This window comes from Archangium sp., assembly GCF_036277355.1.
In the GTDB taxonomy this organism is placed as follows: domain Bacteria; phylum Myxococcota; class Myxococcia; order Myxococcales; family Myxococcaceae; genus Archangium.
The window spans coordinates 1-57,083 of the sequence record NZ_DASUNC010000138.1; the positions used below are offsets into that span (position 1 = coordinate 1).

The 57,083-nt window shown below is 68.7% G+C and carries 46 protein-coding genes, 1 tRNA gene and 3 pseudogenes (1 of these 50 running past the window's edge); 24 read left to right on the forward strand and 26 right to left on the reverse strand.

Translation table 11 applies throughout. From position 1 onward, the window contains the following. The 6 genes from VFZ09_RS33050 to VFZ09_RS33075 all read left to right on the forward strand — a co-directional run. On the forward strand, positions 1-1,990 hold a 1,990-nt coding region (locus VFZ09_RS33050), incomplete at its 5' end, for a hypothetical protein (protein ID WP_329731716.1). A 74-nt stretch (positions 1,991-2,064) separates the two neighbouring features. Further along, a complete protein-coding gene (locus VFZ09_RS33055) occupies positions 2,065-2,772 on the forward strand; it encodes a hypothetical protein (protein WP_329731717.1) in 708 nt (235 codons plus the stop codon). 63 nt (positions 2,773-2,835) lie between these two features. After that, the gene (locus tag VFZ09_RS33060; protein ID WP_329731718.1) at positions 2,836-3,621 is read left to right on the forward strand and encodes a hypothetical protein; all 786 of its coding nucleotides are present in this window, start codon (positions 2,836-2,838) and stop codon (positions 3,619-3,621) included. Between the two features lie 199 nt (positions 3,622-3,820). After that, positions 3,821-4,606 carry a hypothetical protein gene (locus tag VFZ09_RS33065; RefSeq protein ID WP_329731719.1) on the forward strand — a complete coding sequence of 262 codons (786 nt, stop codon included), beginning with the start codon at positions 3,821-3,823 and terminating at the stop codon, positions 4,604-4,606. A gap of 582 nt (positions 4,607-5,188) precedes the next feature. After that, positions 5,189-6,334, forward strand: coding sequence for a serine/threonine-protein kinase (locus VFZ09_RS33070; protein ID WP_329731720.1), 1,146 nt, complete (start codon positions 5,189-5,191; stop codon positions 6,332-6,334). Between the two features lie 24 nt (positions 6,335-6,358). After that, positions 6,359-6,742: a helix-turn-helix transcriptional regulator gene (locus tag VFZ09_RS33075; RefSeq protein ID WP_329731721.1), complete on the forward strand. Its 384-nt coding sequence runs from the start codon at positions 6,359-6,361 to the stop codon at positions 6,740-6,742. Here the strand turns inward: VFZ09_RS33075 and VFZ09_RS33080 are convergent. Beyond that, complete coding sequence (locus VFZ09_RS33080) at positions 6,732-7,103, reverse strand: helix-turn-helix transcriptional regulator (protein WP_329731722.1); 372 nt, start codon at positions 7,101-7,103, stop codon at positions 6,732-6,734. The genes VFZ09_RS33075 and VFZ09_RS33080 overlap by 11 nt on opposite strands. A 646-nt stretch (positions 7,104-7,749) precedes the next feature. Next, on the reverse strand, positions 7,750-8,496 hold the full coding sequence (locus VFZ09_RS33085) for a hypothetical protein (protein WP_329731723.1): 747 nt from the start codon (positions 8,494-8,496) through the stop codon (positions 7,750-7,752). Between the two features lie 375 nt (positions 8,497-8,871). Here VFZ09_RS33085 and VFZ09_RS33090 point away from each other — a divergent pair, with 375 nt between their 5' ends. Together VFZ09_RS33090 and VFZ09_RS33095 are read left to right on the forward strand one after the other, a co-directional pair. After that, entirely contained in the window at positions 8,872-10,128 is a 1,257-nt protein-coding gene (locus VFZ09_RS33090) for a serine/threonine-protein kinase (RefSeq protein WP_329731724.1), read from the forward strand. Positions 10,129-10,279: 151 nt separating this feature from the next. After that, positions 10,280-12,505 (forward strand): ATP-binding protein, encoded by a 2,226-nt coding sequence (locus VFZ09_RS33095; protein ID WP_329731725.1) that lies wholly within the window; start codon positions 10,280-10,282, stop codon positions 12,503-12,505. Between the two features lie 18 nt (positions 12,506-12,523). Here the strand turns inward: VFZ09_RS33095 and VFZ09_RS33100 are convergent, their stop codons facing one another. The 5 genes and pseudogenes from VFZ09_RS33100 to VFZ09_RS33120 form a co-directional block, all read right to left on the reverse strand. Then, a complete protein-coding gene (locus VFZ09_RS33100; RefSeq protein WP_329731761.1) occupies positions 12,524-13,234 on the reverse strand; it encodes a HAMP domain-containing sensor histidine kinase in 711 nt (236 codons plus the stop codon). Positions 13,235-13,330: 96 nt separating this feature from the next. Continuing rightward, positions 13,331-13,489: pseudogene (locus VFZ09_RS33105) on the reverse strand (PAS domain-containing protein); the annotation flags it as partial. 406 nt (positions 13,490-13,895) lie between these two features. Then, positions 13,896-16,010, reverse strand: a pseudogene (locus VFZ09_RS33110) (ABC transporter permease); the annotation flags it as partial. Positions 16,011-16,067: 57 nt separating this feature from the next. Continuing rightward, positions 16,068-16,811: an ABC transporter ATP-binding protein gene (locus VFZ09_RS33115; protein WP_414640773.1), complete on the reverse strand. Its 744-nt coding sequence runs from the start codon at positions 16,809-16,811 to the stop codon at positions 16,068-16,070. Positions 16,812-16,822: 11 nt separating this feature from the next. Then, a complete protein-coding gene (locus VFZ09_RS33120; RefSeq protein ID WP_329731726.1) occupies positions 16,823-18,067 on the reverse strand; it encodes an HlyD family secretion protein in 1,245 nt (414 codons plus the stop codon). 263 nt (positions 18,068-18,330) lie between these two features. Between VFZ09_RS33120 and VFZ09_RS33125 the strand changes: the two genes are divergently transcribed. From VFZ09_RS33125 to VFZ09_RS33135, 3 genes are read left to right on the forward strand one after another with little or no spacing between them, the layout of a single operon-like run. Beyond that, a complete protein-coding gene (locus VFZ09_RS33125) occupies positions 18,331-20,289 on the forward strand; it encodes a YfbK domain-containing protein (protein ID WP_329731727.1) in 1,959 nt (652 codons plus the stop codon). 9 nt (positions 20,290-20,298) lie between these two features. Beyond that, on the forward strand, positions 20,299-22,116 hold the full coding sequence (locus tag VFZ09_RS33130; protein WP_329731728.1) for a HAMP domain-containing sensor histidine kinase: 1,818 nt from the start codon (positions 20,299-20,301) through the stop codon (positions 22,114-22,116). After that, positions 22,117-22,818: a response regulator transcription factor gene (locus VFZ09_RS33135; protein ID WP_329731729.1), complete on the forward strand. Its 702-nt coding sequence runs from the start codon at positions 22,117-22,119 to the stop codon at positions 22,816-22,818. A gap of 33 nt (positions 22,819-22,851) precedes the next feature. Here VFZ09_RS33135 and VFZ09_RS33140 read toward each other — a convergent pair whose 3' ends face one another. After that, a complete protein-coding gene (locus VFZ09_RS33140; RefSeq protein WP_329731730.1) occupies positions 22,852-23,424 on the reverse strand; it encodes a hypothetical protein in 573 nt (190 codons plus the stop codon). Positions 23,425-23,428: 4 nt separating this feature from the next. Beyond that, positions 23,429-23,899 (reverse strand): hypothetical protein, encoded by a 471-nt coding sequence (locus VFZ09_RS33145; RefSeq protein ID WP_329731731.1) that lies wholly within the window; start codon positions 23,897-23,899, stop codon positions 23,429-23,431. A 296-nt stretch (positions 23,900-24,195) separates the two neighbouring features. Between VFZ09_RS33145 and VFZ09_RS33150 the strand changes: the two genes are divergently transcribed. The 5 genes from VFZ09_RS33150 (at position 24,196) to VFZ09_RS33170 (ending at position 28,990) form a co-directional block, all read left to right on the forward strand. Next, positions 24,196-25,620, forward strand: coding sequence for a hypothetical protein (locus VFZ09_RS33150; protein ID WP_329731732.1), 1,425 nt, complete (start codon positions 24,196-24,198; stop codon positions 25,618-25,620). A gap of 98 nt (positions 25,621-25,718) precedes the next feature. Next, a complete protein-coding gene (locus VFZ09_RS33155; protein ID WP_329731733.1) occupies positions 25,719-26,735 on the forward strand; it encodes a hypothetical protein in 1,017 nt (338 codons plus the stop codon). After that, positions 26,732-27,283 (forward strand): class I SAM-dependent methyltransferase, encoded by a 552-nt coding sequence (locus VFZ09_RS33160; protein WP_329731734.1) that lies wholly within the window; start codon positions 26,732-26,734, stop codon positions 27,281-27,283. Before VFZ09_RS33155 ends, VFZ09_RS33160 begins: the two co-directional genes overlap by 4 nt. Positions 27,284-27,412: 129 nt before the next feature. Then, complete coding sequence (locus VFZ09_RS33165) at positions 27,413-28,507, forward strand: DNA ligase (RefSeq protein ID WP_329731735.1); 1,095 nt, start codon at positions 27,413-27,415, stop codon at positions 28,505-28,507. Between the two features lie 93 nt (positions 28,508-28,600). Then, the gene (locus VFZ09_RS33170) at positions 28,601-28,990 is read left to right on the forward strand and encodes a DUF6076 domain-containing protein (RefSeq protein WP_329731736.1); all 390 of its coding nucleotides are present in this window, start codon (positions 28,601-28,603) and stop codon (positions 28,988-28,990) included. Positions 28,991-29,354: 364 nt separating this feature from the next. On the opposite strand, the gene VFZ09_RS33175 is transcribed toward VFZ09_RS33170, so the two are convergent. The 4 genes and pseudogenes from VFZ09_RS33175 to VFZ09_RS33190 form a co-directional block, all read right to left on the reverse strand. Continuing rightward, the gene (locus VFZ09_RS33175) at positions 29,355-30,650 is read right to left on the reverse strand and encodes a S8 family peptidase (RefSeq protein ID WP_329731737.1); all 1,296 of its coding nucleotides are present in this window, start codon (positions 30,648-30,650) and stop codon (positions 29,355-29,357) included. A 145-nt stretch (positions 30,651-30,795) separates the two neighbouring features. Further along, positions 30,796-32,088, reverse strand: coding sequence for a PKD domain-containing protein (locus tag VFZ09_RS33180; protein WP_329731738.1), 1,293 nt, complete (start codon positions 32,086-32,088; stop codon positions 30,796-30,798). Positions 32,089-32,094: 6 nt separating this feature from the next. After that, positions 32,095-32,901, reverse strand: a complete 807-nt coding sequence (locus VFZ09_RS33185; protein WP_329731739.1) for a hypothetical protein — start codon at positions 32,899-32,901, stop codon at positions 32,095-32,097. A gap of 68 nt (positions 32,902-32,969) precedes the next feature. Next, positions 32,970-33,460 (reverse strand): annotated as a pseudogene (locus VFZ09_RS33190) (aldehyde dehydrogenase family protein); the annotation flags it as partial. Positions 33,461-33,500: 40 nt separating this feature from the next. Between VFZ09_RS33190 and VFZ09_RS33205 the strand changes: the two are divergent. Further along, positions 33,501-34,385, forward strand: a complete 885-nt coding sequence (locus VFZ09_RS33205) for a LysR substrate-binding domain-containing protein (RefSeq protein WP_329731740.1) — start codon at positions 33,501-33,503, stop codon at positions 34,383-34,385. Between the two features lie 4 nt (positions 34,386-34,389). On the opposite strand, the gene VFZ09_RS33210 is transcribed toward VFZ09_RS33205, so the two are convergent. From VFZ09_RS33210 to VFZ09_RS33220, 3 genes are all read right to left on the reverse strand, one after another. Then, positions 34,390-35,910, reverse strand: coding sequence for an acetyl-CoA hydrolase/transferase C-terminal domain-containing protein (locus VFZ09_RS33210; protein WP_329731741.1), 1,521 nt, complete (start codon positions 35,908-35,910; stop codon positions 34,390-34,392). Positions 35,911-35,950: 40 nt separating this feature from the next. After that, positions 35,951-37,597, reverse strand: coding sequence for a prenyltransferase/squalene oxidase repeat-containing protein (locus VFZ09_RS33215; protein WP_329731742.1), 1,647 nt, complete (start codon positions 37,595-37,597; stop codon positions 35,951-35,953). A gap of 375 nt (positions 37,598-37,972) precedes the next feature. Continuing rightward, positions 37,973-38,707, reverse strand: a complete 735-nt coding sequence (locus tag VFZ09_RS33220; RefSeq protein ID WP_329731743.1) for an HAD family hydrolase — start codon at positions 38,705-38,707, stop codon at positions 37,973-37,975. 76 nt (positions 38,708-38,783) lie between these two features. Between VFZ09_RS33220 and VFZ09_RS33225 the strand changes: the two genes are divergently transcribed. Further along, on the forward strand, positions 38,784-40,610 hold the full coding sequence (locus tag VFZ09_RS33225; RefSeq protein WP_329731744.1) for a methyl-accepting chemotaxis protein: 1,827 nt from the start codon (positions 38,784-38,786) through the stop codon (positions 40,608-40,610). A 38-nt stretch (positions 40,611-40,648) separates the two neighbouring features. Here the strand turns inward: VFZ09_RS33225 and VFZ09_RS33230 are convergent, their stop codons facing one another. The 8 genes from VFZ09_RS33230 to VFZ09_RS33265 form a co-directional block, all read right to left on the reverse strand. After that, positions 40,649-41,896 (reverse strand): imm11 family protein, encoded by a 1,248-nt coding sequence (locus tag VFZ09_RS33230; protein WP_329731745.1) that lies wholly within the window; start codon positions 41,894-41,896, stop codon positions 40,649-40,651. Positions 41,897-41,905: 9 nt separating this feature from the next. After that, entirely contained in the window at positions 41,906-43,084 is a 1,179-nt protein-coding gene (locus VFZ09_RS33235) for an AHH domain-containing protein (RefSeq protein ID WP_329731746.1), read from the reverse strand. A gap of 336 nt (positions 43,085-43,420) precedes the next feature. Beyond that, positions 43,421-43,502 (reverse strand) — tRNA-Leu (locus VFZ09_RS33240). A gap of 133 nt (positions 43,503-43,635) precedes the next feature. After that, on the reverse strand, positions 43,636-44,097 hold the full coding sequence (gene secG, locus VFZ09_RS33245; protein WP_329731747.1) for a preprotein translocase subunit SecG: 462 nt from the start codon (positions 44,095-44,097) through the stop codon (positions 43,636-43,638). Positions 44,098-44,179: 82 nt separating this feature from the next. Next, a complete protein-coding gene (tpiA, locus tag VFZ09_RS33250; RefSeq protein WP_329731748.1) occupies positions 44,180-44,953 on the reverse strand; it encodes a triose-phosphate isomerase in 774 nt (257 codons plus the stop codon). A 33-nt stretch (positions 44,954-44,986) separates the two neighbouring features. Further along, positions 44,987-46,174: a phosphoglycerate kinase gene (locus VFZ09_RS33255; RefSeq protein WP_329731749.1), complete on the reverse strand. Its 1,188-nt coding sequence runs from the start codon at positions 46,172-46,174 to the stop codon at positions 44,987-44,989. A gap of 39 nt (positions 46,175-46,213) precedes the next feature. Then, a complete protein-coding gene (gap, locus tag VFZ09_RS33260; RefSeq protein ID WP_329731750.1) occupies positions 46,214-47,224 on the reverse strand; it encodes a type I glyceraldehyde-3-phosphate dehydrogenase in 1,011 nt (336 codons plus the stop codon). A gap of 121 nt (positions 47,225-47,345) precedes the next feature. Continuing rightward, positions 47,346-50,156 (reverse strand): N-acetylmuramoyl-L-alanine amidase, encoded by a 2,811-nt coding sequence (locus tag VFZ09_RS33265; RefSeq protein ID WP_329731751.1) that lies wholly within the window; start codon positions 50,154-50,156, stop codon positions 47,346-47,348. A gap of 86 nt (positions 50,157-50,242) precedes the next feature. On the opposite strand from VFZ09_RS33265, the gene VFZ09_RS33270 reads away from it, so the two are divergent. Further along, complete coding sequence (locus tag VFZ09_RS33270) at positions 50,243-50,926, forward strand: diacylglycerol kinase family protein (RefSeq protein ID WP_414640772.1); 684 nt, start codon at positions 50,243-50,245, stop codon at positions 50,924-50,926. 131 nt (positions 50,927-51,057) lie between these two features. Here the strand turns inward: VFZ09_RS33270 and VFZ09_RS33275 are convergent, their stop codons facing one another. Continuing rightward, positions 51,058-51,252 carry a hypothetical protein gene (locus VFZ09_RS33275; protein WP_329731753.1) on the reverse strand — a complete coding sequence of 65 codons (195 nt, stop codon included), beginning with the start codon at positions 51,250-51,252 and terminating at the stop codon, positions 51,058-51,060. A gap of 314 nt (positions 51,253-51,566) precedes the next feature. On the opposite strand from VFZ09_RS33275, the gene VFZ09_RS33280 reads away from it, so the two are divergent. The 3 genes from VFZ09_RS33280 to VFZ09_RS33290 all read left to right on the forward strand — a co-directional run bounded on the left by VFZ09_RS33280 (position 51,567) and on the right by VFZ09_RS33290 (position 54,874). Then, positions 51,567-53,162 (forward strand): NAD(P)/FAD-dependent oxidoreductase, encoded by a 1,596-nt coding sequence (locus VFZ09_RS33280; protein WP_329731754.1) that lies wholly within the window; start codon positions 51,567-51,569, stop codon positions 53,160-53,162. Between the two features lie 16 nt (positions 53,163-53,178). After that, entirely contained in the window at positions 53,179-53,550 is a 372-nt protein-coding gene (locus VFZ09_RS33285; RefSeq protein WP_329731755.1) for a hypothetical protein, read from the forward strand. A gap of 184 nt (positions 53,551-53,734) precedes the next feature. Further along, positions 53,735-54,874: a class I SAM-dependent rRNA methyltransferase gene (locus VFZ09_RS33290; RefSeq protein ID WP_329731756.1), complete on the forward strand. Its 1,140-nt coding sequence runs from the start codon at positions 53,735-53,737 to the stop codon at positions 54,872-54,874. A gap of 15 nt (positions 54,875-54,889) precedes the next feature. Here the strand turns inward: VFZ09_RS33290 and VFZ09_RS33295 are convergent, their stop codons facing one another. Next, on the reverse strand, positions 54,890-55,507 hold the full coding sequence (locus VFZ09_RS33295) for an START domain-containing protein (protein WP_329731757.1): 618 nt from the start codon (positions 55,505-55,507) through the stop codon (positions 54,890-54,892). A gap of 46 nt (positions 55,508-55,553) precedes the next feature. On the opposite strand from VFZ09_RS33295, the gene VFZ09_RS33300 reads away from it, so the two are divergent. After that, complete coding sequence (locus VFZ09_RS33300) at positions 55,554-57,077, forward strand: 3'-5' exoribonuclease YhaM family protein (protein WP_329731758.1); 1,524 nt, start codon at positions 55,554-55,556, stop codon at positions 57,075-57,077. 3 nt (positions 57,078-57,080) lie between these two features. Continuing rightward, positions 57,081-57,083 carry the beginning of an HD domain-containing phosphohydrolase gene (locus VFZ09_RS33305; protein ID WP_329731759.1) on the forward strand. The gene runs 1,956 nt beyond the window's last position, so only the first 3 of its 1,959 coding nucleotides appear in the window; it begins with the start codon at positions 57,081-57,083; its stop codon lies off the right edge, out of view.

The window sequence follows — 57,083 nt, forward strand, 5'->3', positions numbered from 1 at the left end:
GCTGGGGCAGGCCTTCACCCAGAAAGCGCTGGCCTCGTTTCCACTCGTGCTCGGCTCGCTCGACGACCTGCCCACCTTCGAGCTGGGGAGCGAAGGCGGGACGGCATACCTGGTGAACGTGTCCTCCGGGCTGGTGCCCACGAAGCGGGTGGCGCCAGAGGCGTGGCAGGCCAAGAAGGGAGTGAGCCTGGAAGCAGAGCCCGCGCTACCCCAGGAGGCAGCAGGGGCCTCCCAGCGCATGGCCCTGTACTTCGAGCCGGTGAAGCACAGCTTCCAGGCCCGCTACGGCTCCTCGACGGAACCGGGCACGCGCAGCCGCGCCTTTCACCCGCTGGAGTGGGTGCGCGTGGAAGTCCACGGGCCACAGCCGCGCACCCAGGTCATGACGGCCATGGAGCTGGCCCTGCACGCCTCCCTGCCGGATGAAGCGCTCATCTGGGAGGCGGTGAGCCGCATCGTCGAGATGCACATGTTCTACCACGCCGTGTCCGCCTTGACGAAGGCACCGCTGCCGCCAGGGGTGGCGGCCACCGCCGTTGAAGGTGGCACCGTGGCCACGGCGCAACGGGCGGCGGTACGTCAGTTCGTGGGCCGCATGGCCCTGCTGACGACGCTGGCGGTGGTGGACACCTGGCGCGCGGAGCTGTCGCGGACGGCGGAGGGACGGTCCTTCCTCGCGGTGCATGACCTGGCACTGCTCGCACTGGCCGCGCGGGACATCTCCAAGCTCATCGACTCGGGCATAGGGCGCGAGCTGGCGTACCGGGGTGGGCTGGTGCTGAGCCAGTCTGGCGCCCGGGCCTCCGCGGGACTGCGCGAGTCCGTGGAGTCCATACAGGCCCTGGCCAGGACGTTGGAGCGGACACTCGCCGAGGGCAAGGCCGTTGCGACACCGGACGGACTGCGAGTTTCCCTTCCTGGCGGCGCCGAGGCTTTCAAGCAGGCCTTCTTCGCCATCCGCGGGGAAATGGCCGCCGCACGGGCCCTCGGTGGCATTCGCGGCGCGGGGCTCGCGGCCGAGGAGGCCGAGAAAACGCTGGAAGCGTTGAAGCTGCTGGCGGCGGAGAGCCAGGAAATGGCGCTCGCCTACGGTGCAGTGGCACGGCGTGCGGCGGCGCTGCCGGCCGACAAGGCCCAGGCCTACCTCGCCGCCGTGGAGTCGCTACGCGCCTCCGCCCGTAGTGCGGCGAAGCCGGCGCTGGCGCAGTTGCTGAGACGCTCGGGAGCTCCGAGCCTGAAGGATTCGCTCCCCTTCCTGAGGGAAGCCGAGTGGCTCGTCAGTCACCCGGAACTGGAAGCCGAGGCGGTGGCCGAACTGGTGAGGAAGGCATGCAATGGCAAAGTGGACCTGGGCTGGCTGCGCTCCACGGGACTGACCCTGGAGGACCTCAATTTCATGGCCAGGAACAAGATGACGCCCTGGAAAGACTTCCATCGGGCGGCGGCGGAGCCGGGGGATTTGAAGGCGCAACTGAGGGCGCGCGAGCAACTCCGCGGGATTGCGACGGAGATACTGACAGAGGACAATGCGCGCAAACTCTTTCCGGGCTTTCAGTTGACCGGGCGGCAGGTAAAAATGGAAGGAGGGCATATCATCGATGACGTGCTGACGGCCATGATGGGGCCGAAGCTTCAACATGGGGTGGAAGTCAAGGGTTGGAACGAAAACCGGTGGCGCAAGGCGCTCGACACCTGGCTGGCCAGACAACGCGGCGCCAGGCTCAGCGAACAGCAGGAGACGCTAATAAAGCAGCTTCAGCGCCTGCTCGACCAACTCGCGGATGCGGCGAAGGCACCTCGAGGGAAACCGTTTCTCGTCAGCACAGACAGCTTAAGCGGCCCTACTAGAGCCAAGCTTTTAGATTTTCTGGCAAAAAACGCACGGGGCACAAAGCTCATGCAGGTGGAGGAGGCAAAAATTTTGGAGAAGACGAAACAGTTGCGCGCGGCGCTGAAGTTGCCCGAGGTGCTGCCTGGAGGTGCGCCATGAGTCGGTGGCCTCTCTGGGCGGTCCTGGCTCCAGGCGAGCCCGCACGGTTGGAGAGCCGTGCGCGGGTCATCGTGATGACGGAAGAGGACGAAGAGGACGGAAAAGAGCAGCCCTTCGAGTTCATCCCGGGCAGTGGCCATTACCATGCCATCGTGGGGACGGACCCCAGCGATATCGGAGCCGAGATGCAAATTGCCGAGGCACTGTCGCTCGAATGTGATGAGCCCGTGTACTCGATTGAGCGCGCCAACGACCCTTGGGCCGTCACGGCATGGCGGAATGGAGTGCGAGACATCTTGGATGATAGGGACCCGGACTCTCTGGCGGAGTCCCTCGGTTGTCCGCTACCAGAAAGCGAGAGGTCTTCGGACTCGCCCGTGAGGAAGCCTCTACGAAAGGTCGCCTTGGTGGAAGGCGTCCGAGCGCAAGAGGCACCTCGCGTGCTGGAGGAGGCCGGCGACCCATTCCCTCCGGGACATTACCGATTCGAGGACACACCGCAAGGGCTCCGGATCTCCAGCGAAACAGGCGACATAGGCTTCGCTGACATCACTCTATCAGAGCGGCTTCCTAATGCGACTGCCTATGGAGTGATTGCCTCGCCGAGCTTGGATATGTTCGTTGTCAATGTACTTCGGGGAGGAGACTGCATCGGACAGTTCACGCATCCGCCTGATGATTTTCCGCCCTTCCTGGTTGTCAGCGACATCAAAGGCGAACGTTCACCCGAGCGGATTCTCGCGGCGCTGGGCATCCCCGCAGAGTGGTTCCAGAATGAGTGAGGAGCATCAGCGTAGCCACGTGAGTCCGAATCTGCCGGAGGAGAGGCTGTCTGGAGGTGCTCCATGAGTCGGTGGCCTCTCTGGGCGGTCCTTGCTTCAGGTGAGCCAGCATGGCTGGAGCGCCGTGCCTACGACGCATTGGGGTTGGAAAAGGGTGAGGAGGGCGAAGATGGACCACCTTTTGAGGTGTGCCTGGGACATGGCCGCTATCACGGCCTCGTAGGCTATAACCCCATCGACGTAGGCGCCGAGATTCAGATCGCCAAGGAACTATCGCTTGAAGGCAATGAGCCCGTGTACTCGATTGAGCGCGCTAACGACCCCTGGACCGTCATGTCGTGGCGAAAGGGCACCCCGGATGTCTTGGAGCGCGATCCAGAATCTCTGTCGAATTCTCTCGGTTGTGCGCTGCCAGGAGGCGACAAATCGCCTAACCGAGCAGAGAGACGTCCCTTGCGCAAGGCCGCACTGGTGGAAGGAGTTCGCGCACACGAGGCGCTTCGGGTGCTGGAGGAGGATGCTGGCGAGCCACTCACCCCAGGACGCTATCGGCTCGAGGACACGCCGCGTGGTCTGCTTATTTCCAGCGGAACCGGCGACATAGGATTTGCTGACATCACGGTGTCGGAACGGATTCCCCGTGCCACCATATACGCAGTTATCGCCTCGCCGGACCTGGAGGAATTTATTGTCACCGTACGGCGAGGTGGAGAAGGCATCGAAGAGTTTGCCCAGCCGCCTAATGAACTTCCACGGCTGCCAGTTGTTGGAGACATCAAGGGCGGGAAGTCGCCTGAGCGGATTCTTGCAGCACTGGGCATCCCAGCAGAGTGGTTCCGGAATGAATGACGGGTGCTGGGACGGCTTCGCCCAGGCGCCGGACACCCGGCCGAGCGGAGTAGCCTCGCCCATGTCCACGGGCCCCGCGTCCTCCAGGAAAACGTAAGGGAACGCAATTCCTACGGGTTAGGAGGGCCAGCATGCTGGAGGAAACGAAGCCGTTGCGTGCAGCACTTAGCCTGCCAGAGGACTTGTCCGGAGGTGCGCCATGAGTCGGTGGCCTCTCTGGGCAGTCCTGACTCCAGGCGATCCCGCACGGCTGGAAAGACGCGCCCTGGCCGTCGCGATGCCGGACTGGGATGAAGAGGACGGAGAAGAGCTGCCCTTCGAGTTCATCGCGGGCAGTGGCCGTTACCACGCCATCGTGGGGACGGACCCCATCGACATCGGCGCCGAGATGCAAATCGCCGAGGCCTTGTCGCTCGAATGTGATGAGCCCGTGTACTCGATTGAGCGCGCCAATGACCCGTGGACCGTCATGTCGTGGCGAAACGGTGCACTCGATGTTCTGGAGGACAGGGACCCGGACTCTCTGGCGAAGTCACTCGGGTGTCCGCTGCCAGAAAGCGAGAAGACTTCGGACTCACCCGAGAGGAAGTCGCTGCGGACGGTCGCGTTGATAGAAGGAGTCCGGGCGGAGAAGGCACAACGCGTGCTGGAGGAGGCCGACGATCCGTTTCCTCCGGGGCACTATCGCTTCGAGGACACCACGCGAGGGCTCCTCATTTCTAGCGGTACAGGCAATATAGGGTTCGCTGACATCACCGTTTCGGAACGGATTCCCCACGCGACCGTATATGCGGTGATGGCCTCACCGAACCTGGACGAGTTTTTTGTTACCGTGAGGCGAGGGGGTGAGGGCGTCGAAGAGTTCGCCCAGCCGCCAGGTGAGTTTCCGCGTCTGCGAGTTGTCAGCGACATCAAAGGCGAACGTTCACCCGAGCGGATTCTCGCGGCGCTGGGCATCCCCGCGGAGTGGTTCCGGAATGAGTGAGGAGCATCGGCGTCGCCACGTGAGGCCGAATCTACCGAAGGTGAGGCTGTCTGGAGGTGCGCCATGAGCCGGTGGCCTCTCTGGGCGGTCCTGGCTGCGTGCACCGGACCATCTGGAACACCGATTCCGGGGCAAGTGGAACACTGATTCCGGGGCAAGTGGAACACTGATTCCGGAGCAAGTGGAACGCCCATTCCGGCCATGTGGAACACCGATTCCGGGCAAGTGGAACCACCGGCCAGGTCCTGGAAGGCAGGAGTAGTCCCACCAAGCGACCATGCGCCCATCTCTCGATGACTGAGCAGGCCAGGGGACGTCCCACTCTGCGAGGTCAGCAGCCGACTCTGACCTCTCTGGTCGCTTCCCCCTTCCTTTCGGAATCCGCACATGTTACCTGTAAAGCAAGCGACTCACGAAAAAGGAACGTGATTGAACAGAAACGCGCGATGCAACATGCACCCACTGTAAATTCCCCGTCACTCTCCGTGACGACGTGCGCGTATCCGCGCTCCTTCTTTCCTTTGGTTCGCCGCTCGCCTGGCCTGTCGTCCCCCTCTTCCTGCCTGCATCTCAGGAGTGTTCATGCATCCGCCGCCCAGCTCCGACTTCCCCATCCGTCCCCAGGGACGCGGCGCGCTTCTCTTCCAGGGAAAGCAGCACCGCTACGAGTACCTGCGCACCCTTCTCGAGCACGAGGACTTCAGTCCCACGGCCGTGGCCCGGCGCAAGCCGCTCCGGGGTGACGAGCCCACCTGCGTCGTCATGCTGCGACGCATCGTCATGCCGCCCAGGAAGGAGCGCCGCCAACGCGCCTTGGAGGAGGTCCGGCTCGCCTGCCACCTCGACCACCCGAACATCGCCCGGGTGTTTGGACTGGAGGAGCACGAGGGGCGGCCCTATGTGGTGACGGAGTACGTGGCGGGCTGCTTTCTGGACACGGCCATCGCTGCCGCGCTCCTGGAGCGCCGCAAACTGTCACCCGCCTTCGCGTGCTACATCGCCGCCGAGGTGGCCGATGCGCTCCACCACGCCTGGAATTGCAAGGGTGAAGGTGACCGGCCGCTTCATGTCGTCCACCGGGCAGTGAGCCCCATGAGCATCCGGCTGGGCCGCCAGGGCGAGGTGAAGCTGACGGACTTCGGCGTGGCCTGGTCGGAGCTGACAGGGCGCGTCCACACGGCCCCCCGGGTGTTGCGCGCGGATCTGGCCTACGCCGCTCCAGAAATCATGCGCTTTCACCCGGCAGATGGGCGGGCGGATCTCTTCTCCCTGGGAATGGTGCTGCTGGAAATGCTCGCGGGCCGGTACCCATTGGACCCGCCAGACCTGGCTCTGCCGCAGGATGCATCGCCCGAGGTTGTCCGCTACAACGCCATCACCCAATCGGAGCGCACCACCTGGGCCAGCGTAGGGCAGTTGGCCGAACGCATCCTCCACTTTGACTCCGAGGACGTGGAACGCATGGCCTCGGGCATCCCTGCACAACTCAAGCACATCCTTCACAAGGCGCTGCGCGCCGACCCGGGAGACCGCTACCAGAGCGGAGCCGAGTTGAGCGCGGACCTGCGCTCATATCTTCACCAGGATAGGCCCTTCGGGAAGCGGGAGGCCGCAACGGAGGTGATATCCCTCATCTGCAACAAGACGTCCCCACATGCCACTCACGCCTTTCCCACCGAGAAGGGCGTAGTGCCCGTTCCCGAGGAAGACGTGGCAGACGAGATGTAATCAATCCGGCACGGCACGGACACCATGAGCACCGACAAGAAGGTCGATACGAAGAGGAAGGCACTGGCCAGCCACCTGGGAGACACATTTCGCGAGGCTCGCGAGCGTGCAGGGTTTACTCAGGCAGACGTAGCGGAGCGCGCGGGGATGTCCACCGAAGTGTACGGGAGGTTGGAACGGGGGCTGATGTTTCCCAGCGTCCCACGTATGCGGCGGCTGTGCCAGGTTCTCCGGGAGGATGCCAACACGGTCCTTGGACTCACCGGCCGCAAGGCGGCAGATTGGTTGCAGGAGGCAGTTGACCTCCCGGAGGACACACCGCGGATGCGCCGCATGGTACGCCACCTGCGCCAGTTGGAAGATCATCACGGAGAAGAGGCACTTGAAACCAACGCACTCACGACGTGAGGTGGGCGTCAGCCGTTTCCAACAGTTTGCGCAGCAGCGACAGCCGCTCCGGGGGCCAGCCCTGTAGGATGTGGATGATGCGGCTCAATTCTGGATGCTCACCAGATATGGGGTCGAGCGGGGCTGCCGACTGCTTGCCTTCTTGTTCCCCCAGAGATAGCAGCGTATCCGAGGAAACGCCCAGCGCCGCGCAGATGCGGCGCAGCGAAGGCACACTGGGCATCATATGACCGCGCTCTATCCGGCCGTAAACCCCCGGTTCCAGGTCAACCTTCGCGGCCACTTCCATCTGCGTAAGCCCCAGCCGTAACCGAGCAGCCCGGGCCGCGTCACCTAGCAGGCGTTGCAGCTTCTCGTCCATACCGTCCATCTACTGCATGGAAGACAACCGGGCTCAATCTTTATTTGGAACCAGGGAAGAACACCGCTCCTCGCGGATCGGCGCCCCTCCCCGTCATGACAACACTCCAGCACTACTTCCCAGCCCGAAGCAGCGAGGGCTCCAACGCGACGCACTCCTGCAGCACCGCGATGAGTTTCTCCAAATCCGCAACCGGTACCTCTTGGAAGGAAACGAACGCCTTCTCGCCCTCGGCCCGGACGCGGAGCCCTGTCGTTGTTGGGAAACGCTGGGGCACGAGTTCCTTCAGGACGAGAACACGCAGCCGTTCCCGCCTTCGCACCATTTCCCAGGCGGATTTGCGTCTGGGTGGCGAAACCGCTCGCCGGATGTCTTCCAGGCTACAGTCCGCGAAGGTCTTCACCACCACCGAGCCATCCGGTTGTGGAACCCGGATGTTCAAGAAACCCGGATCCGAATCCGGCCATGCACCCACATAAGCGTGTTGAGGCTGGTGGCAACCTTCTTCAACTCCGCGAGCGCCTCTTGCCTCGTCATGACTGTCACGTGTTCTACCTCCCCTTGTGAAGAGCCCCTGGTCGCGAACACGACGACGGGGAGGGAGGACCGACAAACGGTTCCTCCCTCCCCGCACGCCCGGTTCACCTTACGCGGAAGCCGGCGTCTCCTCGTCCGCGAGGGTGGGCTCGGCGTCGATGCCATCCTGGATGGCCTGCATGAGCCGCGTCAGCTCCGTCATCGGCACGTCCTGCAAACTGACGAGCGTCTTGCCCTCCTTGGTGCGCGAAGACAGGCGGATGTCAGCCACTCCCTCGAACTGGGTGGAGATGCTGTCGGCAATGAACAGCAGCCGAGCCTGATCCGCGACGGGGACGCGGCTCACGGGCGGAGCCCGCTTCGACCGCGTGGCGCGCTCCACATCATCCACGCTGCACTCGGCGAGCGGCTTCTTCTCCACCCTGCCATCATCCTTCGGCACGTCGAGCACCAGGGTGCTCAAATCCGTGGGCACGGTCACGTGGATCGCCTCCAGATACCGCAGGAGCGCCCGCAGGCGGTACATGCCGTACTGCATGCAGTCCTCCACCGTGAAGTTACGCGCCACGATGCCGTAGTTGCCCAGGGTCGACTGCGAGAGCGCCTTCACGTTCCTGCTGAAGTACTCCTGCGCGTTCTGGTAGCCGGCCAACTCCGCCAGCCTCCTGGCGACGACGTGGTTGTAGAGCGTGCCGATCTGGTGCTGGAACGTGCTGCCCTGCCGGGCCAGGTCGACGATGATGTCCTTGATCTCGTCGAGCGTCAGGTCCTCCAGCGTCAGGCCAGGCGCGGCCATCGTCTTGCTGGGAACGGCCATCATCTTCGCGGGAGCGGCCAGCGTCTTCTGCGTTGCCATGTGTCTTCCCCCTCTTTGCGTGGGTAGGACCCGCCGGAGTGGCGAGCCCGGACACAGGCAGAGCAGCCGACGCGCCAACGCTCGAGCCATCTCATTCCAGGGACTTACGGACGAAGCAGCCCCCACTACAGTCCACACGATGCAGTCTCCGTCCGGCTATCGAGACGGTTAGTGGTAGACGTCTACCAGCGATGTGGGCATACATGCGACAACGCGCACGAAGCAGGACAATGTGCGCCATCACTGGTAGACGTCTACCAGTGGGGCCCGCTGAGGCAGGGTACCAGCCAACACAGTCGCACCTGACGCCAGGGGCCCAAGAAGGGAGCAGGCGGCCGGGCGCGACGGGAGAGGTTCTGTTATTCAGGGAACCCCATGACGGACACGCTCCGATACGTCCCGAACGCCAGCCTGGATGCCACCTTCGTCTCCCCGGCCTCCCAGCCCGGAAACGCCCCCGCGTCGATCGCCCCGCCGCAGAGCCCTCCGACGGCCGCCGGGCGGCGCAGCACGGTGCTGCCCCGGGTGGAGTGGGCCGGAGACAAGCCCAACGTGGTTCCCTTCGAGCGCGAGCGCTTCGAGGAGCTGAGCCAGCTGGGCCAGGGCGGCATGGGCGAGGTGGTGCTGCTCAAGGACAACGACATCGAGCGGATGGTCGCCCTCAAGCGCCTGCCCGAGTCGAATGATCTGGATCGCCTGCTGCGCTTCGTGGAGGAGATCCGCACCATCGGGCAGTTGGATCACCCCAACATCGTCCCGGTGCACGACGTCGGTATCGACCACCTCGGCCGCTACTACTTCGTGATGAAGCACCTGCAGGGCGACACGCTCGAGTCCATCATCCACAAGCTCCGCCAGGGGGACCGCGCCACGCACGCGCGCTTCAGCTTCCCCGTGCGTGTGCAGCTCTTCACCGGCGTGCTCAACGCGCTGGCGTACGCGCACCGCAAGGGCTTCATCCACCGCGACCTCAAGCCCGCCAACATCATGGTGGGGCCCTATGGCGAAGTCACCGTGATGGACTGGGGCCTGGCCCGGCGCGTGCGCACCCCGGCGGGCGCGGCCGGCGCTCCGTCCACGGGCAACATGCCTCCCAGCCTGAGGGATGCCGCCGCGCTCCAGACGCAGCTGGGCGCCGTGGTGGGCACGCCCTTCTACATGTCTCCCGAGCAGGCCCGCGGCCAGCACGACGCCGTGGACGAGCGCAGCGACACCTACAGCCTCACCGTGCTCTTCCACGAGCTGCTCTTCCTGCGCCACTACCTGGAGGGCCGTGAGTCGCTGGCGGATGTGCTCGAGGGTGTGCAGAACGCGCCCTCCCCGGCCTTCATGCCGGACTCGAGCCCCCACCAGGCGCCGGTGCCCTCGGAGCTGCGCTGGTTCCTCCACAAGGGCTTCTCCAAGGAGCTGGACAAGCGCTTCCAGTCCGCCGACGAGATGATGCTGGAGCTGCAGGGCGTGATGGAGGGCCGCATCCACGTGCGGTGCCAGCGCACGCTGATGAAGCGCGGGCTCCACGAGGCCCTCCGCTCGGTGGACAAGCACCCGGTCCTGCTCACCGCCCTGGGCACGACGGCCGCCGCGGTGGTACTCGCCTCGTTCGCCCATCTGCTGCTGGTGTTCATCGGCTGACACCCGGGGTCCCGGGAGCGGAGGCGTGTCACTCCAGGGGAGATCCGTGTAGATTTCCGTCCCCGGACGCTGTCGCCGCACTCTCCCAAGGTCCCCTTCCATGGCTTCCCTCCCCCAAGGCCCGGCTCCGGTCTCCCGGGACTCTTCCGGTGTGACCATCGGTGGCGAGAGCTCCGCCGAGGAGAAGCTACGGGCCGGCAATGCCCTGCTGCGGGCCATCTCCGCGGCCCAGGCGGACTTCATCCGCGGGGGAGAGGCCCGGGACATCCTCCAGCGGCTGCTCGCGGGGGTGCTGGAGCTGACGGGCAGCACCTGCGGCGTCATCGGGGAGCTGCTCACCGGCGCCGAGGCCCCGCCCTCGCTGCGGCTCCTCGCCAGCGTTCCCCGGGAGGAGGAAGGCGCCACGTGGGAGCTGGCCGTCACGCGGGACGCACCGGCCCGGGAGCCGGGCACGCCGCGCGCGGTGGTGGGCGCCGTCTTCGCCTCGGGCGCGCCCGTGCAGGGCGGAGGCCCCGGCGCGAAGCACACCTTCCTCGGGCTGCCCCTGGAGTCCGGCGGGGAGCGGGTGGGGCTGGTGGCGCTCACCCAACGCCCGGGCGGCTACGACGCCGGGCTCATCGACTTCCTCCAGCCCTTCCTCAGCGCCTGCGGGGACCTGCTCGCCGGGAGCCGCAACGAGCAGCGGCGGCGGCGCGCCGAGCAGGAGCTGCGTCAGACACAGGAGGCCAGCGCGGAGCGCGTGCGGCTGCTGGCCGAGCGCCTGCGGCTGATGATGGACAGCGTGCAGGACGGCCTGTGGGACCTGGACATGACCACGGGCCGGCTGTTCGCGAACCGGCCCTGGCTGGGCATGCTGGGCTACGCCGAGGGCGAGCTGGAGCACACCCAGGCCACGTGGATGAGCCTGTGCCATCCCGAGGACGCGGACGAGACCGAGCGGCTCGTCCAGGAGCACCTGACGGGTGCCCTCGCGCTCATCGAGCGCGAGCAGCGCATGCGGCGCAAGGATGGCGGGTGGAGCTGGGTGCTGACGCGGGCCCGGGTGGTGGCGCGTGACGAGCAGGGCCGCCCGCTGCGCATGGTGGGCACCAACGTGGACATCACCACGCAGAAGCTCGCCGAGGAGCGCCTGCGCTCGCTGATCCGCACCCTGCCGGACATCGTCCTGCGCCAGAGCGCGGACGGCACCTACCTGGACTACCACGCCCCCCGGCCCGAGGACCTGGCCGTGCCCCCCGAGCGGCTCATCGGCGGCAACATGCGCCATCTGCCGTTCCCCGCGCCCCTGCTGGACAAGATGTTCATGCACCTGGGGCGCGCCATCCGGGAAGGCACCCTGGAGGTCTTCGACTACGCGTTGGAGATGCCGGAGGGGCGCGAGTACTACGAGGCCCGCATCCGCCGCAGCGGCCCCGACGAGGCCGTGTCCATCATCCGCAACATCACCGAGCGCAAGCTGTCCGAGGCGCGCCTGCTGCAGCAGGAGGAGGAGCTGCGGCGCCACCGCGACAGCCTCGAGGAGCTGGTGCGCAACCGCAGCGAGAAGCTGCTCAAGGCCACCATCGAGCTGGAGGAGCAGCAGGCCCAGCTCATCCAGGCCGAGAAGATGGCCTCGCTGGGGCAGATGGCCGCGGGCGTCGCGCATGAGATCAACAACCCGGTCAGCTACGTGATGAGCAACCTGGGGACGCTCGACCAGTACGTCTCCTCGCTCTCGCCGCTGCTGCAGCTGCAGCGCGAGCTGCTGACCCACCCGGACGCCGCCAGCGCGGAGCTGCTCGAGCGCATGGCCGAGCTGTGGAAGCAGGAGGAGGTGGACTACCTGCTCAGCGACATGCCGGAGCTCATCGAGGAGTCGCTGGCGGGCACCCGGCGCATCAAGGAGATCGCCCAGAGCCTGCGCTCGTTCGCCCGCGAGGACACGGGCGAGCCCCAGTTGGTGGACGTGAACACGGAGCTGTCCTCCACGCTGAAGATCGTCTGGAACGAGCTCAAGTACAAATGCGAGGTGAAGCGCGACTTCGGTCCGCTGCCGCCCGTGAGCTGCCACCCCACGCAGATCTCCCAGGTGTTCACCAACCTGCTCGTCAACGCGGCCCATGCCATTGAAACGCGGGGGGAGATCCGCATCCGCACCCGGCACGAGGGCAACGAGGTGGTGGTGGAGATCGCCGACACCGGCAAGGGGATGACGCCGGAGACGCTCTCCAAGCTCTTCACGCCCTTCTTCACCACCAAGCCGCGCGGCCAGGGCACGGGCCTGGGGCTGTCCGTGAGCTACGGCATCATCGCCAGGCACAAGGGCCGCATCGACGTGCAGAGCCAGCCGGGCCAGGGCAGCACCTTCACCATCCGCCTGCCCGCCGCGCAGCGCTGAGCCTCGCGGCACCCAAGCTCAACGCCGCAACCCGGCCGCGTTCAACGGCAGCCGCAGCCGCGCGCGGCCCCCCGGGCCCTCCGTCCGGTTCTCCAGACGCAGACTGCCCCCGTGCGCCTCGGCGATCTGCCGGCTGAGCGCCAGGCCGATGCCACTGCCCTCCGGCTTCGTCGTGAAGAAGGGCACGAAGAGGTTGGCCGTGTCCGCCAGGCCCGGGCCCTCGTCCTCCACCCACACCTCCACCGCGTCCGCCGACGGGGCCGTCCACGACACCCACACCCGGCCCTGACGCTCGCGCGCCGCGTCCACCGCGTTGCGCACCAGGTTGATGAGCAGCTGCTCCAGCTGATCTCCATCCGCGCTCACCGCGAGCATGGGCCCCGGGCGGACCTCCACCGCCAGCCGCGTCTCCAGCGCCGCCACCCGCCGCACCCAGGGGTCCACCTCCACCGGCGAGAGCCTCGGCGGCGGCAGGCGCGCCAGCCGGGCATAGGCGGACATGAAGCGCCCCAGCGCCTCGCTGCGCCGCGCGATGATGCCCAGGCCCATCCGCGCGTCCTCCTCCCAGTCCGCCGGCCGCGGCACCAGGGACAGCGACTCCTTCAACGAGTCCGAGATGGAGTGGATGGGCGTCAGCGAGTTGTTGATCTCATGGCTCAACACCCGGACCATCCGCCGCCACGCCTCGCGCTCCTCCTCGCGCAGCGCCAGCCGCAGATCCGCGAGCACCACCAGCTGGTGGGGCAGTCCGCCCTGCCGGAACGTCCCCCGGCGCAGCTCGTACGGCCCGCCCTCCACGGCGAAAGCGCGCGTGAGGCGCCGCGGCACCGGGCCCTCCAGCAGCTCCGCCAGGCCGAGCCCCTCCGCCTTCTGGTTCATCAGCCGCGCGCGCGGCAGTCCAAGCAGCCGCTCCCCGGCGCGGTTGACGAGCTTCAGCGTGCCCTCGCCATCGAAGGTCAGCACCGCGACGTCGATCTCCTCCATCACCTGGGTGAGGAGCACGTCCGCCTCCACGGCCCCCAGCCGTTGCTGGCGCAGCGTCTGGGCCAGGGTGTTGGTCTCCAGGTACACCTCGCCCAGGGGATCTCCCCCCCGCGCACCGCGCCCGCGCACCGAGTAGTCCCCCTCGCGCAGGGCCGCGAGCAGGTTGGCCACCGTCTGCAGCGGCCGGGTGACGCGCTCGCGGACGGCGAACGCCGCGCCCAGGTACACACCCACCACCAGGACGGTGAGCGTCCAGCACACCTTCGTGCTCGCGTCGCCCCCCCACAGGAGCACGAGCGCGGTGAGGGAGCCCGGCAGTCCCGCCAGCAGCGCCAGCAGGATCCAGCTCGCGCGCCCCGAGCGCCATGCGGATGCCCATCTCCCGGGTGCGCAGCGCCACCGTGTAGGACATGACGCTGTAGATGCCGATGCTCGAGAGCACCAGGGCCAGCACCGCGAACAGGCCCACCAGCCCCAGCACGAACCGGCGATCCGCCAGCGAGCCCTCCACCAGCGAGTCCATGGAGGCCAGCCCCGACAGCGCCTGATCCGGGTCCATCGCCTTGAACTCCTCGCGCACCCGGGGCACCAGCGCGTCGGTGTGGCCCTCGCCCCGGACGGCCAGCGTCAGCGAGCGGGCCACCTGGGGCAGGAACTCGTCCGGCACCTGCAGCAGCGGGAAGTAGAACTGGAAGGCCGCGTGCTCCGGCTCTCCAAGCCCATAGGCGATGACGTGCTTCGCCACCCCGATGATCTCGAACTCCCGGTCGCCCATGGAGAGGATCTTCTGCCCCAGCGCGCTCTGACCGGGGAAGAACCGCTTCGCCAGCACCTCGTCCACCACGACCACCGGTGCGCTCCCCACGCGATCCGTGGGCTGGAAACCCCGGCCCTCCAGCAGCGGGATGCCCATGGACTCGAAGAAGTTGGGCGCGGTGAAGAAGATGACCGCCTGCGGCGACTCGCCCTTCTCGGGAGGCGGCCGGCCCGCGCTCCGGAAGCTCGAGTCCGACAGGTCGAGCAGCGGCATCCCGTTGGAGTACGTGGCCACGCGCACCCCGGGCATCGCCGCCAGCCGCTCACGGGACTGCTCGATGAAGCCTCGGAGCGACTCCGCGCCCGGGAAGCGTGTCTGCGGCGCGGACATGCGCAGGATCAGCAGGTTCTCGGGCTTGAAGCCCAGCTCCAACCCCTTGAGCTGGACGAAGGTGCGCGTGAGCAACCCCGCGCCCACGAGCAGCGTGAGCGCCAGGGCCACCTCGGCCACCACCAGGGCATCGCGCGCCCGGCCCCGGAAGCGAGCCGCCCCCGCGCCCGTGTCCTTGAGCGTCTCCACCAACGACACCTGGCTGGCCCGGAACGCCGGCAGCAGGCCGAGCAGCACCCCCACGCCGAGCGACAGCACCAGCGTGAAGGCCAGCACCTTGCCGTCCACGGCGAAGGTCGCGGTGGTGGGAATGCCCTCCGGCCGCGAGGCCGCGAGCAGGTCCACGCCCCACAGCGCGAGCACCAGTCCGAAGCCACCGCCCACCAACGCCAGCAGCGCGGACTCCACCAGCATCTGGCGGATCAACCGGCCGCGCCCTGCCCCCAGCGAGGCGCGGATGACCAGCTCGCGCTGGCGCGCCGTGCCCCGGGCGAGCAGCAGGTTGACCACGTTGATGGCGGCGATCAGCAGCACGAAACCCACCGCCGCCATGAGGGCCAGCAGGCTGGGACGCAAGTCCCTCACGAGCCGCTCATGGAGCATCGACAACCGCGGCAGCACCTTGCTGTTGGAGTCCGGGTGGGCCTCCTGCAGCCGCTTGCCGATGGCCTCGAGGTCCGCCCGCGCCTGCTCCAGCGTCACGCCGGGCTTGAGCCGGCCCAGCACGTACATGCCCGGGTGGTTGCCCCGCTGCTCGAAGAAGCGGCGCTCCGTCCGGGCCAGGGGCACCCAGATGTCCTGGGCCGCGTAGAACTGGAAGTCCTGGGGCAGCACGCCCACCACGGTGTGCGGCACGCCATCGAGCGTCAGGGTCCTGCCGAGGATGTTCGGGTCCTGGGCGAAGCGCCGCACCCAGAAGCCATGGGAGAGCATCACCACCGGAGGCCCGCCGAGCACGTCCTCCTCGGGAAGGAAGTTGCGCCCCAGCACCGGGCTCACGCCCAGCAGCGGCAGCATCGAGGCGCTCACCAGCCGCGTCCCGAGCCGCTCGGGGATGTCCACCCCGGTGAGATCGAAGGCCCCCGTCCGGAAGGCGGCCAGGTCCGTGAAGGTCCGCTGGCCCGCCCGCCAGTCCATGAAGTCGGGGATGCTCACCGTCATCGCCGGGAAGCTGGGCGTGCCCTCCTGGATGAAGACGAGCTGCTCGGGCTCCTCGTACGGCAGCGGGCGCAGCAGCACGCCATTCACCACGCTGAAGATGGCGGTGTTTGCGCCGATACCGAGCGCCAGCGTGAGCACCGCGGCCACCGTGAAGGCCGGGCTCTTGCGGAGCATGCGCAGCGCGAAGCGAGCATCCTGGAGGAGGGTATCCATGGGGGTTCCCGGGGAAGGAACTGCGGAGGCGCTGCGGTTCCGCGGGGGCGCCGCGGTTCAGCGGAGGCGCTCGTCCTGGACGACGCGGCCGTCGAAGAGGCTCACCATGCGCGTGCCGAGCCGCGCCTGGTTCGGATCGTGCGTCACCATGATGAGGGTGGCGCCGCTCTTGTGGAGCTCGGAGAGCAGCTGCATCACCTGCTCGCCATTCTTGGAGTCGAGGTTGCCGGTGGGCTCGTCGGCCAGGAGGATGAGCGGCTCTCCGGCCACGGCGCGCGCCACGGCCACGCGCTGCTGCTGACCGCCGGAGAGCTGCCCCGGCATGTGCCGCGCCCGGTGGCCCATGCCCACCCGCTCCAGCGCCCGCTCCACCCGCTGGCGGCGCTCCTCCGCGGACATGCCCCGGTAGGTGAGCGGCAGCTCCACGTTCTCGTAGACGGACAGATCGCCAATGAGGTTGAAGCTCTGGAAGATGAAGCCGATGTGCTGGTTGCGCACCAGCGCGCGCTCCGCCGGGGACAGGTCCAACACCGAGCGCCCATCCAGCAGGTAGGTGCCCTGGGAGGCCGTGTCCAGCAGGCCCAGCAGCGCCAGCAGCGTCGTCTTCCCCGAGCCCGAGGGCCCCACGATGGAGACCCACTCGCCGGGCCGCACCGCGAAGTGGACGTCGGAGAGCGCGTGCGTCTCCACCTCCTCCGTCTCGAAGACCTTGGTGATGCCCTCGAGCTGCAGGAGGGCCTTCTGCTGCGCCATCGAAGGGGTTTCCACCGGAGCCGTCTCCTGGACCTGAACCGACGTCATCGTCATCGCCGTCATCGCAGACTCACCCGATCCACCGCGTCCCACGCGGTCATGTCCGAGAGCACCACCTGGTCTCCCTCGGCGAGGCCCTGGACGACCTCGATGGAATTCACCGAGCCCCGGCCCAGCTGCACCGGAACCCGCACCGCCTCGTCACTGCCCGGCACCAGCTTGAAGAGCGACACCGTGGCGTTCGGCTGGGCACCCGCCGGCCGGCCCATGGAGAGCACCTCTCCCAACCGCTCCAGCTCCACCGTGCCCTCCACGGTGAGATCCGGCCGCGCGCCCTTGGGCAGCTCGCCCGTGAGCATCACCTCCACCCGCACCGTGCCCTGGCTCGCCGCCGGAGCGATGCGCGCCACCGTGCCCTCGACGATGCCATTGCGCGTGTCCACCTCCGCGCGCTGGCCCACCACGATGTCCCGCGCCTGCGTCTCCGCGATGCGCAGCTCCGCCTTCAACCGCTCGGGCTTCACCACCTTGGCCAGTACGGTGCCCGGCGTCACCCATTGCCCCAGCTCCAGCGGCAGCTCCGACAGCACCCCGGCCTCCCCCGCCTTCACCTGCATGGACTCCACCTGCGCGCGGCGGAAACGCGCCACCGCCTTCAGCCGCTCGATCTGCCCCTGCTGCGCCGCGAGCTGCTCGCGCGTGCTGGACTGCAGCACCGCCAGCCGCTGGCGCTCGAGGCCGAGCCGCGTGGTCATCTCGTCCGCCTTGCCCTTCACCTGCTGCACCTCCAGCTTCGGCACGAAGGCGCGATCCATCAGCGCCACGGTGGCCTGGGCCTGGCTCTCGGCATTGGTGGCCTCGGTCTCCAGCGTGGCGAGGGCGGCCGCCTGGGAGATGCGCTGCGTCTCCAGGTTGGTGCGCAGGGAGATGAGCTCCGCCTCCGCGCTGGCCAGCTGGCGCTCGGCCTCCAGCGCCTGGAGCTGGACGTCCGGGTTGGACAGCTCGAGCAGCGGCGTGCCGGGCTCCACGGCCGTGCCGGGCCGGACGTGGATGCGCTCGACGCGGCCGGCGGTGTCGGCGGTGAGCCAGCGGATGCGCTCGGGCACCAGCGTGCCCGTGCCCTTGACCTGGCGGATCATCGGCCCGCGCTTCACCGTGTCGAGCCACACCGTGCCGCGCTCCACCGTGGGCGCGGCGGACCGGAGCCGCGAGAGCCCCACCGTCACGCCGAGGAGCACGAGCACACCCAGGCCCATGAGGAGCCAGGGCTTGCGTTGATTCTTGGGTTTCTTGGGAATGTCCACGTCCGAATCCTTGAGCGAAGGGCGTGCCAGCCCCGGACACCCGCTCAAGTCCTTGAAATCACTCGGAGAGACAGAGGGCTCCCGAGGGGTGCTACCCGGTTGTGGAAAGCGCCGTCCCAGGAACGAACACCGAGGCCCGCCCGCTCCGCGGCCGGGCGGGCGTGATGAAACCATGATGAAGAGCGGAGAACCGCATGCGGCACCATGAGGGCCACATCCGGATGATGGGTCGTGTCTCCCCGTTGCCCGAGGTGGCTCCGACGATGAAACACGCCCTGAGAAGTGCCCTCTGCTGTGTCCTGCTGCTGCTGTCCGCGCCGGCCCTGGCCGATAGCGTCATCATCGGCACGGTCATGTCCGCCGAGAACAAGAAGCCCATCGCGGACGTGGTGGTCACCGCCACCTCCCCCAACCTCATGGGCGAGCAGGTCGTGGTGACGGACTCCGAGGGCAACTACCGCATCCCCCAGCTGCCACCGGGCGTCTACACCCTGCGCTTCGACAAGGAGAACTACAGGCCGTTCTCCCGCTCGGACATCCCATTGCGCCTGGATCGCACCGTCCGTGTGAACGTGGAGCTCCTGCCCGAGAGCTTCGCCGAGGAGATGATCGTGGTCACGGGCGGAGGGAGCAGTGCGCCACCCCTCGACTTCGGCGCCATCGGCAGGAGCATCAGCGACTTCTTCAGTGGGGGAAAGAAGAACGCCAACCCGCCTCCGCCCCCGCCTCCTCCTTCGTCCAACCCCACCCCGGCGCCTCCGACGCCCGAGCGCACCGTGACGCTGCCCCAGCAGCCCTTCTCGGACATGTACTTCCAGAGCTACGGGGTGAACCCGACCATCGACACCGAGGAGGAGCGCTTCTCCACCTTCTCCGTGGACGTGGACAGGGCCTCCTATGCGCTGGCGCGCGGCTACCTGGAGCGGGGAGCGCTGCCGGATGAGCAGGCGGTGCGGGTGGAGGAGTTCGTCAACAGCTTCGACTACGGCTACAGGAGCGACCCCGAGGCCCCCTTCAGCGTGCACGTGGAGGGCTTCCCCTCGCCCAGCCGCAAGGGCTACCACGTGGTGCACATCGGGCTGAAGGCGCGCGAGGTGAGCCGGGAGGAGCGCAAGCCCGCGCACCTGGTCTTCGTCATCGACGTGTCCGGCTCCATGAACATCGAGAACCGGCTCGGGCTGGTGAAGCGGGCGCTGAAGCTGCTGGTGGACGAGCTGGACGAGCGCGACCGGGTGTCCATCGCCGTCTATGGCTCGACGGCGCGCCCGGTGCTCGGGCCCACGAGCGCCTTCGAGAAGAACAAGCTGTTCGCCGCCATCGACGGCCTCTCCTCCGACGGCGCCACCAATGCCCAGGCCGGCATCGAGCTGGGTTACTCCATCGCCTCGGAGCACCTGCTCGAGGGGGGCATCAACCGCGTCATCCTGTGCTCGGACGGCGTGGCCAACAACGGCATCACCGACGCGGATGGCATCTGGGAGCGGGTGCGCGCCCAGGCCTCGAAGGGCATCACCCTGACCACCGTGGGCTTCGGCATGGGCAACTACAATGACGTGCTGATGGAGCGGCTGGCGCAGGTGGGCGAGGGCAACTACGCGTACGTGGACCAGTTGGAGGAGGCGCGGCGCATCTTCGTGCAGAACCTCACCGGCACGCTCCAGGTGGTGGCCAAGGACGTGAAGCTGCAGGTGGAGTTCGACCGCAAGGCGGTGGCCCGCTACCGGCTGGTGGGCTACGAGAACCGGGTGCTCGCCAAGGAGCAGTTCGCCGATGACCGGGTGGACGCGGGCGAGGTGGGCGCGGGCCACAGCGTCACCGCCATCTACGAGGTGAAGCTGCGCGAGCCCGCCGAGTCCTTCGCCACGCTGCGCATCCGGTACAAGGCGCCGGAGGGCGGCGACTCGAAGGAGATGGAGAAGCACCTGCCCTCGAGCATCCTGCGGCCCGCCTACGGCCGCACCGCGCCCCCCACGCGCCTGTCCTACGTGGCGGCCGCCTTCGCCGAGAAGCTGCGCGGCTCGTACTGGGTGCGCACGCTCTCCTGGCCCCAGCTCGTCTCGCTGTGGGAGGAGCTGGACGAGCCCCTGCGTGACCGGCCGGACGTGAGGGAGCTGGGCGCGCTCATCCGCAAGGCGCAGGGGCTGGACCGGCGCACGGATCGCTTCGAGCAGCTCGCGCCGGTGGTCTCCATGGACTTCGACCGCGTGCCGGTCATCAAGTAGAGAGCGTCCATGTTCCGCCGGCTGCTGCCCACCCTCTCCGCCCTCGTGCTCGGCCTGGCCGGGCTCGGATGGGGTCTGTGGCAGCTACAGCGCATCTTCGCCACCGAGCGCGAGGATGCCCGGGCCTCGCTCCACTCCCGGCGCGAGGCCCTCGCGCAGTACGCGCTCGTCTCCCTGAGCCAGACGTTGAGGGAGAAGCTGGAGGAGGCAAGGCCCGCGCTGGAGCTCGCCGCGGCCGATCCGCTCGCTCCCGCCGGAGGGCTCTACCTGCGCGAGCGCGGGGAGCAGTTGCTGCCACGGCTGGCCCTCTTCGACGTGGGAGAGGACTCCCCGGCCCGCGACCGGTACATGCGGCTGCGCGCGGGCAAGGAGCCCCCCGAGGACGCGGAGGACCCCTGGACGGAGCGGCTCGCGCTGATGCGCGACCTGGAGCGGGCGCTCGAACGCCGGGATGCGCGGGCGGTGACCGACACGCTCGTGGCCTTCCTGCAGCACCGCGTCCGGTACGTGCTGGCCTCGACGCGGGACGTGCCCGGCTTCCTGGTGGTGCTGGAGTCCCTCGCGGCGCGGGCGATCCCCGAGCGCCCCCTCATGCAGTCGCTGTTGCACCATGGGATGGAGGACAACCAGGGCCACCGGCTGGAGGGATTGCAGCGGCTGCTGCTCCTCAAGCGCTCGCGCTTCACCCGTCCGGACTTCTACTTCCTGCACGAGCGCGTGGTGGAGCTGTCCAGGCGGACGGGGACGCCGGTGATCGAATTCGAGGCGCGCACCGCGGAGCTGGCGGCCACGCCCCTGCCCCTGCCCGAGTCCCTGCCCGGTCCGGTGCTGGTGCGCTCCGGTTGGTACCTGGAGCCGAAGGACAAGGACCACGTCCGGGGCGTGGCGGTGACGCCCGAGGCGCTGCTGGACATCCTCACCCGGGAGATGCGCGAGCGCGGGCTGCTCGGCCCCGAGGGACACGTGCGGCTGCTCGGGACGGAGGAGATGCTGCCGCTGGCGAACCTGCCCCTGGGGGTGGAGACGCCGGTGTGGGAGCAGGAGGAAGCGGCGCTGGAGCAGCGCTACCGGTTGAAGACGGGCATGGTGGTGCTGTGCGCGGGGCTGGCGCTGACCATCGCGGGACTCGCCTTCGTGGCGCAGCACCGCAAGTACCGCTTCCTGGAGCTCAAGAGCGACTTCGTGGCCACCGTGTCGCACGAGCTGCGCACGCCGCTGGCCTCCATCCGGCTGCTGGCCGAGACGCTCGAGTGGCGGCTGGCCCAGGGGGCCGAGACGAAGGACTACCCCGCGCGCATCATCCACGAGGCGGACGGGCTGGGATTCCTGGTGGAGAACCTGCTGTCGTTCAACCGGATCGACAAGGGCCGGTGGGTGCCGCACCTGTCGTTGGTACGGCTGGACGAGCTGGTGGCCACGCTGCGGAGGGACCTGGAGGCCTGGGCGCGGGTGCCGGTGGAGTTGACGGCCGACGTGGGCGAGCGCGAGCTGCTCGCGGATCCGCAGTTGATGCGGCTGCTGCTGGCGAACCTGGCGCGCAACGCGTGTGCCTACAACACGCGCAACCCGGTGTGCCTGCGCGTGGAGGCGCTCGCGGACGGACGGGTGCGCTTCTCGGACAACGGCGTGGGCATTCCCGAGGCCGAGTGGGAGCGCATCTTCGGCGAGTTCTACCGGTTGCGAGGACAGGGACGGGAGGTGCCCGGCAGCGGGCTCGGCCTGGCGCTGTGCCGGCGCATCCTGCGGCTGCACGGGGGAGAAATCCGCGTGGCGGCCTCCAGTCCCGAGGGAACCACCTTCGAGCTCACCTTTCCGGAGAGGCGCTGAATGACTGCCACGACTCCCGCCATCCTGCTGGTGGAGGACGATCTCAACCTGCGGCTCGCGCTGCGCGACAACCTGGAGAACCAGGGGGGCTACGGCGTGGAGGAGGCCACCACGGTGGCCGAGGCCCGCGCGCACCTGGCCCGGCGTGCGTTCCAGCTCATCCTGCTGGACGTGATGCTGCCGGATGGGGACGGCTACACGCTGTGCCGGACGCTGCGCCAGGAAGGGGTGACGACGCCGGTGCTGATGCTCACGGCGCGGACGCTCGAGGACGACGTGGTGCGGGGCTTCGAGGCGGGAGCGCAGGACTACCTGGGCAAACCCTACCGCCTGCGCGAACTGCTGGCGCGGGTGGGCGCGTTGGTGCGGCGAGGCGGAGGCGTGCCTGTGCAGGTGCTGCGCTTCGCGGGCTACCGGATGGACCTGGACCGGCGCAAGGTGGAGACGCCCGAGGGGAAGACGGTGGAGCTGACGCGCACCGAGTTCGACCTGCTGGCCTTCTTCGTGCGCGAGCGTGAGCGTGTGCTTCGCCGGGATGAAATCCTCGACGCGGTGTGGGGGCGGGACGTGGTGGTGGACCCGCACACGGTGGACAACTTCGTCTCCAGCCTCAAACGGAAGCTGGGGTGGAACAGCGCCTCACGGTTCGCGCTCCAGACGGTGCGCGGCGTGGGCTACCGCATGGAGATCGAGGGCGCGTGAGCCCTGCCTGAACCCGGGGAGAGCCAGGGACATTCAAGGCAGGTTGCCCGGCTCACTCGTGAAGAGGGCATGGAAGAGCGTCGTATTCGGAGGCTCCTTCCACTCCACGAAAAGCGGAACAGGGACTTCCGCGATATCGCGAGGAAGCGCACTGACGCCAAATACTGCTTCGATTCTTCTGGCGATGACGTCGGCCGGGAATCTCATACCGGGTGGGAGTGGCTCGAAGACAATCCTTGGATTGGACCGCGAGGCGCCCGTTCGTTCGTATTCTACGCCGTAGATGATGTAGACAGGTGCCAAGATGCTGACGCACCCCACGACGGCCTGGTCGAAAGACGGCGGCGGGGTTCCTTTTACTGGGTACGCGATGCAACGAAAGCTGGCATCGGCCGTCGTCACGACATTCCCGATGCTGAAGCCAGGAAGCTCCTGCTGGAGGTCCTTCAAGAATGCCTTCCAGCGCTCAACCTTTTCGAGTTCCCGCTCCCATAATGCCTGAAGCCTTTCGGTCTCGGGACTCTTCTCCTGCCTGAGATAATAGTCCTTATCCGAGCGCCAATAGCTTCGCGCGATACCGAGAAGTTGTTCCGCTGAAAGTGGCATCGGCTCAGGGGCTGAACTCGCCAAATATAACGGGCCTGGTCTTCTTGTCACACACTCTCGTCACCCGTGCCCCTCCGATGGCGGCATTCAGCAGCGCACCATAAGTTGTCTTGAATGTTTCGCACAAAATGCCAAGGGGAGGATCCGGCTCCCTTGCTGCCGCACCAAGAACGCTGATTGCTGCTTCGTTGGCGCAATCCGCCGCGAGGCGCTGCGCCAGGGAGATCGAGACAGGTCCGTCCCTGTTTTCGATGGGAACCTCAACGCCGAATTTGCAGAAGAAGAACTCTCCCGTGGTTCCATTCTTGATCCTGGCGTGGACACATGCCGCGCGCCAACCATCCGCTCCTGGAACGGTCTTCTCGACGATCGTGACGAACTGAAAATGGCTTGGCTGGATTCGCCCGGTGACACACCCAGACAAGAGCGAAAGCAACAGGAGCAAAGCAGGGAGCCAAACGATCTGCCCAGGCATGTTCAAGGCTTCGCCCTCATGCACACGCAATGGACCCTCTACCTACCTCGTGTGGAACGAGTCGGTAGGAGTGACAGGGTACGACACCTCTCGACAAAGGAGCTGCTCCAGATCCCAACAACGTTGGAGTTATCAACAAATGCGGGGCGAGCAGGGCCTGTGAAGTATCTCACCCTGCCCACGAGCCCGCGGGCGGTGTGTCGGCGATGTGGCGATGTGCACTGTATGGACGCGAGCCCGCTCCCCCCTTGCGGCTCATGCAGGGAGTGCAGGGGCTCGCGAGGAGGGGGAACGACATGGAGCGCAAGTGGTGGAGAGCAGGCATTGCCCTGCTCGCGGTAGTGGGTCTCGTTCACTGCGGAGTGGTGCCTCCGGAGGGCGAGCAGGAGGACGGGCTCCCACAAGAGGAACACGCGGCATCCGAGGAGCCACTCAGCGCCTCCTGGCGCTCCGGCTCCTCCCAGGGCGCGACACGCTGGTTCCGGCATCCCCGGACTCCTTTCGACGCGGAGTCCCTCGCCATCGTCCAGGATGCCGACCGGAACGTCATCGTCTCTGTGAGTGTGGGAGGGACGATCGAATTCGAACCGGGCCACCCGCTGGGACGAGGCATCCCGGAGGAGCGGCTCATCGCCGTGGCGAAGTACGCGCCGGACGGGAGGCTGCTCTGGGCCCGCACCTTCGAGGTGACACCCGGCTCGAGCCCGGACTTCCTCCACGCCTTCGCGACGGCACTCGCGGTGGATCGTGAGGGCCACATCGTGCTCGCTGGCTCCCAAACCGGCACGATCGACTTCGGAGGCGGTCTCCTGCCCTCCGGGGCCTTCCTCGTGAAGCTCGATCGCGAGGGCGGACACGTGTGGTCCAGGCATTTCCCCAGCGATGTGGCACGGCCCACCTTCCGCGCGGAGAAGCTGCTGACGGACCGCGAGGGAAACATCGGCCTGGCCGCCACCGTGGTGGCGACGATGGACTTCGGCGGGGGGCCTCTCACCCTCCGGGGCCAGCCCGTCTTCGTGCGCTTCTCGCCCGAGGGAGGGTTCCTCTGGGCCTTCGTGGATGACCGGACGGGTTTCCCGCGCGATGCGGCCGTGGACTCGGAGGGCCGGTTCATCCTCGCCGGCGGCCGCGAGGATGGGCCCTTCGTCTACAAGCTCGACAGGGATGGCACACGGCTCTGGGAGCGGCGCCCGGTGGGCGCGAACGCCTCGCTCGCGGGAGTGGCGGCCTGGGGCAACCGCATCGTCCTCACCGGGGTCTTCGCCGGCTGCGTCAGGTTCGATGGAAGGCGGCTGTGCACTCCGAGCCGGAATGATCCCAACGAGAGCGATGGGCTCCTGCTCGCCTACACGGCGGATGGCGAGGAGCGCTGGGCGCGGCATTTCGGACGGGCCAGTGGCGCCATCGCCGTGGACCCACGCGGCAGCGTCGTGGTGACGGGGGTCTACGAGGATGGAGACCGGATCGGCTCGCGGCGGCTGCGGGGAGAGCCTGGCGCGAACAACGTCTTCGTCGCCCGCTTCGACAAGGGCGATGGCGATCTCCGGTGGATCCGCACCTTCCCGGGGCCCTCCGAGCAGTTCGCCCCCGATGACATCTCCGTGGACAGCCGGGGCGAGAGCGCGCTCCTGGCGACCTTCTCCGCGCCGGTGACCCTCGAGGGCACGACGCTGGTCCCCGAGGGAGGCCGGGACTTCTTCATCTTGAAGCTCGCGCCCTGAGCGCGGCTCGGCGGGAGGGAGGCCCGGAGGCACACCGCCAGGACAACCCGAGGCATCCCTCCCCTCCGCACCGGATGTGCCCGCCCGGCTGGGCATGCGTGGACGATTTCTCTCTCGGACACACGCCCTTCTCCAGGGCATACACTCCCGCCGTGCTCAAGATTCCGGCTGACTCCGCTTCGTGGCTGTCCACCCTGCTGTTGCTGCTGCCCCTCGCGTTCGCCGCCCGGTCCAGGTCGCGGCCTCCCCCTCCAGCACCGAAGCGGCCCTCGTCGTGGCTCCCGCTGCTGCTGGTCGGCGGAATCCTGGTGCTGATCGTGCTCGGCGTGTGGGCCTCCCGGCCTCCCTCTCCCCCACCCGTCCAGCCGCCCTCCCCAGGAGCCCAGGGCCGTGCCCCCCTGGAGCCCCCAGGCGTGTCGAAGGAGCAGTTCCGGGCCCAGGTGGAGCAGCTCTGCCCACGCTTCGCCGCCATCAGTTGGGGCCAGGCCGAGCAGCCCTCCCAGTTGGCCCGGCAGCTCATCAGCATGGAGTGCATGAGCCGGCTGTGCGCGCCCCCGGCTGGCGCCGACGCGGGCGGCTCCTCCTTGAGCCGCGAGCTCTCGCCGATGTGTCAGGAGATCCTGCCGCTGATCAGGGGAGAGCCCGGAATGGCGACGGTGACCCGCTCCTACCGTCTGGCATGTCCCGAGGTCGCCGTGCCCTGGTCCGAGCGCCCCTGGAGCCCCAGCACCGAGCTGGGCTTCTACACCGCCGTCCGGCCCTGTCTGGAGCGCATCTGCGAGCGGATGCTGGCGCCCCAGGGCATTCCCCCCAAGTACTGCACCCTCGCCGCGGACATCGCCGAGGGGCTCGGGGACGTGGGGGCCGTGGCCCGGCTCCGGCAGCGGGCCCAGGCGCTCCAGGCGATCAACGAGGCGCAATGGCAGGAGCTCTCACCCGAGCAGCGCGAGGTGGCGGAGACGGACCAGGACATGAGGGTCCTCGCCAGGCGATGGGGCGAGGCCTGTGCCCAGGGGATGAGCAGGTACTGTGAGTCCCTGGCCCAGTACTGCCGCCTCGAGGGCTCTCCGCCGGACGTGTGCCCCGCTCAAAACGACGCGGGGAAGGCCCCATGAAAGGCGTCCTCCTCTTCCTGCTCCTGCTGGCCCTGCTCCTGGCGGGGATGCTGTCCATCGTCTTCCACACGCTGAAGACGGGCATCTCCCCCATGCCCACCTCGGGGAAGGTGCGCCGCCAGGTGCTCTCCCTGCTGCCCACGGAGCTGGAGGGCACGCTGCTGGAGCTGGGCTCCGGCTGGGGCACGCTGGCCTTCGCGCTGGCGGACCACTGCCCTCGGGCCCGCATCGTGGCCTTCGAGCTGTCCCCGCTCCCATACGCCTTCTCGCGCCTGCGCCAGCGGCTCGCCCCGCGCCCCAACCTCCGGCTCGTGCGCGAGGACTTCTTCCGGGCCCCCTTCGCGGAGGCCTCGGCCATCGTCTGCTACCTCTACCCCGGAGCCATGAGCCGCCTGGCGCCCAGGCTGTCCCAGGAGCTCGCTCCCGGCACCCGCATCCTCAGTCACACCTTCGCGCTCCGTGGGTGGAAGCCCCTGCGCACGCTCGTCGTCGACGACCTGTACCGCACGCCCATCTACCTCTACGAGGTGCCCGCCCGGGAGGGCTGAATCCCCTCTCCTTTCCTCGGAAGTCATCCCACCGACCTGCCCTGAGAGGTCCTCCGCACCTGCCAGACCCACCGGATACGATTCCCCTCGTCGCCGCGAGACAACCGCGGCGCATCAAGGGAGGGACTCGTGGCGGACATCGCGGACGGCGCCCAGGTCGAGGTGCAGGGCTCTGGCTCCAAGCCGTACATCCTGAAGAACACCGGTGGTGTGTACTCGTGCTCGTGCCCTGCGTGGCGCAACCAGTCCATCCCCATCGAGCGGCGGACGTGCAAGCACCTGCGCAAGGTCCGGGGGGATGCGGCGGAGGACGCCCGCGTGGGCGGCTCGGACTCCAGTGCCGCGGCGAAGCCGGCGCGCAACGTCCGTCCCAAGTCCGGCGCGAACACGGTCGTGGGCGCGGAGTCCGGCGAAGCCACCGCCCCCGCGTTGCTGCTGGCCCACTCGTGGGAGAACGACGTCGATCTCACCGGCTGGTGGATGAGCGAGAAGCTCGACGGCGTGCGGGCCTGGTGGGACGGCAAGCAGTTCTACTCGCGCCAGGGCAATCCGTTCCTCGCGCCCGACTGGTTCACCGCGAAGCTGCCCGACCATCCGCTCGACGGCGAGCTGTTCGGCGGGCGCAAGAAGTTCCAGCGCACGGTGAGCATCGTGCGGCGGCAGGACCGGAGCGATGACTGGAAGGAGCTGGCCTTCGTCATCTTCGACGCGCCGAGGCTGGAGGCGCCCTTCGAGGAGCGGCTCGCGTACTGCCAGCGGTACGTGGAGGACGTGGCGCCTCCGTACGCCGAGTGGCTGGAGCACCAGACCTGCAAGAGCGTGGCGCACCTGCGCGAGGAGCTGGCGCGCGTGGAGGGCCTGGGCGGCGAGGGGCTCATGCTGCGCAAGCCGGGCTCGCGCTACGAGGCGGGCCGCTCGCACACGCTGCTGAAGGTGAAGAGCTTCAAGGACGACGAGGCGCGCGTGGTGGGGCACACGGCGGGCGCGGGCAGGCACAAGGGCCGGCTGGGCGCGCTCGAGGTGGAGTTGCGCGACGGCACCCGCTTCTCCGTGGGCACCGGCCTCTCGGACCAGGAGCGGGAGAACCCGCCGCCGGTGGGCACCCTCATCACCTTCCGCTACCAGGAGCTCTCCAACGACGGCGTGCCGCGCTTCCCCTCGTATGTGGGCGTGCGCATCGACGCCGCGCCCTTCGAGCCCACGGCCCGGCGCAAGCGCTCCTGAGCCGGGATTTAACCTTGCTCGGGCTCCGGGGTTTCTCCGGACAGATGACGCCGGGATGCCGTCCCGGCGCGTCCCCTCGAAGGAGAGTCCGCCATGCGCCTGAAGCTCGCCCTGTCCGCCACCGTTGCCTCGCTGCTGTTCTCCGCTCCCGTGCTCGCCCAGGAGCCCGCCGCTCCCACCGGCCAGGAGGGGCACCCTGGAAAGCACAAGCACAAGAACAGGGACGAGCGGATGCTCCGCAAGCTCGAGCGCATGGAGCGCCGGCTCACCCGCGCCGTCGAGCGCGGCCGCCTCACGCAGCAGCAGGCGGACGCGTTCCTCGCCGAGGCCCGGCAGCTCCGCGCCGATGCCCAGGTGCAGCTCCAGGCCAGCGGGGGCCAGTTCACCGAGGAGCAGAAGCAGCAGCTCCGGGAGCGCAAGCAGGCCCTGCGCGAGAAGATCCACGCGGCCCTGAAGGCCACCCAGCCCCAGCAGGCCCAGTAGCCCACCCGGCCTCATGAGGGCCCCGGAGCGGCGGCTTCCAAACCCGTGGGAGTCAGTTCGTCCAGAGGGGTGGTCCGCGTCGATGTGGCACGAGGCGCACGAGGCGGTGCCGTTGCCGGACAGCTTGGGTTGACGACGTAGAGCGAGCCGGAGACATCGTGCAGCGCCAGGCCGCGCGGGCCCCGCTTGGTGCGCGGGTTGACGGTGGCTCCGGTGGACGGGCCCACCTCCACCCGGGCCACCACTCAAGTTTTTCAGCTCAAACCATCTCCGGGGCTCCAGGCCCGCGGAAGGAGGAGCCCTCCCGTTCCGCGGGCCCGGCGAGCCGGGCGCCGTTCACCGGCTCGTGACGGAAGACGCCCGCCTACTTCGCGTCCTCGGCCGTGCGGTTCTTCATCAGGGTGGGATCGCCGAGGAAGCCGGAGAACATCAGCCGGTTGGGCGAGCACCTGCCGGCATCGGCCACCTTGCCGGGCGTGGAGTTGTCGACGAGCACGGAGGTGACGGCGTTGGGAGCGGCACCGGGGTTGCGCTCCAGGAAGAGCGCGGCGAGCCCCGCGACGTGGGGCGAGGCCATGGACGTCCCACTGAGGGGGCGGGTGGCGGAGTCATCGGAGATCCACGCCGAGGTGATGTTGTCACCCGGAGCGAAGACATCCACGCAGGCGCCCCAGTTGGAGAAGGAGGCGCGCTTGTCGGACGTGGTGGTGGCGCCCACGGTGATGGCGTTGGGGCTGCGGGCCGGAGAGCGCGCGCAGGCATCCTGGTTCTCGTTGCCCGCCGCGACGACGAAGGTGACGCCCGAGGCGATGGCCTTGGCCACGGCCTCGTCGAGCGCATCGCTCTTGCCACCGCCGAGGCTCATGTTGGCCACGGCGGGGAGCTGCCGGTTCCTGGTCACCCAGTCCACGCCGGCGATCACCCCGGAGGTCGAGCCGGAGCCGCTGCAGTTGAGCACGCGCACCGCGTGGAGCTGGACGCTCTTGGCGACCCCGTAGACCTGGCCCCCCACGGTGGCGGCCACGTGCGTGCCATGGCCATTGCAGTCATTGCCCTTCTGGCCATCCGAGAAGGCGTCGAAGACGGCCCGCGCGCGCCCGCCGAACTCGGCGTGCGAGACACGGATGCCGGTGTCGATGATGTAGGCGTTCACGCCCTTGCCGCTGGCGCTGTAGAGGTAGGTCTGGTCCAGGGGTAGGTCGCGCTGATCGACCCGGTCGATGCCCCAGGTGGCCTCGGGCTGGCGCTCACCGATGGCGCGCATCACCCCGTTCTCCTCCACGTACGCCACCGAGGGGTCGGCGGACATGGCCCGGGCCTGCTCCGGGGTCATCCGGGTGGCGAAGCCCCGCAGCGCGTGCTCGTACGTGAGGAAGGAGCTGCCGCCGTAGCGCGCCGAGAGGCTCTCCGCGGCCATGGCGGGGGCGAGGCCCTTCTCCCCCTCGGGAGGCGCCTTGAGGACGACGATGTACTCGCCCTGCACGGGCCGGACGGCGGCGATGAACTTCCCCTCGCGAGCCATGGACTCCACGGAGGCGGTGGGGCAAGGCGCCTCGGGCGGCAGCGGAGGCGGCTTGGGAAGAGTCACGGCCGGGCACCCCAACAGCACGGACATGGACACAGCGGACACGGCCATCCACGACACCGTACGAAGACGCATCGCTTTCCCCCTGTTGCTTGGAAATAGAAGTCTACCTGTTTCATTTTAATGAGACGTCTGACGCCCCATTTCCTGTCCACACAATCCACCGCCTGTTCAATAGCAGACATGCGGTGGATGTCGGATGACCGTCTGCCATTGGCTGCTACTTCCGGGGTGGAGGCTCCGCGGCGCGGGGAGTCTCCGGCGAGGGCTCGCGCTTGAAGGGGCTCCAGGAGACGGCCACCTCCTGGCCCGCTGCGTCATGGCCATACAGCTGATCCAGGAGCTGTTTGATCTCCGGCGGGGCCTCGGAGGCGCGCACCGTCACGTAGCCGCGGAACCCCCCGTTGCCGAGCTCCTCCTCCACCTGGAGCACCTCGCGCCAGGGACGCATGGAGGTATCCGCCTGACCGTCCCAGTGGAGGGAGATGCGCTCGAGCCGCTCCCAGGTGACGCGCTTCCCTTCCGGGACGCGGATGACCACGTCGCTGCGCCAGCCGCCCTCGGGAAGCGGGCGCCAGCGGGAGACGCGCAGCTCGACGGGAGGAGGCTCGGAGGGAGGCTGCCCACGCGTGAGCGCGAACGCCGTGGCCTCCAGGGGCCCACCCCGGTCGAGCCGGGCCTGGAGCCGCACGGGGAAGCTCTTGATCTCCTGGGGGCCGAGCGCCTCGAGGGAATAGGCGTGCTCGGCGCGGGGCTCGGAGGTGGTGGAGGTGGTGCCATCCCCGAAATCCCACGCGTATGCCGTGATGCGCGCACTGCCCTGGTAGAGGGCCTCGAACGCGAAGCTCCCCTGCCCTCGCTGGACCACCGAGATGCGCAGGGGCTCGTTGCGCTGGGCCTGCTGCTCGCCGCACCGGCGCACGTCGAGCTCCACTTCCCGCTCGGCCAGCACGCCCACGCGCCGTCCGCCGAGGTCCTTGCAGACCTGGAAGCGCACCCGGTACGTGCCGGCCGTCTCCGGCGCCCGCCATGGGAGCGCGGGCCCGGGATGCAGCTCGGCGCCGCTGCCGGCCACCGGCCAGACCCAGCGGTAGACCGCGCCGGGCTCGGGCTCCCCTCCGAGACGGGCGGACAGGTGGATGGATTCGCCCGCGCACACCCACGGACGGTCCGTGTCGATTCCGTCGATCACCACACTGGACGTCAACGACACGCGCTCCTCGTTGAGGGCCGCGGAGAGCGCCTCACCCGAGGCCGCCAGGGACGCGGGCACGGGTGGCACGGGCGGCGGTGGTGACGGAGCGGGAGGCGCTGGAGGTGGGACCTCCGGGGCGGGGAGACGGCGCTCGGGGACAGCGGGAGGCGGAGACGGCGCCTCGCTGACGGGCCGGGGCCACACCGCCACGACGAGCGCGAGCAGCAGCGCCGTGGCGGCGAGACCCACGACGACGCGAGCACGCGCCCTGGCCGCGGGACGCTCGGGGGTTCCGGGGGGCACGGGGGCGTTGGACACGGAGGACTAGAAGCCGAAGTCGTTCAGGTGGCGGCGGTAGCCCTGCGAGTTGGGCCGGTACCACTGATCATCCCAGCCCTTGAACTCCACATCATCGAGCAGCCGCTCGGTGGCGCCGTTGAGGGTGACGGAGTTGATGAGCTGCACCGTGGTGGAGCCCACGTTCCGGGAGACGAGCCGGTTGGAGGTGGCGGTATCGAGATACTGATAGGTCGTGCGGCTGCAATAGTCCTGGAGGAAGCAACCACTGTCACAGGTGCTCAGGTTGTTGTAGGTGGCGTGTTTGTCTTCAGCGACGTAGAGCGTGGGCCAGCCGCGAGAGGAATTGCGCGAGTCGATGGCCGTGTCGTACTCGAGCTGTCCATACGAGTACCAGGCGGACGAGTCACAGCTGCTCTTGCGATGGGCGGACAGGTAGGCCCAGTCGAGGTACCACTTGCCGCCGGAGTAATGGACCTCGAGGATCTGGAACTCGGGGTCTCCGTCGTGGCCGGTGGTGACCCCGGAGTCCTCGAAGAAGGTGTCCATGTAGAACACCTGGAGCGTGCGGGTGGAGAAGCTGGTGCTCTTCACGGCGTAGTACGGGCGCCGGGCGAAGCCGCTCTCGCCGCTGTCGAACCAGAAGAGGGGCATGAACCAGAAGGCGACCTGGTACTCACAGTCGTCGTTGAGACCATCGCGGTCGGCATCCGTGCCGGTGCCCCAGCAGTTGTCCCCATAGGGGATGGTGGAGAGCCCCTCGGCGTGGGCCGGGCCCGGCAGGGCGAGGAACAATCCCAACGACAGGACCGCGATTCGGGTGAAACGGTTCATTCGAGAACCTCGGGGAAGGAGGGGCGCGTATGTTACACGCCCACGGCCCCCCGAGGATCTCCAGGCCCTCAGCCCTGGCGCAGCACGAGCAACCGCGGCTCGGTCATGTCCTCGATGGCGTACTTCACGCCCTCGCGCCCCAGTCCCGAGCCCTTCACGCCGCCGTAGGGCATCGTGTCGACACGGAAGCTCGGCACGTCTCCCACGACGACGCCCCCCACCTCCAGCTCGTCCCACGCCCGCATCGCCCGCGACAGGTCGTTCGTGAAGACACCCGCCTGAAGCCCGTAGCGTCCGGCGTTCACCTCGCGCAGCGCGTCATCGAAGGAGCCGAAGGGCTGGAGCAGCACGACCGGACCGAAGGCCTCCTCCGCGCTCAGCGGCTCGTCGGCGGGCACGCCGACTCGAGCAGGTCGAGGTTCTCCTCGCCGGGAAGTCCAAAGACGCAGCGCACGCCCTCCGCTTCGAGGGCTTTGACGAACAGATCCGATGCCTTCATGGGCTCTCTCCTCCGGTACGCGACAAGATCTACCCGCGGCCCTCGATTCGTACATTCGTTTGTTCCCATGGAGCCGATAGGCATTGCCTATGATGGAGGAATGGAGCTCCGTCACCTCCGCTACTTCTCCGCCGTCGCCGAGACGCTGCACTTCGGACGTGCCGCGCGGCGCATCCACGTCTCGCAGCCCACGCTGTCGCAGCAGATCCGCCAACTGGAGGAGGAGCTCGGCTCACCGCTCTTCGAGCGCGCGCGCAGTGGCGTCCGGCTGACACAGGCGGGGGAACTGTTCCGCACCTACGCCTCGCGGGCCCTGGAGGACGTGGACGCGGGCCGGGTGGCGGTGAGCGCGCTGCGCGGACTCACCACGGGTGCACTGCGCGTGGGCTACCCGCCCAGCATGCGAGGAGTCGTGGTCCCCGCCCTGACGGCCGTGCTGCGCAGGCACCCGGGCCTCGCGCTGAGCGCCGAGGAGGCGGTCGTACGTCGGCTGGAGCGGCGGCTCTCGGAAGGCAAGCTGGACGTGGGGCTGGGGTATGCACCCGCGCGCTCACCGGACCTCGACGCCGAGCCCCTCTTCGACAGCCGGCTCGCGCTCTTCGTCGCGAAGGGGCACCCGCTGGCGGGAGCGGAATCCGTGGCCTTGCGGCAGCTGAAGGACGAGCCATTCGCGCTGCTCTCGCCGGGGCTGCGCGTGCGCGCGCGTGTGGACGTCTGGTTCGACGCCATGCGGTTCACGCCGAACATCGCGCTGGAATCGAACGCGGTGGCCACCGTGCTCGCCATCGTGCGCGCGGGGCTCGCCATCACCGTGCTCCCCGAGCCCCGGCTGGCCGATGCCGAGCGCCTGGTGGTGAAGCGGCTCGCCCCCGCGCCGCGATCCGAGCTGGCGGCGCTCCTGTGGCGCAAGGGCGCGCCCCGCACGCCCGCGGCGGAACTGTTCGCCGCGGAGGTGCGCGAGCGCGCGAAGGAGGTCGGAGCCTGAGGGCTCAGCCGCCCTTGGGGAAGTCGCGGCAGGCCGCGTCGTAGTCCCGCCACCAGCCCTCCAGGGCCTTCATGTCGGTGGGCCGGGGCTCGTCACCCGCGCCCGCCATGTCCAGGTAGGCGTGCAGCAGTGGGCGGAAGTGCGGGTGCGCGCACTTCTCGATGATGTCCACCGCGCGCCGCTTGGGCGAGCGGATGTCCATGTTGAGCGCGTAGCCGTGCTCGGTGACCACGCACTTGATGTCGTGCTCCGTGTGGTCGATGTGCCGCACGTACGGCATCACGCAGCTCACGACGCGCCCATCCTTCAGGGGCCGCGTGGACGGCGTGTGCACGATGCTCAGGTAGGCATTGCGGAAGAAGTCTCCCGAGCCCCCCAGCCCGTTGACGATGCGCGAGCCGTCGATGTGCGTGGAGTTCACGTGCCCGTAGATGTCCACCTCGATGGGCGTGTTCATCGCGATGACGAACAGCCGCGAGATGATCTCCGGGCTGTTGGACAGCCACATGGGCCGCAGCACCAGCTTGTCGCGGCAGCGCTCGAACAGCTCCATGAAGCGCCGGCGCCCCTCGGCCGAGAAGGACACCGCCGTGGCCGACGCGTTCTCGAACTTCGCGTCGTCCTCCACGTAGCGCAGCATTCCGTCCTGGAAGACCTCGGTCCAGAAACGGATCTTCTGGAACGGGGACGCGTAGAGCTCGCCGATGATGGCGTTGGCCACGTTGCCCACGCCGGACTGGATGGGAGGCAGGCGCTTGCCCCAGCCGAACTGCTGGCGGCACTGCATGAGGAAGTCGATCACGTTCTGCGCGATGCGGCGGTCCGTGTCGCTCGCGGCCTTGAAGGGCACCGGGTGGTCGGGCGTGACGGACTCGACGACGGCCACCACCTTGCTGCGGTCGAACTCGACGTAGGGGGTGCCGATTCGGTCGCGCACGTTCACCAGCGGCAGCGGCCAGCCCACCTTGGGGTGCACGGCGGGCAGGACGATGTCGTGGAAGCCCGTGTAGTCCGGCGACGCGGTGTTCACCTCGAGGATGATCTTCCGCGCCCGGGCCAGTGCCTCGGCGGAGACGCCCACCGACGAGGACAGGACGACACTGCCGTCCTCGCGGATGCGCGACACCTCGACGACGGCGACGTCGATCTCCCCGTAGAAGCCGTACATCAGGTTGCGCGCGAAGGCGGACAGGTGGACGTCGGTGAAGTCCATCTCGCCCGAGTGGATGAGCTTGCGCGACACGGCCGAGGACATGTACGGCCCGCGCTTGCGGATGAAGGGGGCCATGGGGCCCTCGACGTCATCCGAGAGCGAGGCACCGCTCAGCAGGGTGATCCGGGCCTCGGGCGCCGTCCGGGCCAGGTGCCTGGCGAGCGCCGGGAAGAAGGTCTTCGGCTCTCCCGACTTGGTGAAGCCGCTGATGGCCACCGTGTTGCCATCGGTGACGTGCTTCACCGCTTCCTCGACCGGAACGACCTTGGCCAGCAGTTCAGCGTTCTCGACTCGGTCTCGCAGTGTGGTCATGCCCCAATGCTGCATCCTCCCGCGTCCCACGCAAGCGCTCTTAGCAGGCCTCCAGGCTCATGGTGGGGTAGCGGCCCGTGGCCACCTTCCAGGCAGGCATGGCCACCACCGGGCGCGCGGCCAGCACGTGATCGAGCGCCAGCAGGGCGAAGATGTCGGAGAGGACCGGGACGTTGTACGCGATGGGCCGCGGGCCCGCCTGATCCGGAATGGACAGGAACCGGCCATCCGCCTGCTGCTGGCGGACGAGGTACCTCACGCCGCGCTGGATCGGGGCGGGCTCGTCGAAGTGGCTGAGGGCAATCAGCGCGTATGACGTGCTGATGGGATCGCTGGCGTCGCCGGCCCGCTGCCCCCAACCGCCGTCCACGTTCTGCGAGCGCCGCAGGTAGTCCAGGGAGTACTCCTCGGCGAGCTCCACCATCATCCGCAGCCCGGAGGCGCTCTCCGGCAGCAGCCGCATCGCCAGCAGGGCGCGGAAGATGGCGTTCGTCTCGCTCAGGCTCCAGCTCCGCTCGAAGCTCCCATCCGCCTTCTGGTGGGTGACGATGTAGCGAATGCCCTGCGTGATGAGCTCGGCGTGCTGCTCGCGGTTGGGCGCCAGGGCGTTGAGCGCGCCCGCCGTCATGGCGACCTCCGACTTGCTCCCCGCGACGAACGTCGGGAAGCCCCCGTCACCGCCCTGCATGTCCACCAGGTACGCCTCGGCCTGGGAGATGGCGTGGGCATGGCGCTCCGGATCCAGGGCCCGCAGGAACTCCAGGCAGTACGCCGTGTCGTCCACGTCCGTCTGGTGCACGTCCTCGGCGTAGGCCCAGCCCCCATCCGGCTGCTGCTCGCCCACGAGGTAGTCCGCCATGCGGTACAGCAAGGACTTCCTGGCCCCCGCCTCCACCAGCGCCAGCCCCGCCGTGGCCGTGCAGAAGATCTCCATCCCGGTGATGAAGGGAATGCCACCATCCGCGTTCTGCACCGAGACCAGCAGGGCGATGCCGTTCTGGACCGACTCGCCGCGCCGCGGGAAGTGACGCAGCGCCAGCAACGCGAGGATGTTGGCCAGCAGGTGCTTCTCCCAGGCCCCCTCCGTGCTCTGGGTGGCCGTCAGCAGCTCCACGTCCTCGGCGCGGATCCACTCGGGGTAGCCGCTCCCCACCGCATGGAGGATGCGCAGCGAGGCCACCGTCACGGTCGCCCAGCTCTGGTACTTCTCCTCACCACTGCTCGCGAAGTCCTCCGGCGTGAGCACGGAGTCGAACGGCGCCAGCCCCAGCTCCGCCATGAGCACGCTGAACATCATCCGCTTGCGCCGGTTGGTGAAGTGATCGAAGCGCGCCAGGTACGCCCGGACCGCCTCCGCGTCCTGGGGCGTGCTCTCCCCCAGCGCATGCCGGCGCAGCACCGCGTGCAGGGGATCCTCCCGCTCGTCGATGCACTGGGCTCGCAGGTAGCCTTCGATCCGCTCCCGCACCTCCGAGAACAGGCCCAGCTGCTCCAGCAGGTGCAGGCTCAGCACGGACTCCAGGATGCGGCTCTCACACTGGCCCCGCACACACCCGTCCTCCCCCACCTGCGTCTCCAGGTACTCCCGGAGCTGCTCCCTCGCGACCACGGCCCCGCGCGCCCAGGGGCGCTGTGCCGGCCGGCCACTCTCAAACGCGGGGACATTCATGTACGGGGAGGTGCGCATCGGGAGGCCCTATCGAAGCGGGAGCGCGGCTGCTCGGCGACAATGTGACTGGATAATTTCAATAAACCAGAAAAGGGTATGGAGCAACCCTCTTGAGTCACTTTCTACTCAGTGACGACCTCACACATTGAGAAATGAGCACGGCCTCGGATCAATGTTTTGAAAAGGCCAGGAATTGAGAGCCTTTACGGCATGAATGGCTCCCGGCCGCGCGACGAAAAAGGACCGTGCGGCAAAATTCATGCGGGAGAGATGGGTCCTGACGCACCCAGCCCTGACGAAGCCGAGCGCCAAGGGCTGGCCGCGACGAAGGCGGACGCGTGGCGACAGGCACGCTGGGAGCGGCCCGGCATACCTGAGAGGTCGAGTGGGAGGTCAGCCCCGGGGCGGGGACTCGGGAGCGGGCGCCGCGAGCAACATCCGGGCGCGCTCGAGCACATCCTCCCGGGTGGCCACGGCCCAGCCGCGCCGCTGGGCGAGCACCCGTAGGGCGGGCTCGGGCTCGAAGGCCAGGGGCAGGCCCAGGCGCTCGAAGAGGGCTGAGTCGGTGATCGAATCACCCAGGGCGAAGCACCGCTCCAGGCGCACGTCCTGCCCGCGCGTCACCGCGTCGAAGATCCGGCGCTTCTCGCCCAGGGCGCCCGAGGACAGGTCCACGGCTCCCGTGTAGTGGCCCTCGCGGCGGGTGAACAGGGCGCCGCACGCCTGGGAGATGCCGAGCTCGTCGGCGACGCACTGAATCATCTCCTGGGGGCTTCCCGAGATGATGACACTCCAGTAGCCCGCCTCCCGCAGCAGGCCGACCAGGGGCCGCACGAAGCCGAAGAGCTTGTGGCGCTCCTGCTCCCACACCTTGCGGGCCAGCGCGTCGACGGTGTCACACCGGGCGCCCTCGAGGGCCTGGGCATAGAGGGGATAGGCGCGGCTGGCCATGGTGGAGAAGTCGATGAGCCCCTGCTTGTACTGGCGGAGGACCTCGAACACACCCTCGGCCCGGGTGCGGTGGCAGACCCCCGCGGCCATCAGGGCCCGCAGCAGCTCGACGCCCAGGGCTCCCGGGTAGAGCGTTCCATCGACGTCGAGAACCGCAGCCTTCAGCTCGTTGCTCATCCCCATGGCGCCTCTGCGGCGGTTATACCCGAATCCCGGGAATTGGCCCACCGCCGGGCCAGACCTCCGAGGTCACATGCCTTCATTGACACCCTGGTGGCGGGCTGACTACCGTCATGACGACATGCCGGACACGTCGACTCGCGGGTTGTTCAAGCAGTTGTTCCTGGTGCAGCAGCTCAACAGCGTCTCCTGCATGCCCGTGGTGGTGTGGCTGGTGTCGCTGGTGATGGGGCTGACGCCAGACCAGGCCTTGCGGACGGCGGCCGTGCTGCTGCCGCCCGCGGCGTTGATCTTCGGGCTCGGCCTGCCCGTCGCGCTCATCGCCTTCACGTGCCGGTGGGCCCTCACCGAGCGCCCGGGTGAACGTCCCGGTGAGCGGCTGGCGAGGATCCTCAAGGTGCCCCGGGTGCTGGAGGTGGGGTGCCTGCTCATCTACATGACGGGGGCCGCCACCTACACCGGACTTCCCAGCCTCTATTACGGCAAGGGGCTGCTGCCCATGCCGGTGGCCATGCTCGTCATCGCGCTGATGGCCAGCCTCAACATGGTGTGGACGCGCATCGCCTTCGAGCGGCTGCTGCGGCCCCTGGCCCTGGCGGAGTTCACCCGGTATCCGAACCTGGTGCTCAACGAGCGAGGCTTCCTGTGGCCGCGCTATGGCTGGTACCTGCCCCTCACCTTCGGGCTGTTCGTGGCCACCACGCTCACCACCACGGTGGTCATCATCTGGAAGGTGGCCGAGGAGAACGTCACCCAGCTGCTGGCGAGCATCTACACCGTGCCGGATCCGGGGGCGGCGATCCGTGCGACGGTGACCCAGCTGTTCGATCAGCTCGGACTTCCGCTGCTGCTGGTGGGCGCGTTCCTGGTGTGCATCGCCGCGCTGGGCGCCTGGAACGTGGCCAAGCACCTGGAGACCGGTGCCAACGCCGTGCGGGACGCCATCGAGGGCCTGGCCTCGGGCAACCCCCGCTTCCCCGAGTGGGTGACCACCGACGAGGTGGGAGATCTCTCCCAGGCGACGGCCCGCGCCTTCGAGCGGCTCAAGCTGCTGACACAGACGCTCGGTGAGTCCGCCCAGCAGCTGGGCACGTCGGCCCGGGAGCTGGGCAACTCGAGCCGGCAACAGAACGAGACCATCACCCGGCAGGCCGCGGCGCTGCACGAGACGCACGTGACGGCGCAGGAGCTCAAGGACACGTCGCAGCTGGCCTCCAAGCGGGCCGAGATGATCCTCCAGCAGATGGTCGAGGCGGAGTCCATCGCGCAGACGGGCGAGACGGTGCTCGATGGCAGCCTGAAGGGTCTGGAGCAGATCCGCTCGCAGGTGGCGGCGATGGCCGATCGCATCCGCTCGCTCGACGCGCATACGCGGCAGATCGCCCACATCACCACCACGGTGAAGGACCTGGCGGACCGGTCGAACATGCTGGCGCTCAACGCCGCCATCGAGGCGGTGCGCTCGGGCGAGCACGGCAAGGGGTTTGGCGTGGTGGCGCGGGAGATCCGCTCGCTGGCGGACCAGTCCATCCAGTCCACCCACCGCGTGCGGCAGCTCCTCGAGGACATCAGCGAGTCCATCCGGACGACGGCCACCATGACGGAGCAGGGCTCGGAGAAGGTGGGCGAGAGCCTGGAGCAGATCCGCTCCTTCGGGCACAGCATGCGCCAGCTGTCCAACCTGGTGCAGAACAACGCGGCGTCGGTGAAGCAGATCTCCGCCGCGGTGGGTCAGCAGGGCACGGGCATCGAGCAGCTCTTCACCGCGGTGACGGCCCTCACGGAGATGATGGAGGAGACCATCACCCGCATCCGCGCCACGGATCAGTCCATCAACGTGGTGAGCGACGTGGCGAACAACGTGGGCACCTTCGTCAACAGCTACAACTGGAAGGCGTGAGCGATAGCGGTCGGCCCTGAGCCACCGCTGCTTGGGGACTACGCCACGGGCTTCCTTCTGAGACGCGACAGGTGCTCCTCGCCGAGTTCCACGAAGCGCCGCGCCAGCTCGGCCTGGCCCTCCGCGCCGTGCTGCAGCAGGTACGCCAGCTCCGAGGGCAGCAACGCCTTGACGGTGACGAGCTTCACCTCCCCATACGGGGTGGAGAAGTGACCCGGCAGCGAGCGTGACGCCACGCCCAGCAGCACGGCCACCCTGCCCTCTCCGATGACGAGGGCTTTAGGCATGCCCTTTCCGGACACCTCCATGGAGAAGAGGCCCGCCTTCACGCTCTCGCGCACGTGCTCGTGCCCGGCGACTTCATCCGCCACACGCTCCAGCAGCATCAGAGGCCACCCCTTCGAGATGTCCTTCACGGCTGCGTCCACCTCCAGGGCGAGCTCGAGACCGAAGCCCACCGAGGGCTCCAGGCGCTCGATGAAGGGGTCCGAGAGTCCGTGCGTGACGAGCAGCGTACGCCCCGCCTCGCGACGGATGACGCTCCAGAGCTGCCGCTGGCCCGGCCACGAGCCGCTCATGGCGATGGGCATGAAGACCTCTTTGTCCAGCGACCCCAGGGTGCGCCAGGCCGCCTCACGAGCGGTGGCCGCCGTCTCCAGCAGCTCGCGGCTCTTCCGGTTCCTCGTGCGCTCCTCCGCGCTGAGGGTGCTGGGGCCGGTGACCTCCTTGAACTTCGGCCCCGTCGCGCCCAGTTCCTCGAGGGCCTCCTTGATGGCCTCGGAAACGATGATGGCGACCTTCCAACCCCAGGTACGAAACACCTGGGCATCGCCCACCCTCGTGGGGTCTATCCGCATGCCGATCACGGACCGATACCCTCCGAGTTGGTCCGGCAAGCCATGCTCAGGTGTCACGTAGCGCACCTCGTCGGAAGCCTCATCGTCGATGCACTTCACGACGCGCGTGATGTTGAGGAGGACATACGGCTCGCTCTGCCCGCTTACCTCCACCGGAATGAGTTGCACATCGCTGGGGGCCAGCCTGGCGAACACGGCGGCCACCCTGGCATGGACCACGGGGATGGTTGCACCGGCCACAAAGGAGAAGTCGAGCGCCTTGCCAGGGGCATAGAGCGGAATCCGAGTGTGACCTGAAAGGTGAGCGGACTCGCCCCGCTCAAAGAGCCAGGTACGAAGCTCCTGATTTCCCTCATCCAGGGGGCTTCCCAGTGCCCACCGGTTCGGGATGTAAACGTCTTCGAACAAGTCGAAATACCGCTTCGCCATGAAGAACTCCTAGGGCGATGCCCCACTGGTCAGCAGCTTATGGAGCAAGCTGCCCGTGTCGGAGATTTCCGCAGCCAACTCACGGAGTGCTTGCCTCAATGCTACGGCACATGCCTGCTGATTGGGGCAGTTCTCCGTCGCGGTCTTCAGGTGACGAAAGACGGCTTGATGGTACGCCTCGGGATGAGGACCTCTGTGCCCAGGCAGTGAAACCGTATTCGCCGGGTCCTTCATGGACATGCCCGCCTTGTCGAAGATCGGCTTGAATGCCTTTGTCCAGGGACCACCGCGCAAGGTGGACTTCTCGTTCTCGATGGTGGCGATGTGGTGGAGTTCTGCCTTCCTATTCGAGGGAGCTGTACGTGCCGGAGTTCCCGCCGGAGAGCCCCTCGCGGCCATGCTCAAGACGTTGGCGGGCAAGACGACACTGAAGGTGCCCTCGGCCACGGCAACCTTCACCCTGTCGGCTTCCTGCACAGACGTGAGTACGTCGCGGATACCGGCATGGGACTCGAGCGCACCGGCGGCTTGCGCGAATCCCGGCAGCGCCGGGGCCTTGGACACCAGCGCCGTCGTCTCTCCCACCGCCGCCGTGCCCAGCAGGAGGAGAATCCGCACACTGTTGGGGCCGATGACCTTGCCGAACCGCTCACCCGCCTCGCGCAGCTCCGCGAACGTGCTGGCCTCCGCGGCCTCCTCCCACAGCCGGAACCACGCCCGTATCAGGTCGAACAGCTCCCACCCGAGATACCCCCACATCAGCACGGCCAGTGCAGCGGCCACGCTTTTAGAAACGGGCTCGGGCGCCGCGACCAAGGCCATGTATCCGATGAGGGTGAGGCTCAGTGCCGTCCACAGCTGCGACGTGGAGAACATGGAGCGCAGCTCCGCGTCCCGCGCCTCCAGCGCCGCGTTCACGGAGAGCGCCAGGGCCAGGTCGCGCTTGTCCTCGCCGTCCAGGCCCGGCCCGTCCTTGAACAACCCGAGACAATCACCCGGAGTGCCTTGCCGCTCGCAGAAGTTCCCGTAGGAGCGCGCCAGGGGCGTGCGCCACGCCTCGCCCGTGAGCGGAGCGGAGGCCAGGGCCAGCTTCCGGTGGAGGTAGAGCGGCACAGGGCAGTCGGCCAGCCGCAGCGGCACGTTCAGCACCAGGGTGGCCAGGGCCGCATCGAGGTCGGAGTCGCTCACCCGCACCGCCCCGAATCGGGTGGGCAGGGAGAGGCGAACCCGCTCGTCCCCGATCGTTCCCTCCGACGCCTCCGCATTCGCGACAGCCGCGGACGCCGGCGCGTCCTCATGGGAACGGGGCGCCGCACGAGGAAGGCTCGTGACACACGCGGAGTGGAGGAAGAGGACGATGAGGGCCCATGCGCCCAACCAGGGGCGCCGCCGCGCACCACCCGGGCGCAAGTCAACGAGACGGGTGGACACGGCCGCGGCTCCAGTGGGGGACGGGCCCCGGAATGACAGGCCCGGAAACGAAAAAAGCCCCCGAGTCACTTGGACTCGGAGGCTCTTTCGGAGTGCCCAGGGCGGGATTCGAACCCGCACACCTTTCGGCGCCACCCCCTCAAGATGGTGTGTCTACCAGTTCCACCACCTGGGCATTTCCGGCGCGGTCTCGACTGAGTGAGTCGCCCCGGAAACAACGCGGCCTCTAGTACCACGAACCGCGCTGTCTGCAACAACGAATTTTCAACCGCCTCGCCACCCGCTTTCTTCCGCGGGTGGCCGCCCGCCTACTGCCCGGGCGCCGGAGCGGGAGCCGGAGTCTCGGCCGGACGCGGCTGCTCCACGCTGCCCGGAGCCGCCGGAGCCGAACCCGAGGGAGGCGCCGCCTCCTGCGGATTGGCCGGAGGCACCTGGCCCGCCGGAGGAGCCCCACCCCCCAGCTGCTCCGTGCCCTGCTGCGGGGCCGCCGGAGCCGGCTGCGTCGCCGCAGGCTTGTTCGCCAGCGAGCCCGCCACCGACGTGCGCATGCCCACGAAGGACAGGCCCAGCGACGTCAGGAAGAACATCGCCGCGCAGATGCCGGTGATCTTGGTCAGGAAGGTCGTCGCGCCGCGGCCACCGAAGGCGCTCGTCGCGGCACCGCCACCCAGGGCCGAACCCATGCCGGCGTCCTTCCCGGGCTGCAACAGGATGACGAAGATCATGAACACGCACAGGAGGACGTGCACGATCGTCACGAAGGTCAACATGCTTTAAGCTCTTCTTTCCGGTCCTGGATGAAAGGCCGCGCAGCCTAACCGAACGGGCTGGCCGGTGACAATCTTCCTGAGATCACACCCCGCCCTTCGCGATCGCCGCGAAGTCGCCCGCCTTCAGGCTCGCCCCGCCCACCAGTGCCCCGTCCACGTCCGGCTGGCCCAGCAATTCCGCCGCGTTGTCCGGCTTCACGCTCCCGCCGTACTGGATGCGCACCCGGTCCGCCGTCCCCCGGTCGTACAGCCGCACGAGCTGCTCGCGGATGGCCCGATGCACCTCCTGGGCCTGGGCGCTCGTGGCCGTCCGGCCGGTGCCAATCGCCCACACCGGCTCATAGGCCAGGACGAAGCCCGCCACCTCGGCCGCCTGGAAGCCCTTCAGCGCCCCCGCCACCTGCCGCTCCACCACCTCCAGGGTGCGGTGGGCCTCGCGCTCGGCCAGCGTCTCGCCCACGCAGATGATGGGCGTCATCCCCGCCCCCACCACCGCCCGGGTCCGCTTGTTCACCGTCTCGTCCGTCTCGCCGAAGTACTGCCGGCGCTCGGAGTGGCCGACAATCACGTAGGCGCACCCCACGTCCTTCAACATCGCGGCGGACACCTCGCCGGTGTACGCCCCGCTGGCCTCCCAGTGGCAGTTCTGGGCGGCCAGCTTCACCGCGGAGCCCTCGAGCTCCTTCGCCACGGCCTGCAACGACAGGAACGGCGGCGCCACGGCCAGCTCCACCCGGTCTCCCGGAAGCGAGGCCACCAACCCCTTCAGTTCCCGCACCAGGGCGAGCCCCTCGGGGATGGTCTTGTTCATCTTCCAGTTGCCGGCGATGAGCTTGCGTCGCGCCTGTGCCGCCATGAGGACTGCCTCCGTGGTGTTGGGTACGGCCGACTACTTCGTCTCCAGCGCCTTCACGCCCGGCAGCTCGCGCCCCTCGAGGAACTCCAGCGAGGCACCGCCACCGGTGGACACGTGGCTGAGCTTGGGCGCCAGCCCCATCTGGGTGACGGCCGCGGCGCTGTCTCCGCCGCCGACAATCGTGATGGCGTCCTTGTTGATGGCCATGGACTCCGCCACCGTGCGCGTGCCCGCGGCGTACTTCTCGATCTCGAACATGCCCATGGGGCCGTTCCACACCACCGTCTTCGCGCTCTTGATGTGCTCGGAGTACATGGCCCGCGTCTTCGGGCCGATGTCCAGGCCCATCAGGTCCGCGGGGATGGCGCGGTCGGCCACCTCGCGCACGGGGCCCTTGTCCGTGGGCTCGGTGCTGCACACGTGGTCCACGGGCAGCACCAGCGACGTCTTCAGCCGCTGCGCCGCCTCGAGCATGCGCGTGGCCAGGGACAGCTTGTCCTCCTCCACGCGGCTCTTGCCCACTTCAATCCCCTGCGCCTTGAGGAAGGTGTAGGCCATGGCGCCGCCGATGAGCAGCGCGTCCACCTTGGGCAGCAGGCTCTCAATGACCTTGATCTTGTCGCTCACCTTGGAGCCGCCCAGGATGGCCACGAAGGGCTTGGTGGGGTTCTTCAGCGCCCCGCCGAGGTACTCCAGCTCCTTGCGCATCAGGAGGCCGGCGCCCTTCTCCTTCACGTGGGGCACCATGCCCGCGGTGGAGGCGTGGGCGCGGTGCGCGGTGCCGAAGGCGTCGTTGATGTAGACGTCGGCGAAGGAGGCGAGCTCGCGCGCGAAGGCGTCGTCGTTGGCCTCCTCCTCCTTGTGGAAGCGCAGGTTCTCGAGCATGAGCACCTGGCCGTCCTTGAGGTCCTTCACCAGCTTGCGCACGCCGTCACCCACGCAGTCGTCGGCGAGGATGACCTCGTGCTTGGCGCCGAGCAGCTCGCTGAGGCGGCTGGCGGCCGGCTCCAGCGAGAGCTTCGGGTCCGGCCCCTTGGGGCGCCCGAGGTGGGAGGCCAGAATCACCTTCCCGCCCATCTCCAGGGCGCGCCGGATGGTCGGCAGCGCCTCGCGGATGCGGGTGTCGTCGGTGATGCGCTTGCCCTCCAGGGGAACGTTGAAGTCCACCCGGATGAAGACGCGCTTACCGGTGAGCTGCATGTCGTCGATGTAGCGGATCATCTCGGTCCTCCCACTCGGAACGCCCGTTGTACTGGCTGACTACAGACCCTTGGAGGCGAGGAACTTCGCCGTGTCCACCATGCGGTTGGAGAAGCCCCACTCGTTGTCGTACCAGGCCATCACCTTGAGCAGGTTGTCGCCCATGACCATGGTGTTGGTGGAGTCGAAGATGGAGGAGTGCGGGTTGCCGTTGTAGTCGACGGAGACGGTCAGCTCCTCGCTGTACTGGAGGATGCCCTTGAGCGGGCCCTCGGCGGCGGCCTTGAAGGCGGCGTTGACGGCGTCCACGGTGACGCTCTTGCTGGTCACCACGGTCAGGTCCACCAGGGACACGTTCGGGGTGGGCACGCGCACGGCCTGGCCGTTCATCTTGCCCTTGAGCGCCGGGAGCACCTCACCGATGGCCTTCGCGGCGCCGGTGGAGGCGGGAATCATCGACAGCGCGGCGGCACGGGCGCGGCGCAGATCCTTGTGCGTGAGGTCCAGGATGCGCTGGTCGTTGGTGTAGCTGTGGATGGTGGTCATCACGCCCTTCTCGATGCCGAAGCTGTCCAGCAGCACCTTGCCCAGCGGCGCCAGGCAGTTGGTGGTGCACGAGGCATTGGAGAGGATGTGGTGCTTCTTCGCATCGTACTGGTCGTGGTTGATGCCGTAGGCGATCGTCAGGTCCGGGCCCTTGGCCGGGGCGGAGATGATGACCTTCTTGGCGCCCGCGCCCAGATGCTTCTCGGCGCCGTCGCGCTCGGTGAAGCGGCCGGTGCACTCGAGGACGATGTCCGCGCCCAGGGACTTCCAGGGCAGCGCGGTGGGGTCCTTCTGGGCGGTGACGGCGATCTCCTTGCCGTCGATGATGATGGCCTTGTCCGTGGCCTTCACGGTGCCCTGCCAGGTGCCGTGCACGGAGTCGTACTTGAAGAGGTGGGCCAGGGCGGCCGGCTCGTCCAGGTCGTTGATGGCGACGAAGTCGAGGTTCTCCTTGCGGCTCAGGGCGGCGCGAAGCACGCAGCGGCCGATGCGACCGAACCCGTTGATGGCAATCTTGGTGGCCATGTCTCAGTCTCCTTAGAGAAAGTGGAAAGACGAGGTTGGAAAGCTCACAGGCACACGACGGGCCGTACGGCCTCCCGCCGTGGGAAAGGGCGGCCGACCGTAGGCATGTGACGCACGCGAGTCAACGCTCTGTGAAGAGAGAACGACGACGCGTCCGCCGTAGCTGAACAGTGGACAGGAGTAACAGCCACGCAACGGACGCACCGCCGCCCGCTCGGCAGCCACAGCCCGTCTCCGCGCTTTCGTAGGAGCCGGGAATGCGCTCCACCGAGCAGGGCGCGGGGCTCATGGGGGCACGGACGACGGCGCCCGGAGGCAGGACCTCCTCTCCATCGGGTGGCGTGGGGGCCGAGGCCAGCACGCCCGCCCGGGCCAGGAAGGCCCCCATGAGCCAGGCCCGGCGCTCGGGATTGACGATGCCCTCGAAGGGCACGCTCAGGAAGAGCACCTGCCCGCCCGGCGCCGAGGCCACCGCCGCGGCCGAGTCCGTCCCGGCATAGCCCAGCACGGGAGAGCCCCCCTCCAGCGGGAGGAGCACGTCCGTCATCCCCACCGGGAAGGAGCCTCGCAGCCCGTCGTCGAGCAGCGAGTGGGAGAGGCCCGGGAGCCAGCCCTCGGAGAGCCCATTCACCAGCAGGGCCGACGAGCCGCAACCCGGCAGCACATGGAGGATGTCGGTGAGGAAGGCCCGCGCGTCCTCCCCCCCCACCGCGAGCGCGGAGGCCACATGGCTGCCCGAGAGCAGCAGGTGCCCGCCGCCCGTGACGAAGGTGCGCATCATCGCCTGCTCGGCGACGGTGGGGCCCTGCCCCCCTGCCCCTCCCCGCCCGATGAACCAGTCCAGCACCCGGTAGCCCACCGGGGTGAGCAGGCCCGCGGAGATCGCCTCGCTGGTGGCTCCGTCGAAGGCCACCGCGTGCCGCGCCACCGCGTCCCCGTGACGCCGCAGGGCCGTGCCGTCATTCATGGCCTCCAGGAGCTCGCGCAGCGGCGTGCCCAGCCCGTAGGCCGAGAGGTCCTCGGCCCGCGCCAGCTCCGCGTCCAGGCGGCGGAAGGCGTTGACCACCAGCACCTCGGAGACCTTGCCCGCCTCCGGGACGCGCACGCCCACCACGTCCGAGGGGAAGGACTCGCCCCCCTCGTTGAGGGAGGCCACGCGGAAGTAGCGCGTCGTGCCCGCCGGCAGGGTGATGGAGAAGGACGTGGACGCCACCTCGGAGCCCCCGTCCCAGGCCAGGCCGTCCGCGCTCTCGTAGACGCGGTAGCGGGTGGCCGCGTGCCCCCCCAGGTCCACCGCATCCACGGGGGGCTCGGCCCACTTCACCTCCACCCGGCCACTGCCCGCGTGGCGCGCCACCAGGGCGGCGGGCGGCTCGGCCGGCAGGCGCACCGGCTGACCGTCCCGCGCGGCGAAGTACTTGATGAGGCCCTGCAGCATGGCGCGCGCGGCCACCCGGCGGAACTCCGGCTGCTTCAGGTGCACGGCGTCCGCGGGATGGTCATGGTAGGCCACCTCCACGAGCACCGCCGGCGTCTCCGGGTTGTGGGCCGGGTTCAACTCGCCGAAGTTGGCCGAGCGCAACGCGCGCACCCGCCAGTTCGGGTCGACCGCATTGCGGATGTCCTGCCGCAGCTCGTCCAGCAGCGCCCGGGCGAGCACGTCGCTGCCCGGCACTCCCGTGAAGTTCAGCGTGCCGTCCACGGGATTGGGCCCGTAGACGTAGACCTCGGTGCCGCGGAACCGGTCATCGGGCGTCGAGAGCCCGGAGGCATTCGTGTGCCAGGCGACGTAGACGGCGTCCTCCCCGTCCTCATGGAGCCAGGCGGCGAAGCGCGAGCGCGAGGTGACGTCGTCGTTGCGCTCGTTGGAGAGCGCGTTGATGCCCGAGGGCGCGAACACCGCGGGCGGCGCCCCGCTGAACTGGGTGTGGTAGCGCGCGCACTCCTCGAAGCGGGGGCGCGGCAGGGGCGCGAGCGTCCCGTCACCGATGACGCCCGTGCCACCGCCGATGCGTACCGCGTCCAGCGACAGGGTGCCCGACTCCGCCGAGTCGTTGAGCGCCACCACCGAGGCCGTCTCGGGATGCTGGCCCGCGCGGAAGTAGAAGCGGCCCAGCAGCACCCACGTTCCACCGTGGCGGCGCTGGTTCACCCGGAAATGGCTCTCGCCGCCCGCGTGCCGCACCACGTAGTGCGCGTCCGGGACGCGGCCCGGGTCCGCCCCATACGAGACGTACACGTGATAGGCGCCATCCGCCGGAATCACCGGGGCCCAGGTGGCCTCCGCCGTGGCGGTGGGCGCGGCCGTCATCAGCCGGTGGTCCCCGAGCTGGAAGGGCTGCACCGCGTTCCCCATCGGCACCGGCGGAGGACCCCAGCCGGGCGTGGCGGAGGTGAAGAACTCCGTGGCGCCAGTCTCCGAGTAGCCCGCGGCCCCGTTGTCGAGGAGGACCATGCGCGGGTTGAGGTCCGACTCGCGCACGGGAATCACCGTGGCGCCCGCGCCCGTGAGCATCGGCAGCAGGTACTGGTTGAGCGTCTCGATGGAGACCAGGTCCTCGACGACGTCGTTCGTGTTGCCCCGCTGGGTGGCCCACCGGCCCAGGGGCGAGCTGCGATAGAAGCCGTGCCCCGGGCTCAGGTAGATCGTCTTGCCCGACAGGGCCCCCGTGCGGATGCGCGTCTGCGGCACGCCCGCGAGCGCCGACACGGAGCCCCGGGGATCCTCGCGGCGCACCAGGGGCGGCTCGGAGGGCAACCAGCGGGTTTCGAAGGACCTCGGGCCCGGGAGCGGCACATAGACGGCACCCGGCGGCTCCAGGCCGCAGTCTTGGGAGAAGGAGCCATCGTCCTGGGCCTGGCTCGTGCCCGGCAGGCAGAGCAGCGAGACCAGCACCCAGGCGGTGGCACGTACGTGAGCAGGAAGGGCCATGAGGGGGCGGACGTTAGGCCCCGGCGCGAGGGTACGCCAATCAAACCGTGAGTGCCTGCCTGCTCTCCCGCTAACCTGCTTCCTCGATGAGCTCTCCCGCCCTATCCCCTCCGCTTCCACCGCCCGAGAAGCCGCAGCCGCCGCCCCATCCTCCCCGGGGTGGCTCCGGCATGCTGGCCTCCTTCGTCCATGCCTGGAACGGGCTCATCCACACCGTCGTGCACCAGCGCAACATGCGCGTCCACCTCGTCTCCGCGCTCCTCGTGGGCCTGGTGGGCAGCGGCATCGAGCTGGGACTCGCCGAGAAGGTGACGCTCATCTTCTGCGTCCTCCTCATCTTCTTCGCGGAGATCCTCAACAGCGCGCTCGAGCACCTGGTGGACCTGGCCACCCGCCACTTCGACGAGAAGGCCCGCCTCACCAAGGACGCGGCCGCCGCCGGTGTGCTGGTGCTCGCCACCGGCACCGTCGTCATCTTCGCCGCCATCCTCGTGCACAACTGGCAGACGGTGCTCAACAGCGGGCCTCGAATCGCCCGTCAGGTGGCGCTCGGCCTGCCGCTGGCCCTGTGCGTGCTCGTGCTGGTGCTCCCCCAGCCGCGCTCCGTCTGGGTGGACAGGCTGGCCTTCGTGGGCGGCGCCGTGCTGCTCGGTGCGCTCGCGCCGCGCACCGCCAGCTCCGTCTTCACCGCCATGAACGCCGGGTTGCTCGTCGTCGCCGGGGCCGCGGCCCGCCAGCGCCGCCTCGAGCGCGCCCGCCCCCACCGCTAGGAGCGGCGGAACGCGGGCAAAAAAAAAACCGGCTCCAGGCCGGTTTCTTCCTCGCCACCTGGAGGGACGCTCGAGCCCCGGGACCTGCCCGGAGCCCGGCTACCCGCCAGGGACAGCGCCAGTCTACCCGCTCAGGCTTCCTTGCGGAACTCCGGCCGGACCTCGGCCGTTGCCTGGGCAACGTTCTCGCCCTTGATGTCCTCCGTCACCAGGTCCAGCAGCTCCGTGGCGATGCCGATGATCTGCATGGGGGTGTAGCCGCTCGCGCGCAGCTGGTTGAAGAAGGTACGGGCGAGAATCCGGGTGCCCTGCTTGTCAGTACTCAAGGACGTGTCCTCCGAGATGCGGTGGGACCGCGTAATCACTGGCGGTTCCTTCTTCAACCGGCGTGCCAGCAGCCACCTTCCTGACGAATTCTCCATGCACTTCGGGTGGTTGAGAGAATCCAGGGGCGGGCCGGGTCGTCCGGAGATGCGAAGGGGCGTTCGCACCCCTCGCTTCGTCCAGGGGGAGGGCATGCGAGGGGTGCATCGTCAAGTTCGCACCCGCTCGCTCCTCGGGTGTTCAATAGCTTGCATTCGGGGGCTGGGGTGACGCACATACGCGCCCCCTGTCCCCGGCTTCAGGAGAAGAGCAGCGCATGGCGTATCGAGTGAACAACATCGGGCTGTGGTTGGACGAGCCGGAAGAGCTGCTCGGCCAGCGGGCGGCCGAGAAGCTCGGAGTGACCCGCTCGGACCTGGCGTCCGTGCGCGTCGTGCGCGCGGTGCTGGATGCTCGCAAGAAGGGCAGCCCCCGCTACATCTATACGCTGGAGGTGGAACTCGCCCCGGGCCGGGCGCCCAAGCGGCTGCCGCCAGACGTCGGGGAGACGGCGCCTCCGCCCGAGCCTCCGCAACGCGTGAAGGAGCCGGAGCGCATGCCGCTCATCATCGGCACCGGACCCGCGGGACTCTTCGCCGCGCTGGGGCTACTGGAACGCGGCGTTCGCACCATCCTCATCGAGCGCGGTCGCGAAGTCGTGGCCCGGCGGAAAGATGTGGCGAAGCTGATGCGGGACGGCTCGCTGGACCCCGAGAGCAACATGAACTTCGGGGAGGGTGGGGCTGGCGCTTATACCGACGGCAAGCTGTCCACGCGCATCAACCACCCCATGGTGCGCAAGGTGATCGAAACGTTCGCCCGCTGCGGCGCGCCGGACCACATCCTCATCGAGGGCAAGCCGCACATCGGCTCGGACCTGCTGCCGGGCGCGGTGGCGAAGCTGCGCGATGACCTCATCGCCGGGGGCTGCCAGGTGCTCTTCGAGCACAAGGTGGAGGACGTGCTCTACCGCGACGGCCGGGTGTCCGGCGTGCGGCTGACGGACGGGCGCACGCTGGAGAGCGATCGGGTGGTGCTCGCCCCGGGCAACTCGGCGCGCGAGCTGTACGAGCGCTTCGCCGCGGACGGGCGCGTGGTCATCGAGCCCAAGCCCTTCGCGCTCGGCTTCCGGGCCGAGCACCCGCAGGGGCTCATCAACTCCATCCAGTACGGGAGCGCGGCGAAGAATCCGAAGCTGCCGCCCGCCGACTACAAGCTGGCGGAGAACCTGGACGTGGACGGAGAGGTGCGCGGCATCTACTCGTTCTGCATGTGCCCCGGCGGCATCGTGGTGCCCACGCCCACCCAGGACGGGCTGCAGTGCACCAACGGCATGAGCAACTCGCGCCGCAACGCGAAGTACGCCAACGCGGGCATCGTCGTCACCGTGTCCGTGCAGGACTTCGAGCGCGAGGGCTTCAGCGGCCCGCTCGCCGGCCTGGAGTTCCAGCGCCACTGGGAGGCCAAGGCGTACGAGCTGGGCGGGGGCAAGTTCTACGCCCCCGCGCAGACCATTCCGGACTACCTCGCCGGGCGCGTGAAGAAGGACCCGGGCGGCACCAGCTACCGGCCGGGGCTCGCGCATACGGACCTCAACACGCTCTTCCCCGAGCGCCTCACACAGTCGCTGAAGCAGGCGCTCAAGGCGTTCGACCGCAAGATGCGCGGCTTCGTCAGCGACGAGGGCAAGCTCATCGGCATCGAGAGCCGCACCAGCTCGCCGGTGCGCATCACCCGCGGCGAGGACATGCAGTCCGTGTCGATGCGCGGGCTCTATCCCGCGGGCGAGGGCTGCGGTTACGCTGGCGGCATCGTCTCCTCGGCCATTGATGGACTGCGCGTGGCTGAGCAGATTGCGAGCGAGCTCGCCTGAGCCACGGGAGGGTGTCATGGGCTACCGCGTACGCACACCGGAGGGAGAGCTGGCCTACCCCACGTTGAGGGACGTGGAGGTGGCGTACATCCAGGGGCTGGTGGAGCCCACCGATGAAGTGCTCGAGGATGGACACTCCACCTGGCGCAAGGCGGCGAGCATTCCGGCGTTGGCCCGGGCGCGTCCCGAAACGAAGGGGCTCGCGGGGCGGACGCAGATGTTGAGCGTCATCCTCGCCGTGGCCCTGGGAGCCGGGGCGCTGACGCTCGTCATGAGCGACTCGTGGCCCCGGCGTGGACTGGGCATCGTCCTGGCGCTGGCCATGAGCGTGGTCCTCACGCGGATGACCGCCAAGGCCCACAAGCGGCCCGCGCCTCCGAGGGACTGAGCCCCTATTTCCCTTCCTTCCCCTCTCCCTTCGGGAGAGGGGATATTGGCTCCCCCGCTCCCCTGCCCCACGAGCGGGCACTCCCGCCCTCCCCGCATCGAGTCCCCAGCCGCCGCATGTTTCCCCCCATTGAGGGCACATGGCGCGCGGCCAGCACCGCGCCCGCGCAGAGGGGAGGACGGCCTTGTTCAACACCTATCTGTCCCGCGAGGCGGCACGCAGGCTGAAACACGGCGCCCCCTGGGTGCGCCGCGAGGACATCGTCTCCATGGAGGGCACGCCCTCCGCCGGTGAGGCCGTGCAGCTCCGGGACGAGGACGGACAGGTGCTCGGGCTCGCGGATGTGGACCTCGAGTCCTCCTATGCCGTGCGCCGGCTGGGGCTCCCGGACGAGTCCGCCGAGGGCATCATCCCCCGCCACGTCCGCCACGCCTTCGAGCGCCGCGCCCGCATGGTGGATGACCCGCGCTTCTGCCGCTCCATCAACGACGACGGCGACGCCCTGCCCGGCCTCATCGTGGACCGCTACGACACGCACCTCGTCGTCCAGACGCTCACGCGCGCCATGGACGCCCGGCTGCAGGAGATCACCCGCGCCCTCGTGGAGGTCTCCGGCGCCGAGTCCGTGCTGCTGCGCAACGACACCGCCCGGCGCCGCCAGCTCGGCCTGCCCGTGCAACGGCCCCACGCCCTCTTTGGCAACCCGCCCCGCTGGAGCCGCGTGCTGGAGCTCGGCGCGCGCTTCACCGTGGACCTCACCTACGGCCCGGGCGTGGGCTACCCCTACGATCAGCGCGAGCTGCGCCGCTTCCTCGGCCGCCTCTCCCAGGGTGCGCGGGTGCTCGACCCGAGCTGCCACGTGGGCGGCCTCTTCGTCCACGCCGGCCGCCACGGCGCCCGCTCCATCCTCGCCTTCGACAGCGACGCGGACACCGCGGACCTCGCCCGCGAGAATGGCGAGGCCAATGGGCTCCTGGGGCGCCTCCAGGTGGAACGCGGGGACGCCCTCTCCGTGCTGCGCGGCATCCACGACACCTTCGACCTGGTGCTCCTGGACACCCCCGAGGCCAGCTCGCCGCAGACCTTCGTCGAGCAGGTGCGCCTGGGCCTGCGCGCCACCCGCCACGGGGGCACCCTGCTCGTCGTCGGCTACCACCCGCCCCTGCCCACCGGCGGCTTCGACGACCTCATCGCCGAGGCCTGCGAGCAGGAGGGACGCATGGGCTTCCGCTTCGCCCGGCTCGGCCTGCCGCCGGACCACCCCACCCTCGTGGGGTTCCCCGGCACCGACTACCTGTCGGGCATCGTCATCGAGGCCAGCTGAGCGGCCCGCGGACGCCTACTTCTTCGTGGCGGTGGCGTGCTTGCGCACCGCCCGGAGCACGTCCGGCACGGACGTCTTGTTCGCCCGGTCGGCGATCCACTTCGGCAGCGAGCCGCCCGGATCCGTGTAGAGGTAGTAGGTGACGAACGTCTTCTTCCCCTCCTCGCGCGGCTCCAGCAGCCAGTAGCCCGTGTTCAGCTTCACCCGCACCACACCCTGCTTCTCGGGGGGCGCCCCCTCGGTGGCCGCCGTCCAGGCCGTCTTCAGGAAGCCCTTTCCGTCCTTCCAGTCCGACTCGTCCCGGATGCGGATGATGAAGTCCCGCTTGTCCACCAGCGGGGCGTTCACCAGGCAATAGAACACGGTGATCTTCCCGTCCTGCTCCGAGGACAGCACCCGGCTCTCCTCGGTGTAGGGCATGGTTTTCGTGTAGTGGCCGTAGTCACGGATGACCCGCCAGACGTCGTGGGCGGGGGCATCCACCAGGGCGGTGGCCTTCACCTCGGAGACGGAACCCCCCTCGGGAGTCCGGGCCAGCACGGAGATACCGTCGTCACGGGCCACCTGCTGCCAGGCCGGTTCAGGGGCGCCAGTCAACAGCACCAGCAGGGAGAGAGCGGGAAGTAGGGACATGAATCCATCCTAACCGCCTGGGTGGTGGTAGTGTCGCCGCCCGCGTATGACGACCGATAACCCGTCCGACAATTCCCCCACTTCCTCTCCCACCGACGCCTCCGTGGAGCAGGTGCGCAAGGTGTATGCGAAGGACCTGCGCGAGAAGGACTCCGTCAACACCGTCTTCCGCGTCACCAGGAAGGAGCGCGTCACCGCGCGCAGCGGCAAGGTGTTCCTCTCCGTGGTGCTCGTGGACAAGAGCGGAGAGATCGACGCCCGCGTCTTCGACAAGGTCGAGGCGCTCGAGCCCACGTTCTCCACCGGTGACTACGTGCTCGTGCGCGGCAACGTCATCGGCTTCCACGGCAAGTCCCAGGTGGTCATCGAGGCCCTCGAGAAGCTGGACCCCGAGCCGCTCGACCCCCAGGAGTTCGAGCCGCCGGCCCGTGAGGAGCAGCCCGCCCCCAAGGCCGCCGCCCCCGCTCGTGAGGAGCAGCCCGCCGCCCCCAAGCCCGCCCGCGAGGAGCAGGCCGCGCCCAAGGCGGGCGGTGAGGGAGGCCACAGCGGCGCCCGCGCCGTGGGACAGATCCGCGAGCTCATCACCGAGCGCGTGAACGACCCGAATGTGAAGGCGCTGCTGCTGGCCTTCCTGGATGACACGCAGATCGCCGCGGGCCTGCCGCACGCGCCGGCCGCCAAGGGCATCCACCACGCCTACCGGGGCGGACTGGCCGACCACCTCCTGTCGGTCATGCGGCTCACCCTCCGCGTGGCGGACCACTACCCCATGGCGGACAGGGACTTGCTGCTCGCCGGTGCCTTCCTCCACGACGTGATGAAGGTGGCGGAGATCTCCCCGGACAAGGGCTTCGAGTACACCGACGAGGGCAAGCTGGTGGGCCACCTCGTCATGACGGCGCAGAAGATCCGCGAGAAGACGCTCGGGATTCCCCACTTCCCGCCGCTGCTGGAGCAGCACCTCACCCACCTCGTGCTCGCGCACCACGGGCGGCTGGAGTACGGCTCGCCCAAGCTGCCGATGACCCTCGAGGCGCACATCGTCCATGCGCTCGACTCACTGGACTCGCGCATCGCCTCGTGGGTGGAGGCCATGCAGCGCGACCCCAACGACAAGTGGACGGAGAACCTCAAGCTCTACGACCGCCAGCTCTGGAAGGGCCCCGTGCCCACGTCCCGGGGCCGTGCGCCCGTGGAGGGTGGCCGCCGGAAGGGCAAGGAGGGCAAGAAGCCCAAGGAGCGTCCGGAGCGGGCCCCGGGTGCCGCCGCGGGCGAGGGCCAGCAGGCGCCGCGAGCCGAGCGTGCCGAGAGGCCCGAGCGAGCCGAGAGGCCCGAGCGTCAGGAGAAGCCGCGCGAGCCCCGGCCGCCGCGGGAGCCGCGCGAGGGACGGGAGCCGCGTGAGCAGCGGGAGCCTCGGGAGCCTCGGGAGGCGCGCGAGCCCAAGCCGCCACCGCGTGAGCGGGTGGACGTTCCCAAGGAGCTGACGTTCAAGCCGTTCAGCGTGCTGACGGCGCCGAAGGCGGAGCCCACCGACAAGGGCGGTGGGGAGGGCTCGGACACGGAAGGCTGAGACATG

Excerpts from the sequence above, each read along its gene's own strand:
- VFZ09_RS33295 (WP_329731757.1), bottom strand. The coding sequence starts at position 55,507 with ATGTCCCTACTTCCCGCTCTCTCCCTGCTGGTGCTGTTGACTGGCGCC.
- VFZ09_RS33065 (WP_329731719.1), top strand. The coding sequence starts at position 3,821 with ATGAGTCGGTGGCCTCTCTGGGCAGTCCTGACTCCAGGCGATCCCGCA.
- VFZ09_RS33055 (WP_329731717.1), top strand. The coding sequence starts at position 2,065 with ATGACGGAAGAGGACGAAGAGGACGGAAAAGAGCAGCCCTTCGAGTTC.
- VFZ09_RS33185 (WP_329731739.1), bottom strand. The coding sequence starts at position 32,901 with ATGAACCGTTTCACCCGAATCGCGGTCCTGTCGTTGGGATTGTTCCTC.
- VFZ09_RS33300 (WP_329731758.1), top strand. The coding sequence starts at position 55,554 with ATGACGACCGATAACCCGTCCGACAATTCCCCCACTTCCTCTCCCACC.
- VFZ09_RS33145 (WP_329731731.1), bottom strand. The coding sequence starts at position 23,899 with ATGCCTGGGCAGATCGTTTGGCTCCCTGCTTTGCTCCTGTTGCTTTCG.
- secG (WP_329731747.1), bottom strand. The coding sequence starts at position 44,097 with ATGTTGACCTTCGTGACGATCGTGCACGTCCTCCTGTGCGTGTTCATG.
- VFZ09_RS33140 (WP_329731730.1), bottom strand. The coding sequence starts at position 23,424 with ATGCCACTTTCAGCGGAACAACTTCTCGGTATCGCGCGAAGCTATTGG.
- VFZ09_RS33135 (WP_329731729.1), top strand. The coding sequence starts at position 22,117 with ATGACTGCCACGACTCCCGCCATCCTGCTGGTGGAGGACGATCTCAAC.
- VFZ09_RS33080 (WP_329731722.1), bottom strand. The coding sequence starts at position 7,103 with ATGGACGAGAAGCTGCAACGCCTGCTAGGTGACGCGGCCCGGGCTGCT.
- VFZ09_RS33285 (WP_329731755.1), top strand. The coding sequence starts at position 53,179 with ATGGGCTACCGCGTACGCACACCGGAGGGAGAGCTGGCCTACCCCACG.
- VFZ09_RS33070 (WP_329731720.1), top strand. The coding sequence starts at position 5,189 with ATGCATCCGCCGCCCAGCTCCGACTTCCCCATCCGTCCCCAGGGACGC.
- gap (WP_329731750.1), bottom strand. The coding sequence starts at position 47,224 with ATGGCCACCAAGATTGCCATCAACGGGTTCGGTCGCATCGGCCGCTGC.
- VFZ09_RS33090 (WP_329731724.1), top strand. The coding sequence starts at position 8,872 with ATGACGGACACGCTCCGATACGTCCCGAACGCCAGCCTGGATGCCACC.
- VFZ09_RS33085 (WP_329731723.1), bottom strand. The coding sequence starts at position 8,496 with ATGGCAACGCAGAAGACGCTGGCCGCTCCCGCGAAGATGATGGCCGTT.
- VFZ09_RS33230 (WP_329731745.1), bottom strand. The coding sequence starts at position 41,896 with ATGGCGAAGCGGTATTTCGACTTGTTCGAAGACGTTTACATCCCGAAC.
- VFZ09_RS33150 (WP_329731732.1), top strand. The coding sequence starts at position 24,196 with ATGGAGCGCAAGTGGTGGAGAGCAGGCATTGCCCTGCTCGCGGTAGTG.
- VFZ09_RS33175 (WP_329731737.1), bottom strand. The coding sequence starts at position 30,650 with ATGCGTCTTCGTACGGTGTCGTGGATGGCCGTGTCCGCTGTGTCCATG.
- VFZ09_RS33255 (WP_329731749.1), bottom strand. The coding sequence starts at position 46,174 with ATGATCCGCTACATCGACGACATGCAGCTCACCGGTAAGCGCGTCTTC.
- VFZ09_RS33205 (WP_329731740.1), top strand. The coding sequence starts at position 33,501 with ATGGAGCTCCGTCACCTCCGCTACTTCTCCGCCGTCGCCGAGACGCTG.
- VFZ09_RS33210 (WP_329731741.1), bottom strand. The coding sequence starts at position 35,910 with ATGACCACACTGCGAGACCGAGTCGAGAACGCTGAACTGCTGGCCAAG.
- VFZ09_RS33265 (WP_329731751.1), bottom strand. The coding sequence starts at position 50,156 with ATGGCCCTTCCTGCTCACGTACGTGCCACCGCCTGGGTGCTGGTCTCG.
- VFZ09_RS33075 (WP_329731721.1), top strand. The coding sequence starts at position 6,359 with ATGAGCACCGACAAGAAGGTCGATACGAAGAGGAAGGCACTGGCCAGC.
- VFZ09_RS33280 (WP_329731754.1), top strand. The coding sequence starts at position 51,567 with ATGGCGTATCGAGTGAACAACATCGGGCTGTGGTTGGACGAGCCGGAA.
- VFZ09_RS33215 (WP_329731742.1), bottom strand. The coding sequence starts at position 37,597 with ATGCGCACCTCCCCGTACATGAATGTCCCCGCGTTTGAGAGTGGCCGG.
- VFZ09_RS33225 (WP_329731744.1), top strand. The coding sequence starts at position 38,784 with ATGCCTTCATTGACACCCTGGTGGCGGGCTGACTACCGTCATGACGAC.
- VFZ09_RS33220 (WP_329731743.1), bottom strand. The coding sequence starts at position 38,707 with ATGAGCAACGAGCTGAAGGCTGCGGTTCTCGACGTCGATGGAACGCTC.
- VFZ09_RS33170 (WP_329731736.1), top strand. The coding sequence starts at position 28,601 with ATGCGCCTGAAGCTCGCCCTGTCCGCCACCGTTGCCTCGCTGCTGTTC.
- VFZ09_RS33125 (WP_329731727.1), top strand. The coding sequence starts at position 18,331 with ATGAAACACGCCCTGAGAAGTGCCCTCTGCTGTGTCCTGCTGCTGCTG.
- tpiA (WP_329731748.1), bottom strand. The coding sequence starts at position 44,953 with ATGGCGGCACAGGCGCGACGCAAGCTCATCGCCGGCAACTGGAAGATG.
- VFZ09_RS33270 (WP_414640772.1), top strand. The coding sequence starts at position 50,243 with ATGAGCTCTCCCGCCCTATCCCCTCCGCTTCCACCGCCCGAGAAGCCG.
- VFZ09_RS33160 (WP_329731734.1), top strand. The coding sequence starts at position 26,732 with ATGAAAGGCGTCCTCCTCTTCCTGCTCCTGCTGGCCCTGCTCCTGGCG.
- VFZ09_RS33115 (WP_414640773.1), bottom strand. The coding sequence starts at position 16,811 with ATGACGTCGGTTCAGGTCCAGGAGACGGCTCCGGTGGAAACCCCTTCG.
- VFZ09_RS33060 (WP_329731718.1), top strand. The coding sequence starts at position 2,836 with ATGAGTCGGTGGCCTCTCTGGGCGGTCCTTGCTTCAGGTGAGCCAGCA.
- VFZ09_RS33130 (WP_329731728.1), top strand. The coding sequence starts at position 20,299 with ATGTTCCGCCGGCTGCTGCCCACCCTCTCCGCCCTCGTGCTCGGCCTG.